We start from the raw sequence: 57671 nt of genomic DNA on the forward strand, positions 1-57671 counted from the left end.
CAATGCTGGTGCCAAGGGCACCGCCACCGACGATGACGATCCGGGCGTGCGAAGGGACTTTGCTGGACATGCTTTGACTTTCCGAGTGGTCTCGCGGTTGCGAGGCGAGTTCAGGTTCCTTCAGCCGGCTTTCGCCCGGCCGATTTGTCAGAGGTCGAGGGTCAGGCTTGCAGAGCGGGCGCGCGAACAGCAGACGGTGAGGAATTCGCGGCGCTCGTCGTCGGTGAGAGCCTGGTCGCGGTGGTCTGGTTCGCCGTCGAGATAGGGAACCATGCAGGAGCCGCAGATGCCCTGCCGGCAGCTGGTCGCTATGTCGTGGCCGGCTGCCTTGAGTGCGGCGAGCAATGTCGTGCCCGCCGGCACGTCGATGACCGCGCCGCTCGATGCAATCGTCACCTGGAACGATGTGTCGCCTTCGACGATCATGGCTTCGGGCGCAAAGCTTTCGACATGCACCTGCTCGCGCGGCCAGTTTTCTGTTGCCTTGGCGAATGCCTTGAGAAAGCCAACCGGGCCGCAGGCATAAGCGTGGACGCCGTCCGCCGCCTCGCCGACGAGTGCCGCCATGTCTGGGCGTTTTGCCGGGTCGTTGCCGTCGAGGTGAAGGGCTGCGCGGCCGGCCTTGACCTCTTCGAGAATGAACTCGCGGAACGCTGTTTCTTTCAACGAGCGAGCACAGACATGCGCGAAGTAGCTCGTCTTGCTGCGCTTGAGATAATGGATCATCGCTATAACAGGCGTGATGCCGATGCCGCCGGCGATGAGGATATGGTGCCTGCCATTCTCGACGAGCGGAAAGCCGTTGCGCGGCGGGTCGGCGCGCACCACGACGCCGCGCTCGAAAGCCTTTGCCACCTCTATCGAACCGCCTTCGCCGTGCTCCTCGCGCTGAACGGCGATCCAGTATTCGTTCTTGTTCGCCGGGTCGCCGCACAGCGAATAGCAGCGGGCGCGGCCACTCGGCAGGCGGAAATTGAGGTGCGCGCCGGCCTGCCAGGCCGGCAGGCGCTCGCCATGTGGCGAGACCAGCCGATAGGCCGAGACCCTTGCGGTGAGCGTCCTGATTTCTGCGACCTGCAGCAGGATTTCCGGCCTGGAAAGCATGGTGTGGCTCCTGTCTTGGGAGGATCAGGCGCCCATCTGGCGGGCGTACCACCTGACGTAGCGGTCGACGTTCTGCTCCTTCAGCGGCGAGTAGGGTCCGGGCTGGAAACCCGGCGAGGTTATGCCGATCCACTGGCGCCGGCAGATTTCCCAGTCTTCCGACATCACCTCGTCGTGGAAAGCGGCGACCTTCTCGGGATCGTAGTCGCGGCCCTCGACCGCGTTCTGGTCGACCAGCCAGTAGCCGCGCACGATGGTCTTGGTCGGCGACACCGGGGTGATGCGCACGGTGTGGGCATAGTCGGAATTGGCGTGGCACCAGAAGTTGATGTTAGTGTTGGCGCGTGCCGTACCCATGTCGGGGTCTAAGAAACCGGCCATCAGCACGTCGCAGACCAGCTGCCCGTCGGGGCTTTCGGTGACCATGCCCTTGCGCACCGGCGTGCGGTTGGCACGAAACCACTCGGCGGTGTAGTCGGACGAGGTGTTGACGCGGGCCGTGTCGAGACCAGCCTTTTCCCAGCGGATGGCGCAATCGGCGAGGCGCTCCGATATCTCGTCGGTGAGGTCTGGATTGTCGTTTTCGGTGTCGTACTGCACCGATACATAGCCGTGGTGATTGGCCTCGCAGTGATAGCACTCGCGGTTGTTCTCAACGACGAGCTTCCAGTTCAGGTCGAGCTCGTAGTCGCGGATCAACGCAATCTTGGCGCGGTTCATGCCTTGTGACTTCAGGATCGGCGACAGGTGGTCGCGCAGCTCGTGAAACGGCGAGGGCGTGTCGGAGAGGTTGACGAAGATCAGCCCGTCGAACTCCTCGGCATGCACGCGCTTGAGGCCATGCTCGGCCTTGTCGAAGTCCTCGCCCATCATCGGCGCGCCGATAAGCTGACCGTCATGGGCATAAGACCAGGAATGATAGGGGCAGACCAGCCGCGTTGCCTTGCCCTTTTCCTTGGTACAGATGATCGAACCACGATGGCGGCAGACATTGTGGTGGGCATGCACCTTGCCGTCGCGATCGCGCACCACCACAACCGGCGCGGCGCCGACAGTGAGCGTCATGTAGTCGCCCGACTTGGGCAGCTCGATGGAATGTCCGGCGAAGAACCAGTTGTTGCGGAAGATCCGCTCCTGCTCTTCGGCGAAGATTTCGGCGTTGATGTAGAAGTCGCGTGGCAGGCCGTAGCCCGGCCGATAGCCATTGAGCCAGTGAACGTTCATTGCGGCGCCTCCCAGTGCTTGCTTGAGGCGGATTAGAATTGTTCTTGTCTGCGCCCGCAAACGCGATTACCTTGGGGGAAGGCCAAGAAAAACTAATGGTGCCATGGCAACTGCCCGACCTCCGCTGAACTGGCTCCGGGCATTCGAGGCCGCCGCCCGGCTTGGCAGCTTTGCCGGCGCTGCCAGCGAGCTCAACGTCACCCCGTCGGCGATTTCCCAGCATATCCGGGCTTTGGAACTGCGCCTCGGCAAGGAGCTGTTCGACCGCCATGCCAATGGCGTCAGACTGACTGACCGCGGCCGCATCTATGCCGAAGACCTCGGCCGGGCCTTTGCGCTGATCGACGAGGCAACCGCCAAGCTCGCCGGGCGCGGCACGCGCGAGATGCTGGTCGTGCATGTGCCGACCTCGTTCGCCAGCCAGTGGATCGCGCCGCGGCTCGACCTGTTTCGCGCCCAGCATCCGACCATCGATCTCAGGCTGACAGCGCTCGACCACGGCGAGGGCAAGGTCGACGCGGCGATCGAGTTCGGCTGGGGCAACTGGCCAAAGCGCGAAGCGATGCTGCTTTTGCGCGACGAAACCTTTCCCGTCTGCGCGCCGAAATATGCCGAGACATTGAACTCGCCTGAAGACCTCAGGGCTCGCGACCTGCTGCATGTGCCGGGCTATGACGAAGACTGGGATACTTGGCTAGCCCATGTCGGCGTCACCGGCATCGACACCTCGGCCGGTTCATTCTTCGACCAGTCGATCATGGGCATTCGTGCCGCGGTCGAAGGCAAGGGCGTGTTGCTCGGCAGGACGGCGCTCATCGAACGTGAGCTTGCGAGCGGCCTGCTTGTCGCGCCTTTCAAACAGCGTCTGCGCGGTGCTGGCTCCTACTGGTTCCTGACCACGCCGCAAAAGGCGAATACACCAAAGGTGAGCGCATTCCGTGACTGGCTGTTGTCCATGACTGCACCTGCCGCGACCGTCGGAGACTGAGCCCGGATCATCTCCGGCGGTGGCCGCCACAAATTGCAATGTTGCATTTTGTGTTATTTTGCGCCAATTTGTGACCCGGCGGTTTTTGGCTGTGGAGTCGAGCTCCCGCCTGCCGTATGCGCCGGGAGGGCCACATGAACGCACCGAGCAAGCCCACGGTCTTCGATGTCGGAGCCCGTTGGCCAGGTGGCGGCCTGGTCCAGCGCCAGGCGCTGCGACATCAGGCGGCGCAAGCGTCGGCCGGGTTCTCCATCCTGCTCTTGCAGGGCTTTTCCCAGCTCTGCCTGTCGTCACTGGTCGAGCCGCTGCGGCTCGCCAATGCGCTGTCTGGCACCGAGCTGTTCCGCTGGAAGCTCGTCAGCCTCGACGGCCGCTCGGTGGCGAGCGCCAGCGGGATTTCGGTCGAGGTATCGGGCAGTTTCGCCGAGGCCGCGAAGGCGCTGCCGTTCGAGTCGCAGGCGGCGGTGGCGATCTGCGCCGGGGAAGGAGTGGAGCGGCATGGCTCGCAGGATCTGCGCGCCTGCCTGCGCCGCATCGCCCGGGCCCAACTGCCGGTCTATGCCTTGGGTACGGCGACGTGGCTGCTCGCCGATGCCGGCTTGCTCGGTGATGCCCGCTGCACCATCCACTGGGGCAAGATGGCGGCTTTGTCCGAGACCTTCTACGACCTTGCCATCGACGATGCTCTGTTCGTACGCGACGGCCAGATCATCACCTGTGCCGGCGAACTGGCTGCCTTCGACCTTGCCATCGACATCGTGCAGGAGCGCTGCGGTACCGAGCTGGCGCGCAGCATCTGCCAGCATGTCACCGCCGACCGCTGGCGTGACGGTGCTTCCTGCCAGTCGGTGCCGCCGGGCCTGCGCTATGGCAGCACCGGCAAGAAGCTGCTGCGCATCATCCAGCTGATGGAAAAGCACATCGAGGAGCCGCTGTCGCTGGAGGAGATCTCGGTCCAGGTGTCGTTGTCGCGGCGCCAGATCGAGCGACTGTTCGAGCGGCATCTCGCGACGACGCCGTGGCAGCATTATCTCGGCCTGCGCCTCGCAAAGGCGCGCCAGCTGATCGAGCTCACCGCGATGCCAATCATGGACATCGCGGTCGCTTGCGGCTTTGTTTCGTCATCGCATTTCTCGAAGAGCTTTCGTGACCATTTCAAGGTGCTGCCCAGCAAGGTCCGCGCGGCATAGCCGCGGCCCGAGGCACGACATTGACAGCTGAATTAATCAGTGTGGCTGATTAATGGTCTAAGATTTGCAATTTGCCGATCAATCCTTCGCGTTGCTAAAACCTGAGCGCCGCATAAGAGGGGCGTGCGGTCGGCAGCAAGACAACCAGTGGACAGCTCATATGTCCCACGGCCAGTTTTCATCACCTGAGAATTTTCAAGTTCGCTGACACATGTGCCGCGATCCATGCCTCTGAAGTGTTCGAGACAAACGCATTGATCGGCGTTGGAAAGTTGGCGGACCATGAGCGAACCATCTGTCGAGATGCTTGAAGGCCGCACCTTCGACGTGCTCGTTGTCGGCGCCGGTGCCAATGGTTCCGCAACGGCCGAGGCGCTGGCGATTGCCGGCTATGCGGTGTTGCTGGTCGAGAGATCGGATTTTGGTAGTGGCACAAGCAGTCGCTCGAGCCGGATGCTGCATTGTGGTTTTCGGTCGCTGGAGGGTGCTGCCGGCAAGTCGTTATGGCAACATCTGACGCAACTTCCCGATAGGCTGGCGCTGTTGAAAAGCGCGCGCGAACAGCTTGCGGCGCGTGCCGATTTCGTTGGCGCCATGCCGCACAGGGTCCGACCGGTCACCATCGTCATGCCGCTGTTTCGCGGTGGCGTTGGCGGTATGCAGATGGACACAGCTGCTGCGCTTTTGGCGTTGCTCGGCACCGGCGGTATCCCGCTCGACTACAAGCGCCTGAAAGCCGATAACCTTGACGACTTGCCGTTCGCCGAATGGCTGCTGCCGCGCCATGATCTTGCCGGGGTGGTGACATTCCGCGATTACGTCTTCGACTGGCCGGAACGCGTTTGCGCCGACCAAGCTCTGGCAGCAGAGCGCCTGGGGGCTGAAGTTCGCAATTACACCTCTGTCAACGCATTACGCCAGATGCCTGATGGCCAGTGGAGCGCCACGCTGCGCGACGAGATGAACGGAGCCGAGGCGACGGTTGCCGCGCGAATGGTGCTCAACCTGGCCGGACCGTGGATCGACAGCGTGACGGGCCTGGTATCGGCGGAGACGCCGCAACGCATCGCGGCCAGCAAGGGCGTCCAGATCGGCGTCGCGCTGCCTGAGCGATACAAGGACCACGGGCTGGTCGCGGCGACGGACAAGGGCGCGTTCGTCTGCATCCCAAGTCAAGGGCTGCACCTGATCGGTGCCACCAACAGCAAGTTCACAGGCGATCCATCCAAGGCAGCAGCGACGGATGCCGAGATCAACGACTTGCTTGCGCGTGCAAATGCGCTGTTGCCGGGCATTGGTCTGGACCGCTCGGCGGTGTGTTATGCCATAGCTGGCGTCCGTCCGGGCAGCCGGGGCTCGTCGGGCCGGATTGTGCACGATCATGCGGCCGATGGTTTACCCGGACTTGTTTCGGTGACGGGCGGCACTGTCGCGACGTCTCGCCAGACCGCCAAGTCGCTACTCAGGCTGGTTGTCCAACAGCTCAAGGTATCTCGCCCGAAGGCTGGAAGTGCGCCCCCCAACGTGCTTGAAGCGGGACGCGGCGCCGCTGACGCAACGGCATTTGCCGCTGAGCATGCCAGGACGATAGCCGATGTCGCTCTGCGTCGAACCGGTGAGGCCTGGTCGACCGATTTCAACGAACAAACAATTCAGGACATCGCAGCTTCACTGGGCGCCAGCAACGGCTGGGATCAAGCCCGCATCGCCAAGGCCATATCAGACTTTCGCGCCGAACTGGCCGAACTCTACCGACGCGACCTCGGGTCGGTCTCTTCACCGCAAACAGACATCAGCAGGAGTACAGCATGCCCTTCGTAAGGATCGAACTCTTTCCCGGCCGCACGCGCGAGCAGAAGGCCGCAGCTGCCAAGGCCGTCACCGAGGCGTTGGTCAATACGCTTGGCGGCATGGGACCCCAGTCCGTCTACATCACCTTCTGGGAGATGCAGCGCGAGGACTGCGCTGTGGGGGGGCTGCTGAAAGACGAGCCGGCGGCCCCGTCGAAGGGGCCGTAATCGGCAACGTAAGAACATCTTCGCCGGCCAGGTTTGGCCGGCGTTTTGCTTGAAGGGGACGACAAATGACCGAAGAGACGCATGGTTGGGGTTTCAGGGTACTGAAGCGTTTGCACAAGGTGGATGAAGCGATGGTCGAGCTGTTTCGTCAGCTTCCGGTAGCCATCGTCAGCGATAGCATGTCGCGTATGGCGGCAGGCGGTAGCCGTATCCGGCCGATGCATGCCGGTGGCAGTTTTGCTGGTCCGGCACTGACCGTGAAGACGCGGCCTGGCGACAACCTCATGGTGCACAAGGCGATCGATCTCGCCGAACCGGGCGACGTGCTGGTGGTCGACGCAGGTGGTGATCTGACCAATGCGATCATCGGCGAGATGATGGCGGCACATGCGGTCAACAGAGGGATCGCCGGCATCATCATCAATGGTGCCATCCGCGACAGCAAGGCGATTGGCGAGGCCAGCTTTCCGGTCTATGCGGCCGGCGTCACCCATCGCGGCCCCTACCGCAATGGTCCTGGCGAGATCAATGTCGAGGTTTCGATCGACGGCATGGTCATCTGTCCGGGCGACCTGGTCATTGGCGACGATGACGGCATTCTTGCCGTGCCGCATGGCGACGCCGGCGCCCTCTATGCAGTGGCAGCGGCGAAAAAGGCTGAGGAGGATGTGGTCATGGCCAAGATACTCAAGGGCGCGAATGATCGCTCCTGGGTCGATGCGGAATTGGCGTGCACGCTCTGCCGTTTCACATAAGGGGACCGCTCTCCTTGCCTGCCGGCATGTTTTGGTCGTCAGGCAATCTCATCCTCCGGTTCGATCAGTTGGCCTTTGGCTGCGGCGCGCAGCGCGGTCTTGATCAGACGGATGATCTCTATCGAGGCCGGCGGCAATATTCTGCCGCGACGCTTGATGATACTGACGTCGCGCCAGACGGTAGGCTCGACAAGCTGACAGAACCGCAGGCTGCTTTCGGGTTTCGGGGCAGACAAAGCGGGCGTGGTCGTAACACCTAGCCCCGTTTCTATCATCGCCCAGAGTGTTGAATTGGTCGAAACCTCATAACGCGGCAGGCGGATGGATTCCGGCAGGTTCGGGATCTGCTCGAGCAGCGGGGCAGTTGCCGTATCGACACTCAACCCGATGAAATCCCAGCCGGCGAGCTCTGCCCAACGGACCGGGCCGCCGGTCTGCGCCAGCGGATGATCGTGGCGGGCCAAAAGGCCAAGCTGATCCCGAAACAGCGGCGTGAATTCGAGCTCCGCGTCCTCGCGCTCCTTGCTACCGACACCGAAATCGACCTCGTTCTGACGCACCCTGCGGCGGACATCTGACGAATTTCCGTCACGTACGCGCACGTGGATATCGGGATTGCGGTCGGCCATATCCTTGACAATGTCCGGTAGCACCTTGGTGGCTATGGAATAGACCGAGGCGATCGCAACGCGCCGTCGACGCTGGTGCGCGGTGGCGCGGATATCCTGGATGGCGATATCGAAGTCGCCGACGATCTTTTCGGCAATGGGCAGGAAGTCGCTGGCCTCAGGCGTCAGCGTCACGTTGCGGGTCGTGCGGTCGAACAGGCTCGCTCCAACCATGTCTTCGAGCTGTCGTATCGCCATGGTCAGAGCCGGTTGCGAAACATGCAGATCGACGGCAGCGCGGGTAAAGCTCTTGTACCTGCAGACGCTCAAAAAAGAGCGGATATGCCGAATGCTGACTGTGTAGATGGGAGAGTTTCGAGGCGCTGTGGCCATATTGATTCGTCCATCTTCGATAAATAAGTTTTGCTGATTAATAGACGAGTTTTTCAGATTTGAATATCCAATCGCGCTGTTTGATAGTGGTCTCGGTCCTGGATGAAGTGGCGCCGGATTGGTCCGCATGAGGCTGCATCCACGAACCTAAATACAAAAACAATCGAGCTGGGGAGAGCGAGATGGAATTGGGGAGGAACAACATGTTTCGTTTGAAAATGAAGGCGCATGCAGCGAGCATCGCGCTTATTGCGCTTGGCGCGGTCATCGCATCGGCGCAGGCCCCGGCCTGGGCTGCGACGGTCACAATCGGCTCGGAAGCGGCGCTGCCGCCGCTCGATCCGCAGCGTACCACCGGCAGTGTCGGGCTCAGGATTGCAGGCGCTATCTTCGATACGCTGATCCGCGAGGACCTGTCCAAGGGCGGCTCCGGCGTCCCCGACATCGCGCCGGCTTTGGCTGAGTCATGGAGCGTTTCGGATGACGGCCTGACCTATACGTTCAAGCTACGCAAGGGCGTAACCTTCCACGACGGCACCGCATTTGACGCCCAGGCGGTGCAGACCAATTTCGACCGGCTGCTGAACAAGGAATCGGCTGTCTTCGACGAGCGTGCCAGCAGCACCATGGCCTTCCTGACGCGCTGGATCGCCAGCTCCAAGGCGGTCGACGCCGAGACCTTCACCTTGACGCTCAAGGAGGCGTTTTCCGGGCTTCCGCGCTTGCTCAGCGACCGCAGCATGTCGATCATCTCGCCTGCCGCGATGGAGAAATACAAGGGTGACGAACTGGGCTTCCATCCGGTTGGAACCGGCCCGTTCAAGCTTGCCACGCTGGAGCAGGGGCAGGCCCTGACGCTTGCCCGCAATGACGGCTACTGGCGCGGCACCCCCAAGGTCGAAACGCTGGTTTTCAAGGCCGTGACCGACCCGACCGCTCTTGCCATCGCCATGCAGACCGGTGTGATCGATGTGATCCCGAGCGCCAGCGCCGAGCAGGTGACCCAGCTTTCGGCCGAGCCGGACCTCAAGGTGCAGTACACCGATGCGGCGAACTTCTACTTCATTCGCCTCAACATGAAGGCCGAATACACCAAGGACGCCCGCTTTCGTCAGGCGCTGAACTACGCGGTCAATCGCGACTTCATCGCTGCCTTGTTCGGTGGACAGGCTGTACCGCGCGGCGGTCCCGTGCCAACAGGCAACGAGATCACTGCACTCGCGGCGGGCACCGTCAAGGAATACAATTACGATCCGGAAAAGGCCAAGGCGCTGCTTGCCGAGATCGGCCTGAAGGCACCGGTGACGCTCAAGGTGCTCGCGCCGAACAATGGCCCGGGTTTCGGTCTGTCGCCGCAGTTGATGACGCTCATTCAGCAGGATCTGGCGGCGGTTGGCGTCGACCTGCAGCCACAACTGCTCGAGTTCACGACCATGATCTCGACCGAGCGTCCGGGCTATGCCGACGATGTCCACGGCTCCTATAATGGCTGGGTCACGGGTGCCGGCAGCGCCTATGTCTTCGAGCGCCTGTTTGCGAGCTCGCAACAACCGCCCAAGGGCGTCAATCGCGGCTGGTACCAGAACGCCGATGTCGACGCCAAGCTGGCCACAGCCCGCAGCGAGCGGGACGAGGCCAAGCGTGCTGCGCTTTATGTCGATGCCGCCGCCAAGGTGGCGGAGGATGCGCCGTACCTGTTCCTCTATCAGGATCGCCTGCCGCGGGTCATCCGCAGCAACGTCAAGGGCATCGAAGCCGCAGCGTCGGTCTATATCGACTTCTCGCAGGTCTCTGTCGACTAGGGCCTGTTTCATCCCGAAGGAAATCGGGATGCGGCTTCAACTTCTGGTCCGAGCATGATCCCGGCGTAAAACCGTACGCGTTTTGCGGGATCATGCTTCGACCGTCATTTCACTATTTTTGCAAAGGGAGAGTTTTCACATGATGTTAGGTTGGCGGGCCAGGATTGGTCAGATGCGTCCGGCGACGTCCATCGAGGGCGCGGAAGAGTGGCGCTCGGTGGCACCGGTCGGTGTTGCCTTCGCCGACGCCCGCACCATCGTTCCGCGCGTCGATGACGCCGGGCTGCGGGTGATGATGAGCCAGGTTCTCGAGGCATCGCGTCAGCTTGCCACCGCCAAGGTCGACCTGATCGTCCAGTGTGGCGCACCAGGTACCTTTCTGCGTGGCCCCGGCCATGACGAGCAGGTCGTGGCCGAGATCGAGAAGGAAACCGGCATTCCCGCGATCACCATGATGGCCGCGATGATGGATGCGCTCAAGGCGGTCAACGCCCGCAAGATCGCTGTCGGCACGATCTACTCCGATGAGGTCAACGCGGCGATGACCAGCTACATGGAGGCACACGGTTTCCAGGTCCGCGCAATGGGCGGTCTCCAGATCACCGACCCATTCGAGGCCAGCCTGCACGATTCCGACAGTGCCTATCGCCTCGGTCGGCAGGTGTTCAAGGAAGCTGGCGATGCCGACGCGATCCTGATCTCGTGCGGCACCTACCGTACCTTCGAAATGATCCAGTATCTCGAAATGGACACCGGCGTGCCGGTGATCTCCAGCAACCAGGCGACGCTGTGGCGCGCACTGCGTTACCTCGGCCTTCGCGACCAGATTCCCAATCTCGGGAAACTCTGGTCCGTCGCCTAGACCGCGCTTGGGGAGGATAGCGATGTCAGAGGCAGCAACAACCGCAGGCGGCGAGGGCACCAAGCGCTCGTTCGACTTCGGCAGGCTCTTCCGCAATGGGACTTTGGTGACCGGGGTCGGCATCCTTGCCGTGATGATGTTCGTGGCGATCTTCGCCGACATCATCGCGCCGCATGATCCGTTTCGTGCTAACCCCATTGCTCGCTATCTTCCCCCACTGTCGCCCGGCTATTTCCTCGGCACCGACGAACTCGGCCGCGATATTCTGAGCCGCCTGATGTATGGCGCGCGCCTCGCTCTGCTGGTCGCGGTCGTCCCGACGGTCATTGCGCTCGTCATCGGCGGGGCGGTCGGGCTGTTCGCCGGCTATGCCGGTGGTGTCTGGGACAGCATCGTCATGCGTATCTTCGACGTGATGTTTGCTTTCCCGGGCATTCTGCTGGCACTGGGTATCAGCGCTGCGCTCGGGCCCGGGCTTTCATCGATGATCATCGCCATGATCGTTGTTACCATCCCGGCTTTCGGCAGGATCGTTCGCGGCGTCGTGCTTGGCGTCAAGGAGGAGCTTTATGTCGAGGCCGCAACTGCGCTTGGCTATGGTCACCTCAGGATCGCACTGCGTCACGTGTTGCCCAACGTACTTGCCCCGGTGCTGGTCTATGGCACGTTGCAGACCGGCCGAAACGTCATCTTGGCGGCGAGCCTGAGTTTCCTTGGTCTTGGCCCTCAGCCGCCGACGCCCGACTGGGGCCAGATGCTTGGCGGCGGCCGCATGGCGCTCGCCACCGCAGCCCACGTTGCCACCATTCCAGGACTTGCAATCGCACTGCTGGCCATCGGCTTCAACCTGCTGGGCGACGCCGCAAGAGACCTGCTCGACCCGCGCATGAAGCGCGACCGCGACTGAGCTTAGGAAATCGAGATGTTGTCCTTTATCGCACGTCGCGCCTTGCAGACGATCCCCGTGATATTTGGTGTCACGCTGGCGACGTTCCTGCTGTCGCAGATCATCCCCGGCGACCCGACCGACATATTGCTCGGGCCGGGCGCTTCCGAAGAGGCGAGGGCGCAATTGCGCCAGGCACTCGGCCTCGACCGTTCCGCCCTCGGCCAGTACCTGCTCTATCTGCAGAACCTCGTCCATGGCGACTTTGGCCAGTCGCTGACCTTCTCCAAGCCGGTTTCCGAAGTGCTTGCCTCACGCATGATGAACACCGCGCTGCTCGCATTTGCCGCCATCGTCCTGGCTTCGGTGCTCGGGGTCGCGGCAGGTACGTTCGCTGCCCTCAAGCCCGGATCGCTGCGCGATCGTGCACTGACAGTTGTTGTGTTGTTCCTGAACTCAATGCCGTCCTTTTGGCTCGGACTTCTGCTGATCCTGGCCTTCGGTCTCCAGCTTCGGCTGCTGCCCGTCAGCGGCATGACCTCAGGTGACGGCGGCTTCGTCAACTTGCTCGCGCATATGTTGTTGCCGACGCTAACGCTCGCCGCCTGGTCGCTTGCCGCGATTGCCCGGATGACGCGTTCCTCGCTCCTTGACGTCATCGGCAGCGACTATGTCCGCACCGCCCGTAGCCGTGGCATCGGCGAATGGCGTATCGTCTTCTTCCATGCCCTGCCAAACGCTATGCCGGCCGTTATCACAGTGATCGGCATGCAGATGGGCTTCCTGCTCAGCGGCGCCGTCATGACCGAGACTGTGTTCTCTTGGCCCGGCATTGGCCTTGCGATGTACCAGGCCATCTCGACGCGGGATATCCCGCTGATCCAGGGCGGCATCCTCCTTCTCGCGGTGGCGTTCGTCCTGATCAATTTCACGATCGACATCCTGTACGCCTACTTCAACCCCAAGATTAAGCTGGCCTGATCCGATGAACGCCATTTCAACGTCCATGGATGCCGTACGCCCTTCGCCGGTGCTGGAGGTCTCAGATCTTCGCGTAAGCTACGGCAGTACGCTGCGCTCGGTTCACGTCGTTAACGACGTGTCTTTCGTTGTCGGTCGCGGCGAAGCACTTGGCATTGTCGGCGAGTCCGGCTGCGGCAAGAGCCAGACCATGCTCGCCGTGCTCGGTCTTCTGCCGGCGAGCGGGCGCATCAGCGCCGGCAAGGTGAAGTTCGAGGGCCAGGACTTGGCCGCGCTGTCGGCGCGACAGTTCCGCAGCCTGCGGGGCAAGGGCATGGCGCTGATTTCCCAGGATGCGCTGTCGGCGCTCAATCCGTCGATGACAATCGGTACACAGATGGCCGAGCCGATGATCCACTATGATGGCATGAGCCGGAAGGCGGCGCGCGATCGGTGCATCGAACTGCTCGACCTTGTCGGCATTCCAGGGGCGGCGGCTCGATTGGGCGCCTATCCGCACGAGCTGTCAGGCGGCATGCGCCAGCGCGTGTTGATCGCAACCGCGATCAGCGGCAATCCCAAGGTGCTTATCGCCGACGAGCCGACCACGGCGCTCGACGTGACCATCCAGGCCCAGATCCTGCGCCTGATCGATCAGCTGCGCCGCGAGCTTGGCATGGCGCTGGTGATCATCACCCACGACCTCGGCGTCGTTGCCGGTGTCGCCGACCAGGTGGCGGTCATGTATGCGGGGCGCGTGGTCGAGTCAGGATCGACGGACGCCATCTTCAGCGAACCGCGCCATCCCTATACGCGCGCCTTGCTGGAGGCGATCCCCAAGCTCGATGAGCCAGCCGACAAGCGCCTGACCCCCATCGCCGGTCTGCCGCCAGATCCACGCCGCCCACCATCAGGCTGTGCCTTTCACCCGCGCTGCCGGCTGGTGCAACCGGCCTGCCGCGAGCAGCTGCCGGCGCTTGAAGCCAAGGACGCCGGAAACGGCCATCTCATCCGTTGTTCGGTCGATCCTTGGGCAAGATCCAATATGGCGCCAGTCCGCGGCATCGCGACATCGGGAGGGGTGTCATGACAAATCTCGACACCAGGTCTTCCATCCGGGTCGATGACCTTCATGTCCAGTTTCCGATCCGCAGCGGCTTTCTCCGCCGTCCGACCGGCGCCATCCGCGCGGTCGATGGCGTGTCTTTTGAAATTCCGGCGGGCTCGACCGTCGGCCTCGTCGGCGAAAGCGGTAGCGGCAAGTCCACAACTGGCCGGGCGCTGCTCGGACTGGCGCCGGCAAGCAGCGGTTCGGTGAACATCTTCGGCCAGGACCTTGCCGCCCTCAAGACGGAGCGCGGTGCACTGCCGCGTATCGGGCAACTGGTGTTCCAGGATCCTTATGCCAGCCTCAATCCGCGTATGACTGTCGGCGCGACATTGCGCGAAGCGCTTGTCTACCACCGTATCGTTTCCAAGGCCGATTGCGGCGCCTTCGTGCAGGAGTTGCTCGACAGCGTCGGCCTGAGGCCGGAACTCGCCGCCCGTTACCCGCTCGAACTGTCAGGCGGCCAACGCCAGCGTGTGGCAATTGCCCGGGCGCTCGCCGTGCAGCCGGAATTCATCGTGCTCGACGAGGTGGTCTCGGCACTCGACGTCAGCATCCAGGGGCAGATCCTCAATCTGCTGATGGACCTGCAGAAGAAGCGCAAGCTGACCTACCTGTTCATCACTCACGACCTCAGCGTCGTCAGGCATGTGTCGAACCAGGTCGTGGTGCTCTATGGCGGCAAGGTGATGGAGATCGCGGGACGTGATCGGCTTTTCGCTGCCCCGCACCATCCCTACACCCATGCGCTGCTTTCGGCGGTGCCTGTTCCCAATCCGCAGATCGAGCGCAACAGGGCACGTATCGAAGTGCGCGCCGAGCCGCCAAATCCGATAGCACCGCCGAGCGGCTGCCGGTTCCACAAGTCATGCCAGTTCGCGACGGAAGAGTGCCGCAGTGTCGAGCCGAAGCTGCGCGAAGTTGAAAAAGGACATCTCGCCGCCTGCCATCACATGCAGAGCGCCACAGTCCGCCGCGCGCTTGGTGCCGGCATCGCAGGAGTAACCGCGTGATGGACGCCAAGACAGAAGCCCGGGCCAAGCAGGAGACGGGCATCGTGACGGTCTTCACCTCCTTCGTCGATGGCAGTGCCTTGCCAGCCAGCGGCAACTCCGTGCCACTGGTCGATCCGGCTACCGGACAAACCTGGGCCTACGCCCGCCTCGATCCGGCATCGGCTGACGCGGCGATCGCAAGTTCCGCCGCCGCGCGGGAGTCTGGTGAGTGGGCAGACCTCACTGGGGCCGAACGGGCTGCATTGTTGCGTCGGCTGGGCGATCTCATTGCCGCCAACGCCGAGGAACTGGGCCGTCTCGAAAGCCTGGCCAACGGCAAGCCCAACCGGGCGACCTTTGGCGAGATACGGGCGACGGCGCGCTGGTACCATTATTACGCCAGCCTTATCGAGACGCATGATAGCGCCACTCGCGAGATCGGGCGCAGCGTCGAGGCACGCATCGAACGCGAACCGCTCGGCATCGTCGTTGCCATCACACCTTTCAATGGCGCCCTGTCGCTGGGATCATGGAAGCTGGCGCCGGCGCTTGCCACCGGCAATGTCGTCATCCTCAAGCCGCCTGCCGAAGCCCCGGCATCGAGTATCCGCCTGGCCGAGCTCGCCATCGAAGCGGGTTTCCCGCGCGGTGTCGTCAATGTCGTGATCGGCGATGCGGCGATCGGCGAGGCGCTGGCCACGCATCCCGATACGGCGATGGTGACCTTCACCGGCAGCACGGCGGTGGCACGGCAGTTGGGCGCCAAGGTTGTCGGCGCGATGAAGCGCTTCGTTTGCGAGGCTGGCGGCAAGTCGGCGCACCTCGTCTTCGAGGACGCCGACATCGGTTCGGCTGTCATCGCAGCCACGCAAGGTGCTTTCTCGGCAACCGGACAGACCTGCGTCGCGGGCTCGCGTCTGCTGCTGCACGCCTCGATCGCCGGCGAATTCCTCGAGCTCTACCAGGCCTCGATCAGCCGGCTGCGTATCGGTGATCCCAAGGCGGCCGATACGCATGTCGGCCCCGTTGCTTCGGCACGGCATCTCGCCCGGATTGCAGGTTTCGTCAGCGGAGCCGTGGCTGAAGGCGGCCGCGTGCTCGTCGGTGGCAAGTCCCCAGCGATGCAAGGTCCGCTCGCCGAGGGCTGCTGGTTCCAGCCGACCGTCATCGTCGATGTTACCCCCGACATGCGGATCGTGCGCGAGGAAGTGTTCGGTCCGGTCGTCACGGTCCAGACCTTCGAAACCGAGGATGAAGCCGTAGCTCTCGCAAATGCCAGCGAGTTCGGACTCGCCGCTGGTTTCTGGACCACTGACATGCGCCGTATCAGGCGCGTCAGCCGCAAGCTCAAGGCCGGAACAGTCTGGGTCAACACCTACCGCGCCATCGACGTCCGGATTCCCTTCGGTGGCTACAAGCAATCCGGGCTCGGCCGGGAGAACGGCCCCGAAGCCCTGGACGAATTCACGCAGATCAAATCGGTCGTTACCGACTACGCACCGGCGATCGACCCCTTCGCTTATTAGAACAAACGTCAAGTACTGAAAGGACTGGCAGATGGACCACCAAAGCGCGCAGCTACGAGCTCCGATCATCGTCGACGCATTGCAATTCAACAAGCCGGAGCGCGCCCGCTTCCTCGAATGGCAGAAGGGACGCGTCGGCTGTGTGCACGTGACGCTGGCGATCTGGGAATCGGCGCGCGAAACACTGTCGGCCATCGGCGAGTGGAACCGCCTGCTTGAGAACAACGCCGACCTGATCGCCCTGGCGACCACCGCAGACGAGATCGAGGCCATTGCCGCCTCTGGCAGGACTGCCATCGTCTACGGCTTCCAGGACACCTCGCCCTTCGAGGACGACATCGAGCTGATCGAGATCTTCTACAAGCTCGGCGTCCGCATCGCACAGCTGACTTACAATGTGCAGAACCGCATCGCCTCTGGCTGCTGGGAATCGGATGAAAACGGCGTGTCGCAGTTCTTCGGCCGCAACGTGATCGCCGAAATGAACCGTCTCGGCATGCTGATCGACGTGTCTCACTGCACCGAGCGCAGCTCGAGCGATGCTATTGAATACTCCTCGCGGCCTATCGCCATCACGCACGCCAACCCTTCGGCTTTCGTCGGCACCGACATCGAATTGAACCGCCGCAACAAGTCGACCGCGTTGATCAAGCGTCTCGCCGAACGCAACGGCGTTCTCGGCCTGTCGATGTATCCCAAGATCATGCGCGATGGCTCGAATTGCACACTCGACACCTTCACCGAGATGGTCGCGTGGACCGTCGAAACCATTGGTATCGACGCCGTTGGCATCGGCACCGACTTCTATGACGGCTGGCCGGTCAGTGAGATCAAGTGGTGGCGTGCCGGACGCTGGGCTCGCGAAAGCGCTGTTCCGATCACGGGCTTTTCGAGCTGGCCGTCCTGGTTCCAGTCGCCGGTCGATTTCCCAGCCCTGATAGACGCGCTGGAAAAGCGCGGGTTCTCGTCTGAAGAGGTTGCGAAGATCGCTGGGGGCAACTGGGTGCGCCTCTTCCGCGAAAGCTTCGCGCCGATGCAGTGAGGACATGATGGCTTCGAAGGATACGGGCGCCGGTCTGGACGTCATTGTCATTGGTGGAGGCCACAACGGCCTCGTTGCGGCCGGCTATCTGGCGAAGGCCGGCCTGAAAGTCGCGGTACTGGAGGCGCGGGATATCCTCGGAGGGCCATGTGGCGCCATCGAGTTCCTGCCTGGCTTCCGTAGCTCGATCACCAATTCGCCCGGGTCCTTCGAGCCGCGAATTCTCCGTGACCTCGACCTCGAAGGTCACGGATTGCGTTTCCACCGCACCGACCCCAACGTCGTCCATGCCTTTCCACAGGGATGCTTCATCGGCTGGCGCGACCGCGACGCGGTCGCTGCCCAGCTCGACGCCTTTGCCCCGGGGGAGGCCGCCCGCTACAGCAGCCTGCTATCGCGACTGGAGGAGCTTGGCCGCCATCTCGGCGTCTCGGTGTTCGAGCCCTCGCGCAGTCTTGCTGCGATGGCGCGGAATGTGCCGTTGGCTCAGGAGCGCCTGTTTGAGCAGGTGTTCCTCGGCAGCCTGCGCGAACTGCTCGACGAAAATCTCCGCTCCGAACAGGCCAAGGCGCTGCTGGGCATGGTTGCGCTCAACGCGACATTGGCGCCGCCTTCGGCACCTGGTACTGCCATCGGTTTGATGATGCGGCCGATTTCGCTCGCATCGTCGCCGGCGCTCGACGCCAACGATCCAAGGCGGACCGCGCTGCGTGGTTCGACCGGCCTGCCGATCGGCGGCATGGGTGCAATCATTGATGCTCTCCGAAGCGTACTGCTTGCGCATGGCGGCGAGGTCCACATCAACACGCGGGTTGCCTCAGTGCTGCACGAGCATGGTCGTGCCGTCGGCGTCGTCACTGCGTCAGGGCGGGAGTTCCGCGCACGGCGGATAATCTCGGCAATCAATCCACGGACGCTGTTTGCCGACATGCTGGATGACGCTGCCGTAGGGGCTGAAATGCGTCGCGAGGTTGCCGCGGTGACAATGCGTGGCTCGGCCTTCAAGATGTTCCTCGCGCTGGATGGTTTGCCGAGCTATCGCGGCCTGCCTGATGGGGTGAGCTCGGAGCAGGTCGCCGGAACTCAGTTCCGAATTGCCTCGTCGCTCGCGCATATCGAAGATGCCGTACTCGACGGTCTCCGCGGCGTACCGTCCGACGAGCCGATCATGTGGGGGCTGATCCCGAGCGTCTCGTCGCCGGAACTCGCACCGGCAGGCAAGCATATCTTGAGCGTCAATGTCTGGCATGCACCCCACGATCTGCGCCAGGGCAATTGGGATGCCGAAAAGGAAGTCTTCGGCCGCCGCTGCATCGACGTGCTAAGTCGCTTGCTGCCGGATCTCAAGGAGCGGATCGTCGGCCATCATTTCATGAGCCCGGTCGATCTCGAGCGTGAACTCGGACTCGTCGGCTCCAACATCACCCATGGCGACATGCTGCCCAACAACCTGTTCGGCGCGCGCCCTCATATTGCCGCCAATGATTATCGAACGCCGCTGGATGGCCTCTATCTGAGCGCGTCGGGCACCTGGCCCGGCGGCTACGTCACCGGCATCCCCGGCCACAACACGGCCGCGGCCGTGCTTGCCGACATCGCCAACGCCACCCACAGACACGTCAGGGGAGCTTCATGGAATTCCTAGTCAATATCACGCTCAAATGGTCCGAAAACATGGACCCGGAGCTCAAGGAACGGATCATCGTCGAGGAGCGGGCACACGCCGCCGAACTGATCAAGCAAGGTCATCTCGTGCGGATGTGGCGCGTGCCGGCGCGGTTCGAGAACTGGGGGCTGTGGCGGGCCAGGGATGCCACCGAACTGCACGACATCATCTCCGGGCTGCCGGCGTTTCCCTGGATGATTCAGGTCAACGTGCATCCGCTGGCGCGCCACGCCGTGGATCCAGCGCCCTACGTCGCCGCCGCCTAGCCCTTGTCGTGCCGCCTCTGGAGGCGGAACCCTCCAAGCATCATCTTTCGTCTAAGGCGCAGCCCATGCTCAACGCATCCCAATTGACCGGCATCCTGCCAGCCATTCCGACGCCGGTGCGCTCGGACGGAAGCGTGGATGAAGCGGCCACCAGGAAACTCGTCGGCTATCTGCTGGCGGGAGGCGTCAATGGCCTGCTGCCTCTCGGCGGAACCGGGGAATACGGAGCCCTGTCGCGCGCGGCGCGCATTCGCATGGCATCGGTTTGCGTCGAGTGCGTCGCATGCAGGGTGCCTGTCATCGCTGGCGTGCTCGACCCCGGCTATTACGACGCGCTTGCGGCAGCGCATGACTTCGCATCCGCCGGCGTAGACGCCCTTCTGGTCGTGACGCCCTACTACACCAATCCAACCCAGGCAGGCCTGCGTGACTACTTCCTGCGCTTTGCCGATGAAGCGCCGCTGCCGATCCTGCTTTACGAGATTCCCTACCGTACCCGCATCGCGCTGGACCCTGAGGTGACGCACCTGCTGTCTCGGCACGAGCGCATCATCGGCATGAAGGTCTGCAACACCGACATGTATCATTTCCTTCGTGTGGTCGCCGGCGTCGACAAGGATTTCGCCGTCCTCAGCGGAGAGGACAGCCTGTTTCCACTGCATGTCGCAGCCGGGGCGCATGGCGGCATCGTCGTCACGGCAAGTTTTTTGCCGCGTGCCTGGCGGCGAATGTTCGACCTCGCATCCCAAGGCCGGACCAGGGAGGCATTGCGGCTGCATCAGCAGCTCTTTCCCCTGATCAACCTGGCTTTTGCCGAAACCAATCCGGGGCCGCTGAAGTCGGTGCTCGACCTGATTGGCGTTGACGCGCCCGATGTCCTTGCGCCGCTGGTTCAGCCGGCATCTGGTTTGCAGGCCCGGCTGCGATCGGAAGTCGAGCACCTGCTTGGCGTCTGCGAGAACGCATAGCCCAAAGCGCCGAGGTTATCGCAGGGATCAGTTCAGATGCTCGGCGATCTGAGCCACGGCCGCAACGATCAGTTGGGCATGTGCTGAGCGAGCTTCAACGGTGGCGCGCGCGGCAGGCGTCGAGATGCTGATCGCGGCGATAGGGCGCCGGTCCGGCCCGCTGATTGCGGCGCCCGTTGCAAACACGCCGTCGCGCCATGAGGCGGTGGTGGCATAGCCGCGCGATGCGATGTCGCGCAGTTCGACGAGCAGGTCACTGAGCGGCAACGCCGCTGACACAGCACTCGCCTGGCTGTCGGCCCTGACCGCTTCGCCATAGTTCCGTTCGATGTCCGCCTCCGGCATCTGCGCCAGCATGGCCTTGCCGGTTGCGGTGACAAGCACCGGCGCGCGGCCCCCGAGCGGCTCGACATGGCGCACCGCATGCGGGCTTTCCAGACGTTCGATCAGGACAATTTCGGCATCATCCAGAACCGCCAGATGGATGGTCTCGCCGGTCTCGCGCCGAAGTTTTTCCATCACCGGAACCGGGCGCAATAAGGGAGTGAGGACATGAAGAAATACGTAGCCACAGTTGCGTGCGCAGCGGGCCTATTCGCGCTGGCGCCGTGCATGGCGTCAGTGCGCGACCTGACCATCGTTGCATGGGGTGGGGTCGGTCAGGATGCGCAGCGCGCGGCCAACTTCGAGCCCTATGCCAAAGGCAACTGGCAAAAAGGTTCTGGAGGACCAGACCCCCTTGCTGGCCAAGGTTCGCCGCGTGGTCGAGTCCGGCAATGTGACCTGGGATCTGCTTGATCAGGAATCGGCGGAAGCGGTAATCGGCTGCGAGGAAGGCTTGTTTGAAAAGCTCGACTGGAGCCAGATCGACAAGTCCAAATATGCTGACCACGTCCACAGCGAGTGCGGCTACGGCTTGTACACCGCTGGCAACATTCTGGCTTATGACGGCGACCGTTTCGCCAGTACACCCCCCACCAGATGGGCAGATTTTTTCCACACCGCCAAGTTCCCCGGCAAGCGCGGATTGTGGAATACGCCGAAGGGTGCGCTTGAGGTTGCCTTGATGGGCGACGGAGTTCCGGTCAGCGAAGTCTACAAGGTGCTGCGCACACCGGAAGGTGTCAATCGTGCCTTTGCCAAGCTCGGCTCGATCAAGAGGGAGATCCTGCTTTCGAATTCGGGTGCCGAGTTCCTGAGCCGTCTCGCCAGCGGCGAGTTTGTCATGACCACTGCATGGAACGGCCGTATCGCTACCACCAACGCCACCGACAAGAAGAACTTTAAAATCGCGTGGGATCGACGAGCATCCCGAGCTTCAGGCGGAATATACCAAGCGCACCTTCTACAGCTCGACCAGCCTGGCTTCGCTCGATCACCTTTCCGATGACGTCAAGGCGCAGCTTCCGCTGATCCCCGATCGCCTGAAGAACACAGTGCCGGTGGACGACGAGTTCTGGGTCGAGAACCTGGACAGCCTGACCGAGCGCTTCAACACCTGGGCCGCGCAATAGCCGAACTGAATACCTAAGCATCCTCCCAATGCTGGCGGCGGTCGTTGAACGGCGGCCGCCGCTCTTCTCGGAGAAAGACGTGACCATTCTAGCTAGGACAATGCGAACCAGGTGGGCGTCCAGCTCGCTGCTGATCGCAACCCTCTTTGCGTTCTTGCTTGCCTTCTATTTCTATCCCATCGTCTCATTCCTGCTGCGCAGCGCCAGCACGTCCGAAATCACCGACACCATTCCGGCAACGGCGACCGCACTTGCCCAATGGGACGGTGAAGGCCTGCCGGGCGAGCCGGTCTATGCCGCGCTCGTTTCCGATCTGAATGCCTCGGCGCATGCGGCTGCGATCCTCGGACGTCGCCTGAATGCGCTGGAGCCTGGCATGCGCACTGTCGAGCGCAAGGCAGCCGCCGATCGCGCGCGACCTGACTTCGGCCACGCCCGCCGAGGCGAAGGCGAAGCTGGTCGAAGCGGACGAAAAAAAATGGGGCGCTCCGGCGACCTGGAAGCTTCTGAGGCACGAGACTGGGGTGGCGACCTCCACCTTCCTGCTCGCTGCGATCGATGTGCAGCGAAAAGCCGACACGCTCGTGCTCAAGTCCGGCAACGACGCTCTGTTCCTGCCAATCTTCCTGCGCACCTTGACGATCTCGTTTACCGTTACGCTGATCTGCATCGTTATCGGCTACCCCGTTGCGTGGGTCATCGCCATGGCGACCCCGCGCACAGCCGGCTGGCTGATGCTTTTGGTGCTGGTGCTGTTCTGGCTGTCCATCTTGGCGCGCACCGCTGCAGCTGGAGTTCAACTGCTTCGGCGTGATCCTGGTCATAGTGCACGTGATGCTGCCGTTCCTTGTCCTGCCGTTGTGCAATTCGATCAGGGCCATCCCGAAGTACTATTTCCAGGCCGCGGCCAATCTTGGGGCGCCGCCGGTACGCGCTTTCATGCACGTCATCTTCCCGCTCACCGTGCCGGGCATGTGGGCAGGCGGCTTCATCGTCTTCATCCTGTCGATCGGCTATTACATCACGCCCGCGCTTGTCGGCGGCCCGAACGACCAGATGATCAGCTCGTTTATCGCCTTCTATACCAACCAGTCGATTAACTGGTCGCTTTCCTCGGCGCTCAGCGCCTGGCTGTTGAGCGGCATGCTAGCGCTGGTGATGCTGAGCCAACGCCTCATCGGCCCGATGATCAGGAGAGTGACATGAACACACACCGCGCTGCATCTGGGCGAGGCTGGACGATTTTCGTGCGTGTTTCGGCAGCGCTTGTCTTCGCCTTCATGCTATTGCCGCTGTTGGTGCTGATCCCAGTGTCGCTTACCTCAGAGACGCTTCTGGTGCTGCCAACGCCAGGCTATTCGCTGCGCTGGTATCAGGATGTCTTCCACAATCCGATCTGGCTGAATGCCCTGCGCAACAGTCTGACCATCGCCTCGATTACCACCGTGGTGGCATTGGCCTAGAATAAGGCCGAGGAGAACTCTGTTCCCGGTTTTTAGCGTTCTCGTGTTGATTTGTAAGTCTTTGAGCTGACGTGCCTATTGACGAGGCTACATTGCCCCCCAAGGCTGAGGTCGTATGCTCGCACGAGGTTCCCGATATGGCCTTGCCGGGTAGGGTGGCAACGTACCGTTTACCATGCCTTAACCGTGTTTGTTTACCACCTGGTTACAGTTGGCGGTTTGGCCTTGATCCGCCGCGAAGAAGTGGTCGGAAAGGTAACGGGTTGGCGTCGCTAATGTCCTACTACGGAACGACAGTGGCGGTTTTGAGCGCCTGCCTTGCAGTGGCGGGATGCGCGAATGGCTCCGTGCGGCAGGCTCCCATCGCCCAGACCGACAAGGTCGTGACCGGTAGCGTTGGTGGCCTCACTTCGATCAACACGAATCCTGAGATACTTGCCGCCGACGCGCGGCGCGATGCGGCGCGCGAGGATATAGCGCGGGCGCGGGCGACGATGTTGCCAAATGTGGGCATAGAGGCGAGCGCTGGCGTCGCGACCGGCTATGGCGACGATTTCGACACCCGTACCACCGGCAATGCTTATTCTTATGCGCTGAGAGCCGACTTCCCTCTGTTTCAAGGCGGCAGGGGACAGGCCGCTGTGGCCGCGGCAAAAGCTGAGTATCGTGCGAGCGGCGAGGTCGCCAACGACCGTCGGGTCTCCGCAGCCTATGAGTTGGCGCTTTCTCTTATCGAGGTTCACCGGCAGAAAGGCGCGGTCGAGATCCTGGGCCGGCAGGCAGCCCTTCTCACCAAACTCAAACGCGGCATTGAGACAGAAATGAAGGCGGGAGCAGCCAGCCGCGTGGACGTGGACGATGTCGAACGCCAGTTGTCACGCCTCTCTGTCGAGCGTGAGCGTGCCAGACTGCTGATTGCCCAAGCAAGTCGCACCGCCTTGCGGCTTGGCGTTTCGCCGGAGACCAAACTGCCGGCTGTGGCCAAGCTTTACCTACCGAGCGATGAACAGGACCTCATCGAATTGGCGGTCAACAACAATCCTCGCGTCAGGGAGCGTGCTGCGCGCGCGGATGCTGCCAAGGCCCGTGTCAGTGGGGCGAAAGGTGACTTGTTGCCGACCGTTTCGGCTGGACTGAGCATAGGCGGTGGCCAGGATACGCTTCCCGGCGTCGACCGCAATGTCGTGGGGCGTGGCGAGGTACGGTTCTCCATGCCGATCTACACCGGTGGGCGGGTCAGTGCGACCATCAGGCAACGCAATGACGAGAACCGTGCGGCGGTGTTCGAAGCCGATGCGGCACGAATTGGCGTGACCGCAGCGATCCGTACCGCGTTCGATCGCCGCGCGGTCGCAGGGCGAATGTTCAGCTTGGCTCAGGCAGAAAGGCGTAACGCCGCGTCGGGTCTCGAAGGCGTGCGCGCGGAGCGGAAAGTGGGCGAACGCTCCACCTTCGACGAGATCAGGGCGATCGCCGACCTCGCCAATTCGGAGATCAACCTGAATGGTGCGCGTTTCGACGTGATCGCAGCCGACTATACGCTCGCAGCGGAAACTGGCCTGATCGGTGAGCTTTTCGGCGTGCCGCTCGTCCAGCAGACGGCAACGACTGACTAGTGCCTGTTTGCACTCTTCGCGGTCATGCTCCGACCCTGGCTACTCGGCTGCCATGCCGTAGACCGCACCACCCAACGGTTCCTTCAGCCGCTTCTTGATCCGGTCGGCAAGGATGCGCACAAAAGGCTCAAGCACCATGCCGTCATGGTCTCCCGGTACCTCCTGCACGGTCAGATCGGCGACATAGGGCGTCCAGCCATTGTCGGCCATGGCAATGTTGCGGCCGTCTTGCAGCATACGCCCGCCGCTCAGGCGATAAATGACGTTGAGCTTCGGCCGAAGCAGCAGCACCCTTCCCGCATAGGGCTTCAGCTCATAGCGGGGAAGCGCCATGCGGAAAGCGGTTTCGATCGCCAGATTGTGGAATTGCTCGGAGGCTTGCTCAGCCCGCTCGGCATCGGCACGGCCCCCGGCTTGCTGTTTCCAACGCCGGCGGTCGCCGATCCAGTTGGCAACGAAGTTCAGGCGCTCCCGGCGCAGGTCCTGAACCTTCATGAAGAGCCTGTCGCGCAAAGATAGCGGAGGTTGCGTCGGCAAGGGCGTATCCAGCAGGATCAGTTGTGCGACTTCCTCACCTTGGTCGCGCAGCTGCTGCGCCATCTCGTATGCGACGAGACCCCCGCCGGAAAACCCTCCCAACAGATACGGGCCGTGCGGTTGGACGGCTCGGACCTCCTTCAGATTATCGCGCGCCATCGCAATGAGACTGTCGTGTGGTTCTTGTTCTCCATAGAGGCCACGCGCCTGGAGCCCATAGATCGGTCGATCGGTGCCGAGTTGCATGGCCAGCTGTCGAAGATTGAGTACATTGCCGAACATGCCAGCGCACAGGAAGAACGGCGTTGCGCCGCCCGAGCGCCCCGAAGTCATGGCGACAAGGTGGGTCGCCTTCTCGATCTTCTTGTCATCCGGAGCGGCGCCGCCTTCCGTCTTGGCAGAAAGCGGCACGGCCTGCTCGCCGATAAGCGCCGCGCACTCGGCGATGGTCGGGGCCTCGAACAGGACCGAGATCGGCAGGTCGAGCGCGAACCGCTTCCTGATCATGCGGAACAGGCGCACCGCGATCAAAGAATGGCCGCCGATGTCGAAGAAACTGTCGTGCACGCCGATCTTTTCGACACCAAGCAATTCGGTCCAGAAACCTGCAAGGGTGCGTTCTATCTCGTCTCGCGGCGCGACGTAGTCATTGTCGAGGTCGGGACGCTCGAAGACCTCGCCAGAGCCTTGGATTTCCAGGCGCGGTTGCGCTGCCCGCTTGCGCAACGCGCCAAGATCCATCGAACTGACGATCGGTTGCGGCTGACCGCTCCGGAGCGCGCGGATCATCGCTTCGAAGCCTTCTGAGGGAAGGATGCCCTGGCTGACTTGAGCGGCGAGCTGCAAAGCCGCTGGCGAGAGTTGCTCCTTGTCATCGCCTGCAGACTTGCGCGCGCGATCGACGCTATGCGACGCTGCCAAAGCAAGATCGTCATCGAGCCGCTTCATCACGAAACGTTCGATCTCCGCAACGATGCTGCCGTCCGGTTCGGCAATGGTGATGTCGAAGGATGCGTAGCCGTCGCCGAGATCGGAGATTTTGCTAAGCCGTGCCCAACTGACGATCGTTTCAGGAAGTGTCCTAAACAGCGCGATGCTGCCATAAGACATCGGCGCCCATAGGGCGTGCGATGTGGCATGGCCGGGCGCGAGATCGAGCGCAAATCCGGTAGCGATATCCAGCAGCGCCGGATGCGCGATGAAGCCAGCAGCGATGTCGTTGCGATAGGCCCCGTCGAGGCTGAGTTCGGCGAAGGCTTCCCGGTCCCCGCGACCAAGCGAGCGCAGCACTTGCCAGCGCGGACCGAAGCGGATGTGGGCTTCCTGGACGGAGCGTAGTGCTGCTCCATCCTCGGCGCGCTGGCCTGCGATCAACCGCGCCGACGCTGCTGCCAGTTCTTCGGTTGCATGTGGCTTGGCGCGACGTTTGCGCAGTGTCGCTTCGCTGTGGAGGGTGAAACCTTCCGACACCACTTCGGCATCGGCGGCGGTCACGAACACGCGCTTGATGTCGCCGTCCGCCGCCAGTCGCACGCGCAGGATTTTCTCGCCCCGGTCGTCGACCTCGAGCGGACGGAGGAAGAAGAGATCTGCAATCTCTTGTCCCTGATCGGCGCCATATTCCTTGATCGCCTGCGCGATGATCTCGATCGTGCCGGTACCTGGCAGAATGGCCTGACCTGACACGAGCCGATGCTCGTCGAGCATCCAATGGCTGCGGGGCGAAATTCGTGTCTCAAGCCACACCTCGCCTTGTGCGTCCTCCACCCATTGGTTGAAGAACGGGCCCTGTGCTGAGCCACGATGTGGGTTTGGCGCTTCCAACTGGACGGTCTGACCCGTGGCTCGCGCGGCCAGTCCGACATCGTTCCAGACGCCCCAGTGCAAGGCAACGGTCTTTCGGGCGTGATCGGAGAAGCGGCTCTCAGCAAAGGCGTTGAGAAAGGCATTGGCGGCGACGTAATCGACTTGGCCGGCGGGCGCGGTATCGGTGCTGGTCGACGAAAACAGCACCAAGAGGTCGAGCGGCCTGTCCTTGAAAACCTGGTCGAGGACCACGGTGCCGTGCAGCTTAGGCGACAGCACATTCTCCATCTCCTCCAGCGATTTCAACTGGATCAGATTGTCGTCTACGAGACCCGCCGCGTGGAACACGCCATTGATGTCGCCAAAGGTGGCGCGCGCCTTTTCGGCTACCACCGTCATCTCTTCGACGTTGCTTACGTCAGCCGTCATGTAGAGCACTTCCGCGCCCATTGCTTCCAAGGTCTGGATCGCTTCGATGGCGCGGCGCGTGCGGTCGTTGCGCGAAAGCGGAAGGGTCTGATTTGCCCACTCACCCCGCGGCGGAAGTGCCAGGCGCCCGATCAGAACCAGCTTCGCCTGGTAACGTGACACCAGTTCGCCCGCGATGACCTGCGCAAGATCGCCCAGGCCACCGGTGATCAGATAAACGCCGCCTTCGCGCAGCAGACTGGCATCTGCGTTGGCGACGGAGAGGGGGTGTTTTTCGTAGCTGCGAACCCAGCGCCTGCCTTTTCGATAAGCAACCGTTTCAGAAGCGGGCGACGCGAAGATATCGTCCCACAACTGCTCGATTTGTTGGCCCAGCAGCGAGGTGGCGAAGTCGCTTGTCGGCTTCCGTGACCGCAACAAGCCGCCCTTATCTGGTAGCATCGGCGCGGAAAATTCAAGGTCGATGATGCGGACCGTGGCGCCGTGCATCTCCTTTGGCATGACGAGCGCGGGACCAAGGACGGTCGCTTTTTCCGGGTAGGGCAGGGGCTCGCTGCCCACCCGCTGCATGCCGTTTGTCACGACCGTGATCTTCGGCTCTAGGCCCTCGATGTCGCCAAGGGCCTGTGCGGTGAAGAACAGACTCTGAAAGCCTCGCTCCTGATTTCGGTTGAAGAAGTTGGAGCCCGGCCGGAAGGTTTCTTCACCCGTTACGAGCCAGAGGTGCACGATGCGCTCCGGGACACCGCCGTCGCCGGCGAGCCCTGAAAACAGCGCGTCATAGCCTGGCCGCTCTTGCTCTGGGCATAGCGTGTAGTCGCCGGCACCATGCTGAACAAAGCCGTCGCCCGCCTTGACCGTCGCAACGCGATGTCCCTTGGCGCGAAGCCTCTCGACCAGCGCTGTACCAAGGCCGGTGTCGTCCATGAAGATTAGCCACGAAGCAGGCTGGGCGTCTGCGTCGCTCGCTACATCAGCCAAAGCCTGTCTCCAGCTTGGCCGGTAACCCCAGTCCGCCATATCAGCCAGCTTGCCGATGAAGTCCTGCTCGCTGTCGTTTGCTGCGGCTGCGACACTGCGCTCGATGAAGTAGCGCTGATGCTGAAACGGATAGGTTGGTAGCGACACGCGCCGCGCGCCGCTTCCCTCCCATAGCCTGGCAAGGCTCAAGTCGAGACCGGTCGCCCAGGCGCGGCCCATCGCGGCGAGGAAGTGCACGCGGTCGTCGGTGACATCGTCGGCATGCGGCAGACTGTTGATGACCTGGTTCGCCTCGATGCCCGGCTGGAGCTTGACCAGCGACGACAGGGCGCGGCTCGGGCCGACCTCGACATAGACACGCCCCGGCTGCGCCGAAAGCGTGGCCAAGCCCTTGGCGAAATGCACGGTCGATCGAAGATGCCGGACCCAGTAGAGCGGGTCGCGCGCCTGAGCCTCGCTCAGCCATTCCCCGGTCAGATTCGAGACGATTGGGATGGTCGGCGCGCGCAGGTCGATGCTGCGGAGGAAGGCTTCGAAGCGGTCGAGGATCGGGTCCAGCATCTGCGAATGCGCTGCGATGTCGATGGCAATGCGCGATGCGTCGATGCCGTGCTCGGCGAGCCTGCTGCGCAGTGCTTCCAGATCCTCGTTGCGGCCCGAAACCACGCAGAGTTCGGGTGCGTTCACCGAGGCGAGGTCGAGGGCCGGGTTCATGTATTGCAAAAGCGCTTCGGGCGACAAGGGAACTGACAGCATGCCGCCGGCCTCGACCGTGTCGAACAGTTCGCCGCGCAGGCGAACGAGATTGACCACGTCGCGGAAGCTCATGACGCCTGCGATGCAGGCGGCGGCATTCTCGCCCATCGAGTGACCGATCAGCGCCGATGGCTTGATGCCCCAGCGCAGCCACAGGCGGGCGATGGCAATTTCGACGATCAGAATGGCGGGAAGCTGGACAGAAGGCCGCAGGAAATCGCTGGCCGCCTGGGATGGGTCGGTGTCACGGGTGAGCCAGACGCGGCGGATCTCGGACGCGGCTTCTGGCTTGAGATAATTCAAGCCCTCATCAACCGTCGCACGAAATCCTGCATCCTCACCGTAGAGGCTGCGCGTCATGCCCACATGCTGCGCCCCGCCGCCGGGAAATAGGAATACGGCATTTGCGGCTTCGATAGTGCTGTGGCTGTGGACGCGCTTTGGGTCGGTACCAGAGAGTAGGGCGGTCGCCTCGTCGCGGCTGCGTGCCGCGATGGCACGGCGGTGCTCAAAATGCTTTCGGCCCGCAAACAAGGTGTAGGAGACGTCGGCAAGCGCCAGTGATGGCTGTCGCACCAATTCCTCTCCGACCTGCTCCATCGCACGGTCGAGCGCCTTGCGATTCTTGGTGGCAAACACGAAGAGCTGCGGCTCCCGTTCGCCCATGCTCGCTGCACCGGTAACTGGCCTAGGTGCTTCCTCAAGTATCGCATGCGCGTTGGTACCGCCGACGCCCAGCGAGTTCACTGCCGCACGTCGCGGACCGGCGCCTCTTGGCCAGGAGGTCAGCTTGTCGTTGACGATGAACGGGCTGCGAGCGAAGTCGATGGCCGGATTTGGCTTTTCGAAGTTCAGCGTCGGCGGCATTTCGCCATGCTTGAGCGCCAACGTCGTCTTGATGATGCTGACCACGCCGGCAGCAGTGTCGAGGTGGCCGATATTCGATTTCACCGAGCCTACACGGCAAAAGCCGGTACGGACAGTGCTCTGCCGGAAGGCCTGGGTCAGCGCCTCGATCTCGATCGGATCGCCGAGATAAGTGCCGGTTCCATGGCATTCGACATATTGGATGTCATCGGCTGAGACACCGGCGAGACCTTGCGCCTCTATAATCGCCTCGGCCTGGCCGGTGACGCTCGGTGCGAGATAGCCGGCCTTGCTGCTGCCGTCATTGTTGACAGCTGTCGCCTTGATGACAGCGTGGATGATGTCGCCGTCGGCGATCGCGTCGGTCAGCCGCCGCAGGACGACCACGCCGGCGCCGCTGCCGAAAACGGTGCCGTCAGCGCGATGGTCGAAGGCGCGGCAATGGCCGTCAGTCGAGAGGATTTCGCCGTCTTGAAAGAGATAACCACGCCGGTGCGGCAACTCGATCGTGACGCCGCCAGCCAGCGCCATTTCGCATTCGCCGGCAAGCAGGCTCTGGCAGGCGGTATGAATTGCAACGAGCGAGGTCGAGCAGGCGGTCTGGACGTTTATGCTCGGACCGCGAAGGTCGAAGGCGAACGAGGCGCGGGTGGCCAGGAAGTCCTTGTCGTTGCCGGTATGGCGCAAAAGGAACATACCAACCTGGTCGACGAGCTGGCGGTTGCTGCAGACGTTGAAATAGAAATAGGAGCCCATGCCGCAGCCAGCGAAGACGCCGACGGGACCGGCACTCGAATCCGGCGTACGCCCGGCATCTTCCATGGCCTCCCAGGCGCATTCCAGGAAATGCCTGTGCTGGGGATCCATGATCGCCGCTTCCTTGGGGCTCAGCCCGAAGAATTCGGCATCGAACATCTCCATGCCTGGCAGTTCGGAGGTGCGGCGCACATAATTCGGCAGATGGATGCGCGCGGCGGACTCACCGCCAGCCAGCAGTTCTTCTTCCGTTACATCGCGGATGGATTCCACGCCGCCGCGCAAATTGTCCCAAAACTCGCGGACATTTCGCGCGCCGGGCACGCGAAGCGCCATGCCGATAATGGCGATGTCATTCGGAGACATCTGATCGGTTTCATGCATCACAAAATGTCCGTTATTCCATTTGGCATTTGTCGATGCGTCGTCCCCGACCGCAACACCAGCCAATATCTATCCGTTCTGCAGGGCAAATTCATTCTAAGGAACAGGGAAATGAAAACGACGTTAAGCTTTCCGTCACGAGGACACACTTGCGGCGAGTTCCACGATATTGACTCCACTGCAATGAAACAGCCTTAACCAAACATTGAAGTCTTGATGGAAAACAGGGAGGGTATGCTCATTCTTGTTTAGATCAATTCGTATACAGATGCCGCAACAATCGCAGTTCACGGGGTCGGGCCACATGCCTTCGGGGCAATTGAAATGCGTTCTGATCGGGGACGAGTCGCTTCTGGTGCAATGCGCTGAGATCGTGCGGTCGCACGGCCATGCCATCGCAATGATCGTGACGAACAGCGCGTCGATCCGAAATTGGGCGCAAGCCCTTGATCTTTCGCTCTGCGCCTTTGATGGGAATGTCGAGCGGCAGCTTGCGAATGTTGACTATGACTGGCTTTTCAGTGCCGCCAATCTGCGCATCATTCCCGATGCGCTTTGGCAAACTGCAAGGCAAGGTGCGGCGAATTTCCATGACGGACCGTTGCCGCGTTATGCCGGCCTCAACGCGCCGGCCTGGGCCATCCTGGAAGGCGAAGCAAACCACGGCGTCACCTGGCACGCGCTGACGGCACGGGTCGACGAGGGTGAAATCTACACCCAGCGCATGGTCGAGATCGGCTCGGACGAAACGGCACTCACCCTCAATACGAGATGCTTCGAAGCCGGCATCGCGACCTTCGAGGAGATGCTGTTCGCCATCGAAGCGGGCACGCTTACGCCGCGGCCGCAGGATCTGTCGCAGCGAACCTATTATGCCAGGGACCGTCGCCCACCGGTGGCCGGAACGCTGCGCATCGATCGGGACGCGCAGTCCCTGTCGCGTTTGGTGCGCGGGCTCGATTTCGGTTCGGGCTATGCCAACCCGCTGGCTTGCGCGAAAATCCGGACGGAAGACGGCCTGTTCGCCATCACGAAGTTCGAGCTCCTCGGCCACGCCGACGGGCAACCCGCAAGCACGGTGATTTCGGTTTCTGATGACGGCGCCGTCATTGCCGCGGCGGACCAACAGGTGCTGGTGCAGGGAATTGGCCTTGCGCGGAATGCGGGCAAGACGCTGAGTTCCTGCCTTCATCAGGGGATGCGCCTGCCGCTGTTGACCGATGCCGAAGAGCAGGCGCTGGACGAGGCAGTCGCCCGGGCCGCCCCCCATGAGAGGCGTTTTCGCGAGGCGCTTGCCGCTGCGCGCGATATCGACCTGCCCGACGTCAAGGCATGGTCACCTGACGGCGGCGCGCAGGTAATCGCGCAGCCGTTGCGACTGCCGATCCCGGCAGGTTCGCGTGCAGCCACCATCGCGGCTTTCCTAGTGCGCTTCTCCGGCCAGGATTCCCTCGACATCGCCTATGCGACGGATGCCGTCGTGGCACTGGACAGCCAGTTTCCCGGATATTTCGCGAAGTCGGCTCCGTTCCGCATCGAGTCGTTGGATGGCGAAGCAGTCGGGTCATTCGTGGCCCGGACAAATGAAGCTTTGGGGAAGCTGCGCGAGGGCGGCACTTATGTGTCCGATCTCGCGGAGCGCGTTCCCGGACTGGCCCTTCCGCGCTTGACCATTGGGTTGGTTGAAGCCGCTTCACCCTCCCGGGCAACGCTCATCGATGGCACGGCGCTGACATTTGTGCTCGGCGAGGACGAGATGCTCGTGCTGGCCGATCGTGCTCGGATCGCGGATCGCGACCTTGCGGACATGCTTTCCCGATTGGGCATTTTCGCAGGCACATTTGTAGGTGGCGACAAGGTTTCAGATCTTCCGCTGATGTCGGAAGAAGAACGCCAGCGAGTGCTCTACGGCTGGAACGAGACCGTGCGCGACCACGATCGCACCATATGCGTCCACACGCTGATCGAGCGCCAAGCCGAGCTGACGCCCGATGCCGTTGCGGTCTCTTTCCGCGACCGTTCGCTGAGCTATCGCGAGCTCGACGAAAAGGCCAACCGCGTCGCCCACCGCCTCATCGAGCTCGGCGTGAAGCCGGACACGCTGGTTGGCCTGCATGTCTCGCGTTCGCCAGAACTCGTCATCGGCGCATTGGCCATTCAGAAGGCAGGCGGCGCCTATGTGCCGCTCGATCCGATGTTCCCGGCCGACCGGTTGGCCCTGATGGTTGAAGACAGCGGCGCACCGGTGGTGCTCAGCGAGCGAGCGCTCGACGGGGCACTGGCCGTCGACGGCGCCCGGCGCGTGAACATTGAAGACATCCTAGCGGCTCCAGGTAGTGCCGAGCGGCCGCGCAGCGGTGTGACCTCGGCCAACTTGGCCTACATGATCTACACGTCGGGTTCGACAGGACGCCCCAAAGGCGTGATGGTCGAGCATCGCAACATCGCGAATTTTTTCGTCGGGATGGACGACCGCATTACGATCGACGAAGCCGGGCAGCCGGTATGGCTCGCCGTCACCAGCCTGTCCTTCGACATCTCGGTGCTGGAGCTCTTCTGGACGCTGGCGCGTGGTTTCAAGGTGGTGATCCATGCAAGCGAGGTGCATGACCACAAGAACGCGGCACCGACAGCGGGGCGCCGCCGCGCAAGCGGTAAGGCACCGATGGATTTCGGCCTGTTCTACTGGGGCAATGACGACGGAGCAGGGCCGGCAAAATATCGGCTATTGCTGGAAGGCGCAAAGTTCGCCGACGAGCATGGCTTCCAGGCGTTGTGGACACCTGAGCGGCATTTCCACGCCTTTGGAGGCCCCTATCCAAATCCGGCGGTGACAGGAGCCGCGGTCGCTGCAGTGACGAAAAACCTGGCGATCCGCGCCGGCTCCTGCGTTCTGCCGCTGCACCACCCGGCACGCGTCGCCGAGGAGTGGGCGGTTCTCGACAACATCAGCAATGGTCGCGTTGGCCTGGCCTTCGCCTCTGGCTGGATGCCTGAGGATTTCGTGTTGCGGCCGGAGAACGCTCCGCCGCACAACAAGGCCGCCCTACTGCGCGATATCGAGACGGTTCGACGCCTATGGCGTGGCGAGAAGGTCGACTTCGATTTCGGTGCGGGCAAGATCGGCGTGGTTACACTGCCGCGACCTGTGCAGAAGGAACTGCCGATCTGGATCACCACGGCAGGCAATACCGACACCTATCGAGAGGCGGGCCGCCTGGGCGCGAATGTGCTGACCCATCTGCTCGGCCAGTCGATCGACGAGCTTGCTGGAAAGATCCGCGTCTATCGCGAGGCGCTCACCGAAGCGGGCCACGACCCGAGCGCGCACAAGGTCACGCTGATGCTGCACACGCTGCTCGGCGAGGATCGTGAGGAAGTGCGGGAGCGTGCGCGCGGTCCAATGAAGGACTATCTGCGCAGTGCCGCAGCGCTCATCAAGCAATATGCCTGGGCCTTCCCAGCCTTCAAGAAGCCGCAGGGCGTGGTCCAGCCGATGGACATTGACCTGCAGTCGCTGCAGGCCGACGAACTCGACGCTATCCTCGAATTCGCCTTCCTGCGCTATTTCGAAGACAGCGGCCTGTTCGGCACGGTTGAGGACGCTCTCACGCGCGTCGACCAGATCGCGGCCATCGGGGTCGACGAGGTTGCCTGCCTGATAGACTATGGCATCCCGAGCGACATCGTGCTGGAGCGGTTGAAGCCGCTGGCCGAGGTGGTCGCCCGGGCGCGCGGGATGGACGTAGGCGAAACGATGCCGCAGAGTGCGCTTTCGGCCGATATCGCGGCTCATGGCGTGACACATCTGCAGTGCACGCCGTCCATGGCGCGCATGTTCTTGGTCAATGAAGAGGATAGGCAAGCTCTCAAGCAGGTCCGCCATCTCCTTATTGGCGGTGAGGCGTTGCAGGCCTCACTGCTTGCCGAATTGCGCAAGACGACCTCCGCGCCAGTTGAAAACATGTATGGCCCGACGGAAACGACCATCTGGTCGTCGACCATGACGGCCGACATCGGCGAGGGCGTTGTGCCGCTCGGCAAGCCGATCGCCAACACGCAACTCTATGTGCTTGATGCGGCGTTGCGTCCGGTCGCGCCTGGTATGGCGGGCGAACTCGTCATTGGTGGCGAAGGTGTGGCGCGAGGCTATTTCGGTCGCGAGGATCTGACTCGTGAGCGCTTCGTGGCGAACCCCTTCGCCGATGGCAGGATGTATCGCACCGGCGACCTCGTGCGCTACACGACTGACGGCGTGTTGCAGTTCCTGGGTCGCACCGATCATCAGGTCAAAGTGAGGGGCTATCGCATCGAGCTTGGCGAGATCGAGTCGCGGATCGCGGAGTTTCCCGGTGTTGCCGAGACCATCGTTGTTGCCCGCGAGGATCGCGCCGACGATGTGCGTATTGTCGCCTATCTGCGACTCGGGGAAGGAAAATTCGACGAGACTGCCCTGCGCGCTCATTTGGCGAAGTCGCTGCCGGAATATATGGTGCCCGCGCATTTCGTCATGCTTAACGTGTTCCCGCTGACGCCAAACGCCAAGGTGGACCGCAAGGCGCTGCCGAGGCCTGAGGCAAAGCGCGAGGCCGAAACCGAGATCTATGTGGCGCCAGCCGATAAAGTGCAGCGCGAGATCGCCGAAACCTTCCGCCGCATCCTCGGTGTTGAGCGCGTCGGGCTCAATGACAGCTTCTTCGCGCTCGGAGGTCACTCACTGCTGGCGGTGCAGGCGCATCGAGAGTTGAAGACGTCGATCGCGCCCGACATCGCCATCACCGATCTGTTCCGTTTCCCGACAGTCGCGGCACTGTCTGGGCATCTTGCCGACCGTGGCAAATCCGACGAGCGGCTTAGCCAGGTTGCCGATCGCGCTGCCATGCGCCGTGCTGCACTCGGCGACCGACGCGCTGCGATGCAGCGCATGCGAGATGGCTGATGAGCCTTCTCGCTACACTATTCGAGCCCGGTGTTGGCGTTGCGACCGCTGATCCATCACGGCCGGCTGCAAGCCTCTATCCTGCCGAAGAGGCATTTGTATCTCACGCGGTAGAACAACGAAGGCGCGAATTCGCTATCGGGCGCGATTGCGCGCGCATGGCGATGCGAACGCTCGGCATTCCAGCGCAGGCCGTCCCCGCCGGAGGCGACCGCGCTCCCATCTGGCCGGATGGCATAGTTGGCTCGATCAGTCACTGCGACGGGCTATGCGGTGCAGTGGTTGCCAGAAGAGCACATGGTTTCCGCTCGCTTGGACTTGATATCGAGCCAGCCAGCCCACTGGACGATGATCTTATGGATGCGATCTGCACTGGGCAGGAAATCGACTGGCTGGAGGCGCTACCGGCTTGCCAGAGCGGTCTCATGGCGCGGGCGATCTTCAGCGCCAAGGAAACAGTGTACAAGACCCAGTACCCTCTCAGTGGCCAGTTGATTGATTTTCACGCTGTTTCGATCCGCCTCGACATGGCGGCGGCGCGCTTCGCGGCGACGTTTCATGTCAATGCCAGCCCATTTCGTGTTGACGAACAGTTGCAAGGCCGGTTTGCCATCGATGCCGGTTTCATCGTCACGGCCATGGTCCTGAAAGGCGTGCAAGCGAAAACTGCGCGGCAGGAATTCACCACATGGGCCTGATACATACTGTCGAGCCGAGCGATACGGATGATGTCGCCGATGCGTCTCGCGACGAGACTTTGCTGTTGGTTACGATGGTGCGGTTGCGGCAAGGGCCGCGCGGGCTCCAGCTCGACGACCAGACTTGTGCTGGCCTCGCGCGCTGGGCCGAGCGCTTCAAGGGGGTGGTCTTCTGCGGCCTTCTGATGGAAGGCGATGCAGAGGACGACACGTCCGTGACTTGGGTCGATGTCGATACGTTGCCGGACAGTAACCGGCTGCGGTTCCTGGCCTTGCCTTTCGCCTACAAGGTAGGTGCGTTTTCGCGCGCCTATCGCGCAACGCGCGCGCTGCTCGCCGAGGAAGTAGGCAAAGCGGACAGACTTTGCTTCACCATTGGCTGCATCTTTGGCGACTGGGGTGCGGTTGGCGGGTTGGAAGCGATCCGGCAGGGGCGCAAGTTTGCCGTATGGTTCGACAGGGTCGAATATGACGTGCTGCGTAATACGCTGCATACGATGAGCTTCAAGCGCCGCTTCAAGGAGCGCATGACGCTGCCTTTCATGAAGATCTATCACCACTATCTGGTCCGCCGATCTTCGCTCGGGCTCTTCCAGGGCATGGACACATTCAACGCCTTTGCCGCTTCGTCAAGCAACCCGGCCTGCGTCTACGACGTCCATACGCGGCGGGAGGATTTCATCGCGGCTGCCGACGTTATGCTCAAGGCTGCGCAAGTCGAGGCGGGCGTGCCGTTGAAAATCACCTATGTCGGGCGCGCTGCGGCGATGAAGGGCCCGGAGGATTGGTTGCGGGCCATCCATGACGCTGTACAGGCAGGCGTTGATCTGCACGCGACATGGCTCGGCGACGGCCCGCTTCTGCCGCAGATGAGGTCGATGGTGGACCAGCTTGGGCTGGCCGGGCAGGTCGAGCTCGTAGGCTATGTGGGAGACCGCGAAACGGTGCTCGATAGGCTTCGGCAGAGCCACCTCTTCCTGTTTTGTCACAAGACGGCGGAATCACCACGCTGCCTGATCGAGGCGCTGGTTTCCGGCTGTCCTATCGTCGGCTACGGTGCCCCCTATCCGCAGGGCCTTGTCGAGGGCGAAGGCGGTGGCGCCTTCAGCCGCATGGATGATTTCGACGGCCTCGCTGCGCTGATCGTCGCACTTGACCGCGACCGAAAACGCCTCGCCGGGCTCGTACGTGACGCTGCTGCCACCGGCCGGAAGTTCGACGAGGCAACGCTCTATCGCAAGAGAGCCGGCCTGATCGCGGCCCATGCGTGATGCGGTTCCTGTCAATTCTGGCCTTGAGCGTCGCCATGTCAGGCCTTGCTGTGCAGAATGCGGCGACGCCGGCTCTGCGGGCTGAGGCCAAAACATTGACCGCCGCACCGTCCAGCCTTTTCGTATCCGGTCACAGCCTGACGGATCGACCCATGCTGGAGAAATTGGCCGAAATGGCCACTGGTTCGAGCCGGCCCATTGTCTGGAACATGCAGAATATTGGTGGCTCGTCCCTCGAGCAGCGCTCCATGGGGACCGATCCAGCGCGTCCCTGGTCCGGGTTTAGCTCGGGCACAGATCGTGATGGCGGCCCCGTTGATGTCTTGGCCGAATGGCGCGAACCCTCCGTTGGGGGCAGGTCGTACGATCTTCTGCTCGTGACGGAACTGCACTCTCTGCTAGATACGCTCATGCGGCAGGGGACAGTGCGCTATCTCAACGAGTTCCAGCGCCGCTTCCTCGAAACCAACCCCTCAGGGGCGATTTGGTTCATGGCGCCGTGGCTGAATGTTTCCGACAGGGAAGACCCACGCGACTGGATCGATTATGAGCGGCGGGCTTCGTCGGTCTGGCGATGCGTCGTGGAAGCCGCCAGCACTGGCGCTGCCCCTGGCGAACGTGGATCAGGCATCGGCTTCGTCCCGGCGAGCCTGGCCCTGGCTGAACTTGTGGACTACCTCACCAGCGCTTCCCGCGCGGGCTTCGAGAATATGACACCGGGCGATGTTGTGCGTTCGCTATTTACCGACACTGTCCACCTGACCGATCTTGGCGAAACTTATACGGCGCTGATCACCTTTGCGACAATCCATGGGCTGGATGCCGGGATGGTTGGCATGCCCGATAGGGAAGGCGACGCTCGAGCGCAGACGCTAAAGGCCTTCGCTACGGAATTCCTGCACGGTTACCGTGCTGCCGAGCCTTTGGAGCAATGTCCCAGCGGTGTTTCGCCTTCCTTTGCGTGGGCCTATGCGGAGTATGCCAACAAAATCTATCGTGCCGATTTTTCCTGGCCGCGCGCGGCGATCCAGCGGTGGCGCGATACCGCGCGCTTCGGCTGGAACCTGCGCAATGCCTTTGCCGATTGATCTTTCGTGTTACTGCCGGCCATGAAGGTAGAGCGCCAGTGCGGCCATCGTGCCGATAGACTGATGCACCGTATATTCCTGCTGCATGATCACCGAGGGGTGCTCTACCAGATATTCATGATAGGGCAGGGAAAAGCGCGGTGGTTCGATGCGCCGCTGGGCTGCGTTTTCGGCGGTGCCTGTCTCGGCAAGGGGTGACCATGGCGGCCCGAACACCCAGCCATAGGCGGTCGCCGCTTGCGGCGCAAAGCCGAAGATGGTGATGCCGCTTGGCGCAGCGACGCCCATCGCGCGGTGGTCCTCGTGCAGCGGATGCAGAATCTGCCGTGCCCCGAGTCCGGTCACGAAACTTAGGCCCACCTGATTGACCCCGACCATGGCCTGATATCCCTGTTCCATGACCCGCAGGATCTGAGGGTCATTCGACAGAAGATGCGCGCGCATCAGCGTCTGCACCTGGTTGTAGTCCGGCGCGCCGCCTTCGCCCCAGCCTGCGGGCGCGTCGGGATGCTTCATGTTCGGATAGGCGGCTTGTTGCTGCGCGCCCGTGATGATTACGGCTTCCGCGACAAACCTCGCGGCAATCTCTTCACCTATCCCCGCATCCGAACCCGCCGTTTTGAGATAGTCCCATGCGGCATCACCCTTGTGTGCGAAGAGCCCCTGGTCCTCGCGCCACGATGCTTCGAAGATACCTCTATGCTCCGGACTGCCGAGCAGCCTGTAGAGAGCCGCGGCCGCTGCGCGGCGATATTCCTTGGCGACCTTCTGCAGTTGTTCGCGGCGTGGCGACCAACCATCCGGTCCGAACGCGGCGGTCTCCACAGCCGCCGCGATCGCTTCGCGATAAAACGCATCAGGGTCCGCAAAGCCGCGTTCGGCGGCAGTCCAAGCGGCGCGAGCACTGTCTTCGAACAGGATGGCGGCGTCGAATTTGCCTAGCGTTTTCAAAACGCGTGCCAGCTTGGCGGCGACGGCTGCGTATTTGTAAGTCGAGATATGGTCTGGCGCGTACGCGTAGACCTCTTGTCGTTCAAGATAGCTCGGCTCGCCGAGCAAAGGGTGCGCTGCGCTTTCGATGCCGCCGCGAATGCTTCCGTCATCGGTCTGGAGCCGGCGGAAGAAGTCCATGGCCCAGATTGCTTCTTGGACAACATCAGGAAGGTCGTCGGTATCACGATATGCTGGATTCGCCAGCAGGGCGCTCGATTTAGGCACATTGAACTTGAGTGCGCGCTGGCCCTTGGGCAACGCCTCAAAGGCGTCGAGTAGCAGCGAGGCTACCTCGACATGCTGGATACGGCGGTCCCAGTCGCCCGCGTCCATGTAACCGCCCCAATAGCTGTCCGGCGCTTTTTTTTCGGTATGCCAGCGTGGTTTCACACCCTCCTCAAAGGGGATGAAACCCGTATCGAAATTGGACGACCAGGCCAGTGGCAGCCTGCTTTCGATGACTGTCATGCCGAGGCCCGGCCGGAATGCCAATGGCCGCCGATAGCCAAAGCGCCCGTCGATCTCGATGCCGCTGCGTTGGTGGTAGAGTCCCGTCATCGAATTGTGCGCGGCGTTCAACCAAACATCCGTTCCTACCGCAAACGCGTCGGAAACACCGAGACCGGGAACACGAAGACGGAATGGCCCGCCAGATTGCGGCGCCCAAGCGGAATAGTCGAGTTCGAAGACGAAGGTTCCGGCCCGGTTGGCGCTGTACGCAGGTGCGACGGTTGCTCCAGAAGAGAGTGCTGCCGGAAGCGCCCCGTCCGAATCGGCGAGCGTGAACGCGTTGGCAGTGGCGTCTGCCACCGTACCGAAGACTGCGCGTGCATCCTGTTCGCCGCCCAGCCGCTCCAAGCTCACGCGTTGTCCATCGGTCAGGCCGTGTGGGGCAACCGTCGTCACGCGCCTTGTATTTGTGTCGAGCGATCGGATTGCGATGCGCGGCGCAGTCGCTGCAGTGTAGTCGAGCAAAGTTTTGGGCAAACCATTGCCCGGCTCGGCATCGTCAGGGCTCTTGCGCAGGCTTACGACACCAGAGAAAACCGTCATACCTTCAGGATCTACGACGTCGAAACCGTTGATATGGTAATCCCTGAAGTCGACCGCACCGTCGTTCTTGCCGCCCGGCAGCCAGAGCGCAAGGTAGGCGGTCTTCGTGGCATCCTTGATCGCGTGTCCAAGTTGCGTCGAGCGGATCGCCATCGCGCGGGTTGTCCGGTCGTCGAAGGTGAAGCTTTGGTCCGCAAGCATACCGTTTGGCCAGCGGATGACATGTTTGCCCTGGGGCAGGGGTCCATCGAGCTTGAGATAAATCTGGTGCTTGAAAGCAGCACCCGTCCGCGTGTCGCCATTCGGGCCGGGGTAGAGGCCGGAATCGTAAGGCATGGATTTGCGATGAACTGCGATGACGCGTCGGCCGCCGATTTCGCCGTAAAGGCCGGCGGCATCCACGCTGTTGCGATCAAGGAAAATATCGGGGGGCGTGTCGGCAAGCCGGGCATGGGCCGCCTTCGGTCCAATGACCAGGCCGGGCACGCCATCGACAGCAATCCAGCGTCCAAGCATCTGGGGCTTCGGCTGCGGCAGGGCCATGATCTGCCCGCGCAAAAACGAGGGATCGCGCAGTTCAACAGCGATGATGTCGGGCGTCGCCATGGTGACTTCCCCAACTTCGATATCACGCGAACTGGCCCGAGCAGTCGCCGGGAAAGCTAGCAACGCTATGAGGAGGATGCGAAAAGCGAAGACCACGTTATCGTTAACCTTCCGTCGGACTACTCTCGGCCGTTAACCCGGAGTTCCCAGGCGCCATGTTATTGCATTGATGTCGCGGCATAAGGGTTATCGTTCCTTGAAATTCGGCGTGCTTTTTCTCGCTTTGCTTGCGATTTTTCCGCTCGGCCTGCTGTTGCGGAGCACGCCCGTGCTGCGCAAGCCATTTTGGATATGCTTCGGTGCCCTGCCGTTTTTTGCCGCCGCCATCCCTCTATTCGATGTAGGCCTCCTGTCCTGGGCTGGTCGTTGGGTGGGTTTTGTCTATGGTCTTCAGATATCGATTGTCGATATTCTTGCCGCCTCCGCTCTTTTTGCAATGCCGCGTGGCAAGTTGCCGCTGTGGTGCAAGCTGCCGTTTCTTTTCTACATTCTCGCCGCTGCCCTTTCGCTGCTACAAGCCGCCGAGCCGGTAGCTGCGAGTTTCGGTGTGCTGCAATTCGCCCGCATCTTCCTGGTGATGGTGGTCGTGGCACGCGCCAGCACTTCTGATCCAGAAGTGCCCTTGTTGATGCTCAAAGGCATGGCGATTGGTATTGCGGCGCATTTCGTAGCTGTCTTGTACCAGCGGTTCCAGCTTCACCTGCCGCAGACGATGGGCCTCTTCATCCATCAAAACACGCTCGGCATGGCAGCACATTTCGTCCTCTTCCCGCATCTTGCCCTGCTTCTGGCTGGCTACCGCAATGTCCGTTATCTGGTCACCACTGTTGTGGCGACCATCGTCGTCGTCGTTTTCACGGCGTCGCGCGCGGCAGTCGGCTTTTCGGTCATAGGCCTGGGGACGCTGTTCGTGACGCAGGCGCTTGCAGGCCTGACACAGCGCAAGATGGCGGTCGGCTTTGCCGCGCTCGCCTCCCTTCTGATCGTGGCGCCGCTGGCGATTTCCACCTTTTCCAACCGCTTCGAGCTCAATCCGCTGGGCGAAAGCCAGTATGACGAGCGTGCTGCCTTCAATCGCGCAGCGTCCTTCATCCTCGATGACCATCCGCTCGGCGTTGGCATCAATCACTATGTCCACGTTGCGCGAGACCTCGGTTACTCCGAGCGCGCCGGCGTCATCGGCTTTGAAGGCAATCGCAACAACATTGTCCATAATGCCTATTGGCTGACTGCTGCCGAGGCCGGATATCCAGGCGTCCTGGCATTTTGCGTCATGCTCATTGTTCCATTGTTTGTCGCGTGGCGGACCGGCTGGCGCATGCGCCACACGCTGGAGGGAAATTTGCTGCTCGGCTTCGGCGTAACGCTGCTCGTCGTCTATCTCCATTCTTTCTATGAATGGGTGATCTTCGCCCGGGAGATTCAGTATCTCTTGACCATGACGATGGGCATGGTCTTTGGCATAGCCCTGCGCCTCAGAGCGCCGGCAGCAGAGGGCAATCCTTTGCCGATGAAGGCGATGCGATTGAATGCGCAATGAGGATAGAATTAACCATGAACGGTGAATTTCGGGGGGTCAGAAGGGTTTCCTCGCGGATCACTGAACATCTTCAATTTATTTCAGGGGTTGCGCGCTAGCAGCTTAGGGTTGTTGCCAGATTTTGTTGGGAGCGGTTCGATGACTTTGCTGGATGAACTGAGAAAGCTGCAGGCGCGAAGCTTGGCCATCATCGCCGGCCTCGCCTTGCTGACCTTGCTTGGCTTTTCCGGCAAGCCCTTGGCCGACACGGCGGAATATGAGCTTGGTCCGCAGGATCGCCTTCGCATCCATGTTTCCGAATGGCCGGCCCTGACCGGCGAACTGAGTGTTGGCGCCAGCGGTGACATCTTGATGCCCATGCTTGGCCAGGTTCCGGCAAAAGGACTAAGCGCCCCCGAACTTGCCACATCGATCGCTTCGCGCCTTAAGGCCAAGGCCAATCTCCAGCAGACTCCCGACACCACGGTCGATATCGTCGCCTATCGTCCCTTCTACATCCTCGGCAGCGTGGCCAGCCCTGGCGAATACGCCTATCGCCCCGGCATGATCATCCTGAACGCGCTCAGCCTCGGCGGTGGTGCTTACCGGGCGGAGCAAGGATCGCAATGGGACCTCGAACGCGTGGCGATTTCGAGCCGGGGTGAATTGAAGCTCAATGAAGCGCGACGTTGGGACCTGTTGGCCGAACAGCAGCGCTGGCAGGCGCAACTCGACGGCGCGGATAAGATGGGCTCAGTCCCGGGCGACGCGTCGCCGGAATTTGCGAAGGCCGTTGAGGAGCAGAGTCGTCTCTTTGTCATGGAACTCGGTCGCTATCGCGCCGAACGGCTTAGCCTCGAAGCCTCCATCGCCATGCGCAAGCAGGAGATCGCTGCGTTGGACCGGCAGCTTGCAGATGTCGCCTTGAAGCTCAGTTCAACACAAGGCGAACTGGAGACAATCCGCCGATTGGCCAAGCAGGATCTCGCCGTTCATCGCCTGGGCCCGCTAGAGCGCAGCCTGAGCGACGTCCAGCGCGAACAGCAGGATCTGGAGATCGCCAAGTTGCGCGCGCGCCAAGAGATCAATACGGCGACTGGTGAGATCGCCAGTTTGGACGAGCAGCGCCGTGCAACGGCACTCGCTGGTGCCCAACGCATTGCGGTCGACCTTCGCGCGATCGCCGAACAGAACGATACCTCCGCACGCATCCTAGACAGCGCCGCCCACTATTCGTCGAACCTCTCTCGTCTGATCGATGCCGAGTCCACCCCGCAGCTACGGTTCAGCATTGTGCGGACCGATGACAACGGCACGGTCGAGTTCGACGCGACCGAGACGACGCGCGTGCAGCCCGGCGACATCGTCAAGGTGTTCCGAGTGGCGGCCGAAACAACCGGCACGCTGCCGGTCAAAACACAATCGACGCGCCCCTGACGATTTCAGTGCCGGCATATTGAAGGCTCCTCCATGTTAGAAACGCGCCATCCGAAGGAATTGCTGATCCAGCAGCGCGTAGCTCCGGATGCCAGTCTCTACGACTGGCGCTGGATGATCCGCTCGGCCTTGAAACGGCTCTGGCTCATCATTGCTGGAGCCCTTCTATGCGCGGCACTTGCTGTCGGCTATGTCGCGCTTCGGCCAGCGCAGTACACGGCGTCGGCTGTCCTCACCATCACCAACCTGAGATTATCGACGAGCGGCGAGGACGCGTTCTTCACCGAGTCTCAGTTCGACCCGACCTTCCTCGAGACACAGATAGAGACCATCGGTTCGACACCGGTTATTTCCAGTGTCCTTCAGACACTGAAGCTAGGCGGGCCCGACGCTTCCAATCAACAGAGTGCGATCAAGGCCCTGCGCAGTGGCCTCGCCATCCAACGACTCGGTCAGAGCAATCTCGTCGAGATCCGTTATACCTCCCGGACGCCGCAAGGTGCAGCGAACATCGCCAATGAGGTGGCGCGCGCCTACATGGCCAAGCAGGAAGCCGATCGCTCCGAAGCAGTGCAGTCGGCCAGCGGGTGGCTGCGAGACCGGCTTCGCGAAGCTGGTCCGAAAGCGCAGGTTATGTCGGCTGCCGCACCTCCGATCGACAAGAGCAATCCACGCGGCATAGTGATCATCGCTCTGGCAGGGATCGTCGGCGCCGCGGGAGGTTTTGTGGCCGCGCTGGCACTTGCGTTTCTCGATCGCAGTTTCCGCCGACCAGAACAACTCGCCTCAGTGACCGGCGCAGAGTGCTTCGGTGTGATCCCTAGCCTGGTTGACGCTGGCTCGTCAAAACGGACCCTTCCGTTGCTGTCAGAGGTTGCCGATCGATCGGGCACTCCGGAATGGCAGGCGCTGCGGCTGGCAATCGTCAGCATTTTTCCCTTCATCGGCGTGCCCCATACAAAATCACTTGGTGTGACTTCTGCCCTTCCTGGTGAAGGCAAGACGGTTGTGGCAGCCAAGCTGGCGCTTCATGCTGTTCAGATGGGCAAACGCGTTTTGCTCGTCGATGCGCAGGCCTATCGACCGGAACTGTCGAAATTGATGCAGCATTCGGGCCGGCAGGGGCTCATCGACTATCTCGAGGGTCGTGAACGCGATCTAGCGGCGCTTGTCGTCCACGATGCGCCAACCGGGCTGGACGTTTTGCCTTTCGGCCAGGCCGGCAAAACGACGCCCATGCCATGGTCGGGCCGCATGGAAAACCTGCTGGACGATGTGACGTCATACGACGTCGTGGTTTTCGACCTGCCGCCACTTGATGCCCCAGGGGATCTCCGCGCCTCGGCACGCTTCATCGCTTCTTTCCTGCTGGTCGTCGAAGCCGGGCGTGTGTCGGACGAAGCTCTGACTGCGGCATTGTCGGCGATCCCCTCAGTTTGGGAAAAGCTGGCGGGGTCGATCCTCAATCGGTGCGATCCCGAACCGGTGTTCAAGTGGCTTCCAGCGTTCAAACGATAGGCGCTGCTACTACGAGCTTTCAGGCAATAGGATAGGCATGGCCTGATGGCTATTTCATCGAAACGGCTCCTCCACGGGGCAATCTGGACCACCGGTGCCTATTTCGTCTCCGTCGTGCTGCGCTTTGGGTCGAATGTGATCCTGTCGCGCCTGGTTCTGCCGGAGGTCTTTGGCATGATGCTGATCATCAGCACCTTGCGCAACGGTATCGAACTCGTCTCTGACGTGGGTATCGGCCAGAACATCATCCACAACAGCAAGGGCGAGGAACGCCGCTTCCGCGATACGGCCTGGACCATCCAGTTTATCCGTGGCGCAATCCTTTTCAGCCTGATGTTTGCCCTGGCCGCACCGCTGGGGCAACTCTACGCCCTGCCATCCTCGGCGATCCAGATATCGGCGATCGGCCTCGCCTTGATGGGGGGGGCCTCGGTCTCCATGTACATGCTGCAGCGTCAGCTTTTGTTCGTGAAGCTGAACCTATTCGACCTCATGGTCGAGTTCGTGAATGCGATCTTCGTGATTGCGCTGGCGCTGTACAGTCCAACGATCTGGTCGCTTCTCTTCGCCAATTTGATGACCATCATCGTGCGGACGGTGGCAAGCTATCTCCTGCCTTACGGACGCATCTGGTTTGCTTGGCATGCCGCCTATGCCCGTGAGATCATGTCCTTTGGCAAGTGGATATTCCTTTCTTCCTTGCTTTCCTTTCTCTGCGCGAGTTTCGACAAGCTCTATCTCGGCCATGCCATCCCGCTTGCGGTGCTCGGCATCTACGGCATTGCGCGAACCATCGCCGACTTGCCGGCGGTGCTGGTTGGCAGGCTGAGCTACTCCCTGATCTTTCCCGTGGTCTCATCCCGCAGGGGGCAAGAAGCCACCGCTCTTCGCGGCGAGATGGGCCCGTTGCGACTGAAACTACTGCTTGCCTTCGCCATTTGCATCGGTTTCGGCGTTTCGGTGTCGGATTTCGCTGTCTGGCTCATCTACGACTCGCGCTATCATGATGCGGGCTGGATCCTGCCGATCTTGCTTCTCGGCGTCTGGTGCTCCCTTCTATGCACCGTATCGGAATATTCGCTGCTCGGTCTGGGTCGCCCGCTTTATGGGGCGGCGGGCAACATGGCGAAACTCGTGTTCATGGTCGTTGCCATTCCGCTTGGTTTGCAGTTCTACGGGATCGCCGGCGCGATCGTGATGATCGCCGCCAGCGAACTCAGTCGCTACATACCGATCCTGTTCGGGCAGTACCGGGAGCGGATCGCCTTTTTCCGCCAGGATGTGGCGACTACAGCACTGCTCGTGCTGCTTATCCTCGTGTTTTCCTTCGTGCGTTATAAAGCCGGCTATGGCACGGCTTTTGAGGGTGTGCTGGGGGCGTTCCGCTCATGAACCTTGCCGTTCCAACAGTCGGCGTGGTTGTGATCGGCCGCAATGAAGGGCCCCGCCTGATCGCCTGTCTTGAAAGCCTGGGCGAGCGTCTTGCAACGACTGTCTATGTCGATTCCGGTTCGACCGACGGTAGTGCAGAGGCGGCTGAAAGGCTGGGCGCAACCGTTGTCCGGCTTGACATGACCATTCCGTTCACCGCGGCGCGCGCGCGCAATTCAGGTTTTGCCGAGCTCCGCAGGCTGGTTCCGGAAACCGAATTCGTACAGTTCGTCGATGGCGATTGTCACGTCGTCGAAGGCTGGCTCGCAAAGGCCACCAGCTTTCTTGTCGAAAACCCAGGTTACGCGATCGTCTGCGGCCGTCGTCGCGAACGCTTCCCGGATGCGACGGTCTACAATGCCCTGTGCGACCGCGAATGGGACACGCCGGTAGGCGACGCGCTTGCCTGCGGTGGCGATTGCCTGACACGGGTTGAGGCATTGGCAGCCGTTGGCGCCTATTCGGTAGACCTCATTGCCGGCGAGGAACCGGAAATGTGTGTACGTCTGCGCTCTGCCGGCTGGAAGATCTATCGACTGGATGCCGAGATGACGCTGCACGATGCGAACATCACGCGCTTGGGCCAATGGTGGAATAGGTCGAAGCGCGCCGGCCATGCCTTCGCGGAGGTCGCGCATCGTCATTTTGGGTCGCCTTACGGCATCTGGCAACGCAATGTGCTGCGTACCTTGTTTTGGGGCTGTCTTTTGCCATTTGTCGCGCTGCTGGGCGCGGTGGCGCTGCATCCCGCGTTCCTGTTGCTGCTCGCTGCCTATCCGTTGCAGACCGCTCGCATCGCGTTGCGGGAGGGAGGCAGGCGCCTCGCGTGGCTCTATGCGGCCTTCGCCCTGCTAGCGAAGTTCCCCGAGATGCAGGGCGTTGCGCAATTTGCCCTCAACCGCCTCACGCATCGACGTCAGGGGCTGATAGAGTACAAGTGAGTTTCTATTCCGTGGCGGGCTGGAGACGCGCATTGCCGGGGAGGGTGCTCTGCGCTGAGCTGCCGTCGCGACCGTTGCTGGTAGCTTCCATGAAAAGCCGCTGCAATTCGAGTGCCAGAAGCTTTCGGTCGTGCAGGCGCTCGACACGTTGCCGCCCGATCTTGCCCATGCGTTCCAGAACGTCCGCCGGTGCTGCCAGCGCTGAGCGCATGGCAGCAACCAGTTGCTGGTGGTTGCCTGGCTCGACAAGCCACCCGCATTCTTCATCCACCAATTCAGGAATGCCGGCGATCGTCGTCGAGATGACCGGGCGGGTCAACGCCAGCGCCTCCATGATCGCCACCGGCAAGCCTTCGGCGTAGCTTGGCAGCAGCATGGCGCGGCTTTGCTTGAGGAGCTGCCGCACCTCGTCGTTGGATGACCATCCGCGCAGGATGACTTGCGCGCCGACATCGTGCCGTGCGATCTCAGCTTCAATTTCGGCGCGACTTTCTCCATCGCCGACCAGCACGACCTTCATGTCGGGAAACTCTGCGCGCAGCGCGGCCACCGCAGCCGGGATATGGATCTGGCCCTTCTGTTGGCAAAGCCGGCCGATGCAGACGAGTGTGTTCTGGTCGCGGGCAATCGGCGTCGGCGCGAAATCCTCAAGCTTGAGGCCGCAGCGTGCAATGACGACCTTGTGCGCATCAGCAGCATCAGAAAGCGATGTAAGCAGGCTGCTGCAATAATCCGAGATCGCCACGACAAAGGCCGCATGCTTGATCTTGAGATCGAAGCTTAGATACGCGGCGTCGGTGAATTCGTCAGGCCCATGTGAGGTGAAGCTATAGCTTGGCCCGCCAAGCAGCTTCGACAGCAACGCGACAGCAGCCGGGTTGGTGCCGAAATGCGCGTGGACATGGGCGATGCCCTGCCTGCGAGCCTCCTGGCGCAAATAGCAAGCCTGCATCAGGTAGGCAATGTGATGGACAAACCCGGAATAAGCCTTGCGCCGCATCTGTTGGAGTGCGGGAAGGGCGCGCAACAGGCCGCGCGGGTTGATCAGGATTTCACGTCCGAAAGCCACAAACAGTCCGGTGGCGTTGCCACTGAGGAGATAGTGTGTCGATTCCATCTCGGACTGATCGGATCGATCGACGAGTGTGCCTCCAAAACGGCGAACGGAGAGCCTCCCGATCCTGAGGCCAAGATCTTCCAATGCTTCGATTTCCCCGCGAATAAAGGTAGTACTCGGTATCGGGTAGGTATTGAGAAGATAAGCGATTTTCACAGCGGTTCCTTGCCTTGCTGCAAGCGGAGCTATCGAACGGCAATAATGGATTTGTTGAAGAAGAGAAATTTCTCGAATTTGATTTCTGCATCCGGAAGCAACTTCTTCATCTGGGCAGCTGAGAGCAGGCGATGGTGGCGGACAAGCCATGCGGCATCGTTCCAGTCGCGCTGGCGGCTGAAGAAGCCAAGTTTTAACCGGTGCAGCATTTCGATACGCAGCCGCTCCGGCAGATACTGGAAGCCGACAAACCGGAAATGCGGCTCGTAGGGAAACCAGTAGTTCGGCGTTTGAACGTAGTAACGTTCCCCAAGGCGGTGCACATTCGCCGCGAAAAGCTTCATGTCGGTGAATTGGCCGACATGCTCGACAACTGAATTGGAATGTACAAAATCAAAGTGCTGACCTTGCAGCAAGTTCGGATCTGTCGCGCTGCCTTCAATCGCTTTGAAAAGGTGTGTCTTCTTGACGTCGATCGGATCGGTATTGACCAAGGTGAAATGCAACCGATCTGCATTGCCCTCGATGAATTCCGAACCGATATCCCAATATTTCTCAGTTCCTCCTAGGTCGAGGACCGAGCAGCTTCCCTTGGCGCGCAATATGGACTGCATGATCTCTTGGATCAGCTTGAATCGATTGGCCCGGAACCGGCTCTCTCGACTGTTCCGGTTTGTATAAGGATCGGTGCGCCCCGCAGCGGCCAGTTCGATCACATCCGTATCCGTATCGGTCATCCGATACACCCCTTGGCTAGACAAAGCATTCGTTGATTTGCATGTAGCAAATCCCGTTGGTGGATGTAAGGGATTGTTAGCAAATGGTTAATTTGAGCGCAGAACCTGCACTTCGGCAAGGAGTGCTCCGACGGAATGTCTTACGTTACATGGGGACCCGAGAGTCGAGCCGTCGACATGATTTGGCAACGCAGTGCGTAGAACTGCGTGCTTTCCGGCGGGTTAGGCCCATTGTTTTCAAAAGGCCTAAAGGTTCTGAACTTGTCGTTTGCCGACGGCGGCAAGCCTAGCCTGAGATCCCTAGCCGCTCGGATAGATTGGGGTCCGACGGGTCGACCTCGATCGCTTCGGAGGTCTTGAAGGGCAATGTCGGATGCGGTGCTGTCAAAAGTGCCCATTGTGCGACGTCGCAGTCGAACAGGATCGGCGCTTGCGGGAGCAACTGCTCCTGAAGCTGTGCCCGTGTCAGGGCCTCGAGGTGAGAGGGGCGGATCGAGACGTAACGCACTGTATGACCGGCCGCCGTCATCTTGCGTACTGCCTCGACCGCGGCGGCGTTGGGCGTAACCTTATCGAAGTAGGGTTCGAAATAGAGCGATCCGCGTTGGAACAAGAAGCCGTCGACACTCACCAGGTACACGCGCTGCTTTTCCAGCCTGCGCCGCCATTCGGCAACGGTACCCCAATCGTCGTAGTTCCTGGCTTTCCGCGCTTTGAAGATATGACCGTTGAGCGCCATAAAGGCGATGATCTCGGACAGATAGAGTTCGCCGCCGGCGAGGCGGGTTCCGCGCAGCATCTCATCATAAGCCGCAAGGAAGGCCTTCGGCTCGGTGAAGAAATAGCCGCCGACGCTGAACAGGTCAGAGATCACCTTTTTCTCGCGAAAGTTGATGATGATGTCTTCCTGGTCGACCTGCACGTAACTCTTATTCTGCGGGTTGACCTGGTCGAAGTCCTCCAATGACGCCACCGAGACGTAGTTGTATCTCTCTTCGATCGTGCCAAGCTCGAAGTAGTTGTCACTGTCCTTGACAAGAAACGGCTCGTCGATACCGGTGCGGCGCAGCGTCTCGACCACAGTCTCCGATTGACTGGATGTCGGCTCGTCAAGGACGACGCAATGCACTGGCTGGCCAAAGGCGCGCTTGAGGCCTTCAATGGCGTTGAAGCGCTGCTGATGCTCCGCAAGGATGGTGACGACGAGATCCTCGACAGGCGCGTTCAGCCCGCGGATGGCCTTGTAGACCATCGGCAAGCCGTCATTGTCCGGCAGCATCCATTTGGGCAGCATGTTGGGAAATCGCGAGGACCGACCCGCGCATGGCACGATGATCTTCATCGTTGGCTCCTTATGGTGTCGATGGCGGCGCGGCCGAAGCCCGCGACACGGCGCGCAACGAAGGCGCTGTCGGCCTCGCTGTGCGCATAGGGAAGAATGCGGGCAAAGGTCAACCCGAGGAAGAAGTAGTGCCTGGCCGGATAAAGTGGCGACTGGCTGGCCGCCGCTTTCATCCAGCGATCGCGCAGCCACCAGGTGACGCTGGTGGCGATTTTGCGCCCCCGATGAACATGCCAGTGCCCTTCGCATTCCTGGAAAAGCTTGGACCAGTCGAACCAGTAATGGTCGAATGGCGATTCGATCGGGTCGATCAGGCAAAGATCGCCGCGCCGCCCGACAAGGATATTCTCGAAGGTCAGGTCACCATGCGAGGCCGTCGGCAAATCAGGCCTGGTGATTTCGTCCATAAGCAGCAGGGCTTCGTGGAGCGTCGTCAGTTCTTCTGCATAAGTGCCACCACTCCGCTCTGAGATTTGTTCGAGCTTGGCTGCGAGCGTCGCGCGGCTCGGCGGGATCGCTGGAGCGCGTGGGCTGGCCGAAGCCAGCGCTCGCATGAGTTGCTCGATGCGGTCGGAAAACATCGCCACCTGCTCGAAGGTGGCGGTCGAAAGGTAGTTGATCGCGTCGCGCGCAGGCGCGAATTCCATGTCGTAGAAGCGTAAGCCCTGCGCCTCGCTCTTGTCGAGCACGCGCGGCACGCTCGCCACGTCACCAATCGTTGCCCGCAGCCATTCCTGCCGGGCAGACTGAGCGGTGATGCCTGCATTGGCCGCGAGGCTGTTTGCAGCCTTGCGGACGAACGGATTGCCGGAACTGGTGCGCAGCAGCGCGACCGTCGCTCCCGAAAACCCCGAAAGCGGAATGACTTCGGAGAAGTTGGCGAATGCGGGATGTTCGGGCGGGGCGATCATACCGACTAACTGAACCGCGTGACGTCAATGACAGACATGCCCGCGGCACGGCCGGACGCCAAGCCGGCCTCGGCGTCTTCCAGGACCAGACAGCGAGCTGGGGCAACGCCAAGCGTGGCTGCAGCCTTGAGATAGGGCTCTGGATCGGGTTTGCCGTTGGCGACATCGTCGCCGCTGACGATTGCGCCAAAGAGCTCGGTCCAGCCCATTGTCGCCACTATGGCCATCACCCCATCCCGATTACCCGACGAAACCAGCGCGAGCTTCTTTTCGCCGGCGGCCTCGAGCAATCTCGACGCAGGCAGTGCCTGCGGTTGGCTGGAAAGGAGAATTCGCGCAAAGGCAATTTTTTTGTCGCGATGGATGGCGAGAATTTCGTCAGGGGCCGTCGGCGTGATGCCGGTCGCATGCAGCATCAGGGGTATCGCCTCGCGTGCCGGCGCGCCAACCGCCGCCATATAATCCGTAAGGGTGAGCTCCGTCCCGCGTGCCGCGAACACTTCCGCATAGGCGCGATGGTGCAGCGGCATCGTGTCGACCAGTGTTCCATCGAGATCGAAAAGCAGGGCGTCGTAGCGAAGAAGTTCATCCACAGACAGCAAGCCGCCGAGCGAATGAGCTTTGGTGCCGGCAATCTCTTCTGCGGAACGGAGGCGCAATTTATCAACCTCTTTGAGATAGATGCAAAGGTGGGTTCTGCGTCATTTCACTAGTCGCCAGTTCCTTATATTTGGATAATGGAACGAACATCTTGGCCGAAACTGTTACTCCGTCGCTGCGCCAGTTCGCGAAACGTTTTCTAGCAGTTCCGCAAGAACACCGCGATCATGCAGAGGCAGCGAAAGTGCTGCTCCAAGCGATCCTGGAATATCCATTGGACGCCGATTGGCGTCACGATGAGCAGCATGCGTTTTTCCGCGCCGTGATCCTCGATGAGGTCGCGTCAAACGCGCCGCCGCACTTCCTGCTGCGCGCAGCCGAAATGCATTCGGCCAATCTGAAGCAGACGCTGCCCATCATTTCCCGCACGCTTGATCCCTTCCTCAGGGAACTCTGGTCGCAGAGCCCTCTGTCAAAGAACGCCGTCTTGCTTTTCCTCCAACTGCGTCATTTTCTGCGGCCGTGGCTGGATCAGGCGGAGTTGTCTCGCGTGCATTTGGAGGCGCTGCCGGGATTTACACTTGCCGACATGGCATTGCCGTACAATTCCATGTTCGACCAGGTGAGTTTCGCTCGCAATGTCGCCGATATCCATAGCCTGGCGGCGGCGGACACCTCATTGTTCCCTTTGTTTCAGCTTTTGCTTTTCCAATGGATTACCGGCGAGGGGGTCGTTGGTCGCAAAAGAATAGACGAAGCGCTAGCTGGCAAGGCTTCCGCCCAGGACATGGCGGCGGCAAAGTCACTTGCAAAACGTGGCGCGAGCGAAGGCGCTGCTGCGCCAAGGCGGCGCCTGAGATTAATGCAGGCGAAGCCCTATCAGGCTCTATATGCAGGCAAGTCCATGCTGCGGAAGCGTTTTGGGTTCAGCCTGCCCGGGCGACGCCAGCCGCGCGTTGCGGTGTGCATATCTGGCCAGTTGCGCGGCTTCCGCAAGGCCTTCCCAAGCCTCAAACAGATCCTTCTGCCGGGGACCGAGTACGAAATCTTCGTCGATACATGGCAGGATATCGGCCGTTCTGGTGCCGAGCCGTTCCGGAACGTCTTGCCGTTTGCTGGGGTGCATTTCGCCGACGCTTACCGCGATCACTGCACGCGGTTTGGCATGGAGGAGATGCGCGAGCGCTATCGATCGCTGTTTGCGGCGCTGGCCAGCACCGGTTTGACTAACACCAGCGAGCTCAAGGCCTTTTTCGCCACCGACAATGTGCAGGTCGAAGATGACAAGGCGAAACGTTTCTCGACATTCACCAACTCCGCCAAGATGCACTACAAGATCGCCGCCTGTGCCGCGCAGGTCGAGGCCAGCGGCAAGGAATTCGATCTCGTGCTTCGTATCCGGCCAGACAAGCCGGTGACGATGGTCGGCTTCGGCTGGAGCGACCTCCAGGCGGTCTGCCATAGCAGCGCCGTGCTGTTCGCTGACCAAGGCTTTGGCCACCAGTACGCGAGAATCCTGGTCGGCGACCAACTGGCTGTCGGGTCGCCGCAGACGATGCGAACCTATGCCGGCGTCTTTGCAGATTATCCGCGTTATGCCGAACAAGGTTTCCTGCAATGCGAGCCGGGCTTCCACGGCCATTCCAGCTTGGCGCAGCATTGCTGGCTGAACGGCATTGGTGTCGAGCGCTTGGCGGCACGCTTTGGTCAGCTGGCAGAGGCAGAGCCCCTGTCGACGAGAGAGATCATCGCCGCCATCGAGCAGGATGCAGCGGGCCGCATGGACGCGGTCGATGCCGCGCTCATCGTGGCCGCGGGACGTGATCGACTTTAGATAGTTGGTTGATCGAGGGTGTCGGTGGCTGCGCGGAGTGGTCTCTGCATATTCCGTCAATTCTCGAAATCGCCGAATGTGTTCTGCAGCCGGGTAAGCAGGTTGGGGCGTAATAACTCCAGGGCTATTTCTTCGGTCGCCCAATACCCGTTGATCCCCTCTTGCGGACGCTGGGGCAGGCTTCCCCCACATAGATTTCGCGCATCCGACCTGTTACTGAAGGCAGGCTCTTGTGCCCTTGGCTCGGGACCCATCAGATTAGCGCAGACAGGCCCTGATACTTGGAGGCACCAATTCTCAGCGGCCCAGACAATGCGCACGCGCCCATCTCAATAGTTTGACAAAAACCTCCATAATTGAGCTGTCAGAACCCCGAAGTTGATTTCTCGATCTGCTTGAGCTTGCCATTGTCGATGCGAAAAAAGGGCATTGCGCGTTCGCCGGCACCGTCGTCCCGGAAACGGAAGATGCCCGTCGAGCCGCGGAAGCCGGTCGGGTTTTCGATCACCTTCTTGGTGAAGCCCTTGGGGCCCATGGCGCTGGCAATGCCGGCGGCTAGCGCCACGGTGTCGTAGCCATAGGCGACATTGATGTCGGGCTCGTAATTGTAGGTCTTGCGGAAGCGGTCGGCGATCGGCCCGATCTCTGCGGCATCAAGCGTGGCGATGTAAGCACCTTGCAGTGCCGGGTCGCTGATGCCGTGCTCGAGCCAGCGGGTGGAGCCGATGAGCGTGACGTTCTTGCCAAGCATCCCCTTGGCTTTCAGCGCCGAGACCAGCGGTGCCGGATTGGCGCTGCCGCTGGCGATGACGATGGCTTGCGGTTCGTCGACGAGAGCCATCATGTCCGCAACGGCTTTTTCCGAGCCGCCACCAGCCGGGCCGAAAGGCAGTGCCACTGCCAGCGACGCACCGTAGATGCTGAGGCTGTTGGCAACGCGTTTTTCGATCGCCTTGCCCGCATCGCCTTCGGCCATGAACAACACGAATTTGCGCGCCCCCTTGGCGGCGACGGCAGCGGCACCGGCTGCAGCGCTGTCGGCCTCGTTGAGCCGGACCGAGTAGACGCCGGGCGCGCCGGCGTAGTTGTCGGCGAGCGCCAGTACGAGAGGTCGGTTGGTGCCCGATACGGTGGCCAGCTGGCGCACCGCGCCTTGCTCGGAAGGGCCGATGACCAGCTTGGCGCCTGAAGCCAGGGCGCCGGTCGTGAGCGCGCGCGCGCGCTTTTCGTCGCCACCGGTATCTTCAATGTTCAAGGTCAGCAGGTCGTTGCCGAGGTCGCCCATGGCGAGGGCGGCAGCATCACGCATCTTGCGGCCGCGGTCGCCGGCGGTCCCGCCCGCCGACAGGGGCAGGAGCATCGACACTTTGACCGGCCCCTTGCCGAGGCTTTCGCCCGATTTCGTTGGCCCGGTCTTCTCGACTGAGGCACTCTGGGAACCTTGCTGGCTGTCGGCCGCGGAGCCCAGGACGTCCTCGCTGCTCGTGCCGGACTGGCATGCCCCGAGGCCGAGCGGCAGCGCCAAGGCGAGAGCCAGCATTGCGGCATGCCGCAGCCGATTAGATCCCCTCATCATCCCTCCCCAGAAGCGCAAGCGGGCGCCCCGACAATCAACCTGCTCACCGCATGTCGCAAAAGTCCACGTCATTTCCACCTGGCCGTTGGCCAAGCGACCGATTGTCCCCGCCACCTGTTGCAAAAATATTGATTGGCGCATTGCTGGAAGGACAATCCTAGCCACCGAACAGCTTGGCACGCAGGCTGCGGATATGGCGCGCTTGAGCTGCCGGCCGGTACTCCGCGCAACGCATGTAGCGCGGGCCCGGCACCAGAGACCTCCTGACGCAAACGCCCTTGGGCGCTGCCGATCCCGTGGCATTGACCTCGCCAAGGCCAGCCACGGCAGCGAAGCCGAACGTCGCCTCCGGCACTGAACCGGTGACCTTGAAGCCGTCTCGTTCAAGGATCGCCCGGGCCCTGAGGCAATAGCGCACCGAAAGGGCTGAAAAT

The 57671-nt window shown here is 61.7% G+C and carries 45 protein-coding genes (2 of these 45 running past the window's edge); 31 read left to right on the plus strand and 14 right to left on the minus strand.

The features are described 5' to 3' along the window. The 3 genes from IHE39_RS14025 to IHE39_RS14035 form a co-directional block, all read right to left on the minus strand. Positions 1 to 70 carry the 5' portion of a GcvT family protein gene (locus IHE39_RS14025; protein WP_192566874.1) on the minus strand. The gene continues 2354 nt to the left of window position 1, outside the view, so the window shows 70 of its 2424 coding nt (coding positions 1-70); the start codon lies at positions 68 to 70; its stop codon lies off the left edge, out of view. 77 nt (positions 71 to 147) lie between these two features. Continuing rightward, complete coding sequence (locus IHE39_RS14030; protein ID WP_192566875.1) at positions 148 to 1104, minus strand: PDR/VanB family oxidoreductase; 957 nt, start codon at positions 1102 to 1104, stop codon at positions 148 to 150. A 24-nt stretch (positions 1105 to 1128) separates the two neighbouring features. Continuing rightward, positions 1129 to 2328: an aromatic ring-hydroxylating oxygenase subunit alpha gene (locus tag IHE39_RS14035; RefSeq protein WP_192566876.1), complete on the minus strand. Its 1200-nt coding sequence runs from the start codon at positions 2326 to 2328 to the stop codon at positions 1129 to 1131. Between the two features lie 103 nt (positions 2329 to 2431). Between IHE39_RS14035 and gcvA the strand changes: the two genes are divergently transcribed. From gcvA to IHE39_RS14060, 5 genes are all read left to right on the plus strand, one after another. Then, positions 2432 to 3316, plus strand: a complete 885-nt coding sequence (gcvA, locus tag IHE39_RS14040; RefSeq protein WP_184770943.1) for a transcriptional regulator GcvA — start codon at positions 2432 to 2434, stop codon at positions 3314 to 3316. Positions 3317 to 3450: 134 nt separating this feature from the next. Then, a complete protein-coding gene (locus IHE39_RS14045) occupies positions 3451 to 4506 on the plus strand; it encodes a GlxA family transcriptional regulator (RefSeq protein WP_184770946.1) in 1056 nt (351 codons plus the stop codon). 282 nt (positions 4507 to 4788) lie between these two features. Further along, entirely contained in the window at positions 4789 to 6327 is a 1539-nt protein-coding gene (locus tag IHE39_RS14050; RefSeq protein ID WP_192566877.1) for an FAD-dependent oxidoreductase, read from the plus strand. Then, a complete protein-coding gene (locus IHE39_RS31075; protein WP_184770950.1) occupies positions 6315 to 6524 on the plus strand; it encodes a tautomerase family protein in 210 nt (69 codons plus the stop codon). The genes IHE39_RS14050 and IHE39_RS31075 overlap by 13 nt, the downstream gene beginning before the upstream one ends. Before the next feature lie 65 nt (positions 6525 to 6589). Further along, positions 6590 to 7279, plus strand: a complete 690-nt coding sequence (locus IHE39_RS14060) for an RraA family protein (RefSeq protein ID WP_192566878.1) — start codon at positions 6590 to 6592, stop codon at positions 7277 to 7279. 38 nt (positions 7280 to 7317) lie between these two features. On the opposite strand, the gene IHE39_RS14065 is transcribed toward IHE39_RS14060, so the two are convergent. Further along, the gene (locus IHE39_RS14065; protein WP_192566879.1) at positions 7318 to 8409 is read right to left on the minus strand and encodes a LysR family transcriptional regulator; all 1092 of its coding nucleotides are present in this window, start codon (positions 8407 to 8409) and stop codon (positions 7318 to 7320) included. 74 nt (positions 8410 to 8483) lie between these two features. On the opposite strand from IHE39_RS14065, the gene IHE39_RS14070 reads away from it, so the two are divergent. The 11 genes from IHE39_RS14070 (at position 8484) to dapA (ending at position 20361) form a co-directional block, all read left to right on the plus strand. Then, complete coding sequence (locus tag IHE39_RS14070) at positions 8484 to 10082, plus strand: ABC transporter substrate-binding protein (RefSeq protein ID WP_184770954.1); 1599 nt, start codon at positions 8484 to 8486, stop codon at positions 10080 to 10082. A gap of 172 nt (positions 10083 to 10254) precedes the next feature. Next, complete coding sequence (locus tag IHE39_RS14075) at positions 10255 to 10944, plus strand: maleate cis-trans isomerase family protein (RefSeq protein WP_210322412.1); 690 nt, start codon at positions 10255 to 10257, stop codon at positions 10942 to 10944. A 22-nt stretch (positions 10945 to 10966) separates the two neighbouring features. After that, a complete protein-coding gene (locus IHE39_RS14080) occupies positions 10967 to 11851 on the plus strand; it encodes an ABC transporter permease (RefSeq protein ID WP_192566880.1) in 885 nt (294 codons plus the stop codon). Positions 11852 to 11866: 15 nt separating this feature from the next. Then, entirely contained in the window at positions 11867 to 12811 is a 945-nt protein-coding gene (locus IHE39_RS14085; RefSeq protein ID WP_184770960.1) for an ABC transporter permease, read from the plus strand. 4 nt (positions 12812 to 12815) lie between these two features. Next, positions 12816 to 13880 (plus strand): ABC transporter ATP-binding protein, encoded by a 1065-nt coding sequence (locus IHE39_RS14090; RefSeq protein ID WP_184770962.1) that lies wholly within the window; start codon positions 12816 to 12818, stop codon positions 13878 to 13880. Then, entirely contained in the window at positions 13877 to 14911 is a 1035-nt protein-coding gene (locus tag IHE39_RS14095) for an ABC transporter ATP-binding protein (protein ID WP_192566881.1), read from the plus strand. The genes IHE39_RS14090 and IHE39_RS14095 overlap by 4 nt, the downstream gene beginning before the upstream one ends. After that, positions 14911 to 16419: an aldehyde dehydrogenase family protein gene (locus IHE39_RS14100; protein WP_184770966.1), complete on the plus strand. Its 1509-nt coding sequence runs from the start codon at positions 14911 to 14913 to the stop codon at positions 16417 to 16419. The genes IHE39_RS14095 and IHE39_RS14100 overlap by 1 nt, the downstream gene beginning before the upstream one ends. A gap of 31 nt (positions 16420 to 16450) precedes the next feature. Then, a complete protein-coding gene (locus IHE39_RS14105; RefSeq protein WP_192566882.1) occupies positions 16451 to 17461 on the plus strand; it encodes a membrane dipeptidase in 1011 nt (336 codons plus the stop codon). Positions 17462 to 17465: 4 nt separating this feature from the next. Then, positions 17466 to 19106 (plus strand): phytoene desaturase family protein, encoded by a 1641-nt coding sequence (locus IHE39_RS14110; protein ID WP_246485477.1) that lies wholly within the window; start codon positions 17466 to 17468, stop codon positions 19104 to 19106. Further along, positions 19094 to 19393 carry a muconolactone Delta-isomerase gene (locus tag IHE39_RS14115; protein WP_192566883.1) on the plus strand — a complete coding sequence of 100 codons (300 nt, stop codon included), beginning with the start codon at positions 19094 to 19096 and terminating at the stop codon, positions 19391 to 19393. The genes IHE39_RS14110 and IHE39_RS14115 overlap by 13 nt, the downstream gene beginning before the upstream one ends. A gap of 65 nt (positions 19394 to 19458) precedes the next feature. Then, positions 19459 to 20361, plus strand: coding sequence for a 4-hydroxy-tetrahydrodipicolinate synthase (gene dapA / locus IHE39_RS14120; protein ID WP_192566884.1), 903 nt, complete (start codon positions 19459 to 19461; stop codon positions 20359 to 20361). A 27-nt stretch (positions 20362 to 20388) separates the two neighbouring features. On the opposite strand, the gene IHE39_RS14125 is transcribed toward dapA, so the two are convergent. Further along, entirely contained in the window at positions 20389 to 20880 is a 492-nt protein-coding gene (locus IHE39_RS14125; protein WP_192566885.1) for an IclR family transcriptional regulator, read from the minus strand. 220 nt (positions 20881 to 21100) lie between these two features. Here IHE39_RS14125 and IHE39_RS14130 point away from each other — a divergent pair, with 220 nt between their 5' ends. The 5 genes from IHE39_RS14130 to IHE39_RS14150 all read left to right on the plus strand — a co-directional run bounded on the left by IHE39_RS14130 (position 21101) and on the right by IHE39_RS14150 (position 24954). Continuing rightward, entirely contained in the window at positions 21101 to 21751 is a 651-nt protein-coding gene (locus IHE39_RS14130; protein WP_192566886.1) for an extracellular solute-binding protein, read from the plus strand. Between the two features lie 203 nt (positions 21752 to 21954). Then, positions 21955 to 22689: a hypothetical protein gene (locus IHE39_RS14135; RefSeq protein WP_192566887.1), complete on the plus strand. Its 735-nt coding sequence runs from the start codon at positions 21955 to 21957 to the stop codon at positions 22687 to 22689. Continuing rightward, positions 22686 to 23081, plus strand: coding sequence for an ABC transporter permease subunit (locus IHE39_RS14140; protein ID WP_192566888.1), 396 nt, complete (start codon positions 22686 to 22688; stop codon positions 23079 to 23081). The genes IHE39_RS14135 and IHE39_RS14140 overlap by 4 nt, the downstream gene beginning before the upstream one ends. Further along, positions 23078 to 23338 (plus strand): ABC transporter permease subunit, encoded by a 261-nt coding sequence (locus IHE39_RS14145; protein WP_192566889.1) that lies wholly within the window; start codon positions 23078 to 23080, stop codon positions 23336 to 23338. Before IHE39_RS14140 ends, IHE39_RS14145 begins: the two co-directional genes overlap by 4 nt. Positions 23339 to 23613: 275 nt before the next feature. Next, the gene (locus IHE39_RS14150) at positions 23614 to 24954 is read left to right on the plus strand and encodes a TolC family protein (RefSeq protein WP_192566890.1); all 1341 of its coding nucleotides are present in this window, start codon (positions 23614 to 23616) and stop codon (positions 24952 to 24954) included. A gap of 39 nt (positions 24955 to 24993) precedes the next feature. Here the strand turns inward: IHE39_RS14150 and IHE39_RS14155 are convergent, their stop codons facing one another. Continuing rightward, complete coding sequence (locus IHE39_RS14155) at positions 24994 to 31470, minus strand: SDR family NAD(P)-dependent oxidoreductase (RefSeq protein ID WP_192566891.1); 6477 nt, start codon at positions 31468 to 31470, stop codon at positions 24994 to 24996. Between the two features lie 400 nt (positions 31471 to 31870). Between IHE39_RS14155 and IHE39_RS14160 the strand changes: the two genes are divergently transcribed. The 4 genes from IHE39_RS14160 to IHE39_RS14175 are packed head-to-tail and all read left to right on the plus strand — an operon-like array spanning position 31871 to position 39466. Continuing rightward, positions 31871 to 36409 carry a MupA/Atu3671 family FMN-dependent luciferase-like monooxygenase gene (locus IHE39_RS14160; protein ID WP_246485478.1) on the plus strand — a complete coding sequence of 1513 codons (4539 nt, stop codon included), beginning with the start codon at positions 31871 to 31873 and terminating at the stop codon, positions 36407 to 36409. Beyond that, complete coding sequence (locus tag IHE39_RS14165) at positions 36409 to 37107, plus strand: 4'-phosphopantetheinyl transferase family protein (RefSeq protein ID WP_192566893.1); 699 nt, start codon at positions 36409 to 36411, stop codon at positions 37105 to 37107. The genes IHE39_RS14160 and IHE39_RS14165 overlap by 1 nt, the downstream gene beginning before the upstream one ends. Beyond that, positions 37098 to 38378, plus strand: a complete 1281-nt coding sequence (locus IHE39_RS14170) for a glycosyltransferase (RefSeq protein ID WP_192566894.1) — start codon at positions 37098 to 37100, stop codon at positions 38376 to 38378. Before IHE39_RS14165 ends, IHE39_RS14170 begins: the two co-directional genes overlap by 10 nt. A gap of 35 nt (positions 38379 to 38413) precedes the next feature. Next, positions 38414 to 39466 (plus strand): hypothetical protein, encoded by a 1053-nt coding sequence (locus IHE39_RS14175; RefSeq protein ID WP_192566895.1) that lies wholly within the window; start codon positions 38414 to 38416, stop codon positions 39464 to 39466. Positions 39467 to 39475: 9 nt separating this feature from the next. Here IHE39_RS14175 and IHE39_RS14180 read toward each other — a convergent pair whose 3' ends face one another. After that, on the minus strand, positions 39476 to 42118 hold the full coding sequence (locus tag IHE39_RS14180) for a glycoside hydrolase family 9 protein (protein WP_192566896.1): 2643 nt from the start codon (positions 42116 to 42118) through the stop codon (positions 39476 to 39478). Positions 42119 to 42314: 196 nt separating this feature from the next. Between IHE39_RS14180 and IHE39_RS14185 the strand changes: the two genes are divergently transcribed. The 5 genes from IHE39_RS14185 to IHE39_RS14205 all read left to right on the plus strand — a co-directional run bounded on the left by IHE39_RS14185 (position 42315) and on the right by IHE39_RS14205 (position 48964). Further along, complete coding sequence (locus IHE39_RS14185) at positions 42315 to 43658, plus strand: O-antigen ligase family protein (protein ID WP_192566897.1); 1344 nt, start codon at positions 42315 to 42317, stop codon at positions 43656 to 43658. 138 nt (positions 43659 to 43796) lie between these two features. After that, complete coding sequence (locus IHE39_RS14190) at positions 43797 to 45074, plus strand: polysaccharide biosynthesis/export family protein (protein WP_192566898.1); 1278 nt, start codon at positions 43797 to 43799, stop codon at positions 45072 to 45074. Positions 45075 to 45107: 33 nt separating this feature from the next. Continuing rightward, on the plus strand, positions 45108 to 46592 hold the full coding sequence (locus tag IHE39_RS14195; RefSeq protein WP_192566899.1) for a tyrosine-protein kinase domain-containing protein: 1485 nt from the start codon (positions 45108 to 45110) through the stop codon (positions 46590 to 46592). A 45-nt stretch (positions 46593 to 46637) separates the two neighbouring features. Beyond that, positions 46638 to 47984 carry an oligosaccharide flippase family protein gene (locus IHE39_RS14200; RefSeq protein ID WP_246485479.1) on the plus strand — a complete coding sequence of 449 codons (1347 nt, stop codon included), beginning with the start codon at positions 46638 to 46640 and terminating at the stop codon, positions 47982 to 47984. After that, a complete protein-coding gene (locus IHE39_RS14205) occupies positions 47981 to 48964 on the plus strand; it encodes a glycosyltransferase family 2 protein (protein WP_192566901.1) in 984 nt (327 codons plus the stop codon). The genes IHE39_RS14200 and IHE39_RS14205 overlap by 4 nt, the downstream gene beginning before the upstream one ends. Positions 48965 to 48968: 4 nt before the next feature. Here IHE39_RS14205 and IHE39_RS14210 read toward each other — a convergent pair whose 3' ends face one another. The 5 genes from IHE39_RS14210 to IHE39_RS14230 all read right to left on the minus strand — a co-directional run bounded on the left by IHE39_RS14210 (position 48969) and on the right by IHE39_RS14230 (position 53886). Continuing rightward, positions 48969 to 50237 carry a glycosyltransferase family 4 protein gene (locus tag IHE39_RS14210; protein ID WP_184771030.1) on the minus strand — a complete coding sequence of 423 codons (1269 nt, stop codon included), beginning with the start codon at positions 50235 to 50237 and terminating at the stop codon, positions 48969 to 48971. Positions 50238 to 50266: 29 nt separating this feature from the next. Then, complete coding sequence (locus IHE39_RS14215; RefSeq protein ID WP_192566902.1) at positions 50267 to 50974, minus strand: SAM-dependent methyltransferase; 708 nt, start codon at positions 50972 to 50974, stop codon at positions 50267 to 50269. A gap of 286 nt (positions 50975 to 51260) precedes the next feature. Then, entirely contained in the window at positions 51261 to 52316 is a 1056-nt protein-coding gene (locus tag IHE39_RS14220; protein ID WP_192566903.1) for a glycosyltransferase family protein, read from the minus strand. Beyond that, positions 52313 to 53227, minus strand: a complete 915-nt coding sequence (locus IHE39_RS14225) for a phosphotransferase (RefSeq protein ID WP_192566904.1) — start codon at positions 53225 to 53227, stop codon at positions 52313 to 52315. Before IHE39_RS14225 ends, IHE39_RS14220 begins: the two co-directional genes overlap by 4 nt. Before the next feature lie 5 nt (positions 53228 to 53232). Then, positions 53233 to 53886: an HAD family hydrolase gene (locus IHE39_RS14230; protein WP_184771047.1), complete on the minus strand. Its 654-nt coding sequence runs from the start codon at positions 53884 to 53886 to the stop codon at positions 53233 to 53235. Between the two features lie 92 nt (positions 53887 to 53978). On the opposite strand from IHE39_RS14230, the gene IHE39_RS14235 reads away from it, so the two are divergent. Then, a complete protein-coding gene (locus IHE39_RS14235) occupies positions 53979 to 55661 on the plus strand; it encodes a hypothetical protein (RefSeq protein ID WP_192566905.1) in 1683 nt (560 codons plus the stop codon). Positions 55662 to 56025: 364 nt separating this feature from the next. Here the strand turns inward: IHE39_RS14235 and IHE39_RS14240 are convergent, their stop codons facing one another. Continuing rightward, on the minus strand, positions 56026 to 57201 hold the full coding sequence (locus tag IHE39_RS14240; RefSeq protein ID WP_192566906.1) for an ABC transporter substrate-binding protein: 1176 nt from the start codon (positions 57199 to 57201) through the stop codon (positions 56026 to 56028). Positions 57202 to 57394: 193 nt separating this feature from the next. Beyond that, positions 57395 to 57671: the 3' end of a lytic transglycosylase domain-containing protein gene (locus IHE39_RS14245; RefSeq protein ID WP_192566907.1), read on the minus strand. It continues 464 nt past the right edge of the window; the window shows 277 of its 741 coding nt (coding positions 465-741); the start codon falls outside the window, past its right edge; its stop codon occupies positions 57395 to 57397.

The sequence above is a fragment of the Aminobacter carboxidus genome (genome assembly GCF_014863355.1).
Taxonomy (GTDB): Bacteria; Pseudomonadota; Alphaproteobacteria; order Rhizobiales; family Rhizobiaceae; genus Aminobacter; species Aminobacter carboxidus.

Coding starts and splice junctions, on each gene's coding strand:
- IHE39_RS14030 (WP_192566875.1), bottom strand. CDS start 1,104: ATGCTTTCCAGGCCGGAAATCCTGCTGCAGGTCGCAGAAATCAGGACG.
- IHE39_RS14035 (WP_192566876.1), bottom strand. CDS start 2,328: ATGAACGTTCACTGGCTCAATGGCTATCGGCCGGGCTACGGCCTGCCA.
- gcvA (WP_184770943.1), top strand. CDS start 2,432: ATGGCAACTGCCCGACCTCCGCTGAACTGGCTCCGGGCATTCGAGGCC.
- IHE39_RS14045 (WP_184770946.1), top strand. CDS start 3,451: ATGAACGCACCGAGCAAGCCCACGGTCTTCGATGTCGGAGCCCGTTGG.
- IHE39_RS14050 (WP_192566877.1), top strand. CDS start 4,789: ATGAGCGAACCATCTGTCGAGATGCTTGAAGGCCGCACCTTCGACGTG.
- IHE39_RS31075 (WP_184770950.1), top strand. CDS start 6,315: ATGCCCTTCGTAAGGATCGAACTCTTTCCCGGCCGCACGCGCGAGCAG.
- IHE39_RS14060 (WP_192566878.1), top strand. CDS start 6,590: ATGACCGAAGAGACGCATGGTTGGGGTTTCAGGGTACTGAAGCGTTTG.
- IHE39_RS14065 (WP_192566879.1), bottom strand. CDS start 8,409: ATGCGGACCAATCCGGCGCCACTTCATCCAGGACCGAGACCACTATCA.
- IHE39_RS14070 (WP_184770954.1), top strand. CDS start 8,484: ATGTTTCGTTTGAAAATGAAGGCGCATGCAGCGAGCATCGCGCTTATT.
- IHE39_RS14075 (WP_210322412.1), top strand. CDS start 10,255: ATGCGTCCGGCGACGTCCATCGAGGGCGCGGAAGAGTGGCGCTCGGTG.
- IHE39_RS14080 (WP_192566880.1), top strand. CDS start 10,967: ATGTCAGAGGCAGCAACAACCGCAGGCGGCGAGGGCACCAAGCGCTCG.
- IHE39_RS14085 (WP_184770960.1), top strand. CDS start 11,867: ATGTTGTCCTTTATCGCACGTCGCGCCTTGCAGACGATCCCCGTGATA.
- IHE39_RS14090 (WP_184770962.1), top strand. CDS start 12,816: ATGAACGCCATTTCAACGTCCATGGATGCCGTACGCCCTTCGCCGGTG.
- IHE39_RS14095 (WP_192566881.1), top strand. CDS start 13,877: ATGACAAATCTCGACACCAGGTCTTCCATCCGGGTCGATGACCTTCAT.
- IHE39_RS14100 (WP_184770966.1), top strand. CDS start 14,911: ATGGACGCCAAGACAGAAGCCCGGGCCAAGCAGGAGACGGGCATCGTG.
- IHE39_RS14105 (WP_192566882.1), top strand. CDS start 16,451: ATGGACCACCAAAGCGCGCAGCTACGAGCTCCGATCATCGTCGACGCA.
- IHE39_RS14110 (WP_246485477.1), top strand. CDS start 17,466: ATGATGGCTTCGAAGGATACGGGCGCCGGTCTGGACGTCATTGTCATT.
- IHE39_RS14115 (WP_192566883.1), top strand. CDS start 19,094: ATGGAATTCCTAGTCAATATCACGCTCAAATGGTCCGAAAACATGGAC.
- dapA (WP_192566884.1), top strand. CDS start 19,459: ATGCTCAACGCATCCCAATTGACCGGCATCCTGCCAGCCATTCCGACG.
- IHE39_RS14125 (WP_192566885.1), bottom strand. CDS start 20,880: ATGGAAAAACTTCGGCGCGAGACCGGCGAGACCATCCATCTGGCGGTT.
- IHE39_RS14145 (WP_192566889.1), top strand. CDS start 23,078: ATGAACACACACCGCGCTGCATCTGGGCGAGGCTGGACGATTTTCGTG.
- IHE39_RS14150 (WP_192566890.1), top strand. CDS start 23,614: ATGTCCTACTACGGAACGACAGTGGCGGTTTTGAGCGCCTGCCTTGCA.
- IHE39_RS14155 (WP_192566891.1), bottom strand. CDS start 31,470: ATGCATGAAACCGATCAGATGTCTCCGAATGACATCGCCATTATCGGC.
- IHE39_RS14160 (WP_246485478.1), top strand. CDS start 31,871: ATGATCGTGACGAACAGCGCGTCGATCCGAAATTGGGCGCAAGCCCTT.
- IHE39_RS14165 (WP_192566893.1), top strand. CDS start 36,409: ATGAGCCTTCTCGCTACACTATTCGAGCCCGGTGTTGGCGTTGCGACC.
- IHE39_RS14170 (WP_192566894.1), top strand. CDS start 37,098: ATGGGCCTGATACATACTGTCGAGCCGAGCGATACGGATGATGTCGCC.
- IHE39_RS14175 (WP_192566895.1), top strand. CDS start 38,414: ATGTCAGGCCTTGCTGTGCAGAATGCGGCGACGCCGGCTCTGCGGGCT.
- IHE39_RS14180 (WP_192566896.1), bottom strand. CDS start 42,118: ATGGCGACGCCCGACATCATCGCTGTTGAACTGCGCGATCCCTCGTTT.
- IHE39_RS14190 (WP_192566898.1), top strand. CDS start 43,797: ATGACTTTGCTGGATGAACTGAGAAAGCTGCAGGCGCGAAGCTTGGCC.
- IHE39_RS14195 (WP_192566899.1), top strand. CDS start 45,108: ATGTTAGAAACGCGCCATCCGAAGGAATTGCTGATCCAGCAGCGCGTA.
- IHE39_RS14200 (WP_246485479.1), top strand. CDS start 46,638: ATGGCTATTTCATCGAAACGGCTCCTCCACGGGGCAATCTGGACCACC.
- IHE39_RS14205 (WP_192566901.1), top strand. CDS start 47,981: ATGAACCTTGCCGTTCCAACAGTCGGCGTGGTTGTGATCGGCCGCAAT.
- IHE39_RS14215 (WP_192566902.1), bottom strand. CDS start 50,974: ATGACCGATACGGATACGGATGTGATCGAACTGGCCGCTGCGGGGCGC.
- IHE39_RS14220 (WP_192566903.1), bottom strand. CDS start 52,316: ATGAAGATCATCGTGCCATGCGCGGGTCGGTCCTCGCGATTTCCCAAC.
- IHE39_RS14225 (WP_192566904.1), bottom strand. CDS start 53,227: ATGATCGCCCCGCCCGAACATCCCGCATTCGCCAACTTCTCCGAAGTC.
- IHE39_RS14240 (WP_192566906.1), bottom strand. CDS start 57,201: ATGCTGGCTCTCGCCTTGGCGCTGCCGCTCGGCCTCGGGGCATGCCAG.